The organism is Chitinolyticbacter albus (genome assembly GCF_024437655.1).
In the GTDB taxonomy this organism is placed as follows: Bacteria; Pseudomonadota; Gammaproteobacteria; order Burkholderiales; family Chitinibacteraceae; genus Chitinolyticbacter; species Chitinolyticbacter albus.
In genome coordinates this window covers 54,899-97,933 of sequence record NZ_JANBVF010000016.1, presented here as the reverse complement: position 1 = coordinate 97,933, position 43,035 = coordinate 54,899, and the positions used below count along the sequence as shown (strand labels likewise).

The following is a 43,035-nucleotide window of genomic DNA, read 5'->3' as shown; positions in this document are numbered from 1 at the left end:
CGCACCGATCGCCATGGAACAAGGTCTGCGCTTCGCCATCCGTGAAGGCGGTCGTACCGTCGGCGCCGGCGTCGTTGCCAAGATCATCGAGTAAGGACTGGTCATGCAAAGCCAAAAAATCCGTATCCGTCTGAAGGCGTTCGATTACGCACTGATCGACCGTTCGGCTCAGGAAATCGTCGAGACCGCCAAGCGCACCGGCGCCGTGGTCAAGGGCCCGGTTCCGCTGCCGACCAAGATCGAGCGTTTCGACGTCCTGCGTTCGCCGCACGTCAACAAGACGTCGCGCGACCAGTTCGAGATCCGCACTCACCTGCGCCTGATGGACATTGTCGATCCGACCGACAAGACCGTTGACGCGCTGATGAAGCTGGATCTGCCGGCTGGCGTGGATGTAGAGATCAAGCTGCAGTAATCCTTGAGTCGCAAGCGCGCTAAGTGCTTGCGGCAAAAGAAAAAGCTGTGCTAGTATCGCGGGCTTACCGTTTCTTTGACGGTAAGCCCGTTTATTTTTAACTGGTTATTAGCCGATCAATCGCAATCGGCCCTGTAAAGGAAATAACTATGAGCTTAGGTCTTGTCGGTCGCAAAGTCGGCATGACTCGCGTCTTTGCTGAGGATGGTGCATCCATCCCGGTAACGGTGCTGGACATGTCCGCAAATCGCGTCACGCAAATCAAGTCCGCAGAAACTGACGGCTATGCAGCCGTCCAGGTGACCTTCGGTGCCAAGAAGGCCAATCGCGTCAACAAGGCGGAAGCCGGTCATTTTGCTAAGGCGGGTGTAGAAGCCGGTCTGGCGCTGGTCGAGTTCCGTGTTGCTGCCGAAAAACTGGCTGATCTGAAGGCTGGCGACGCGCTCTCCGTTGAGCTGTTCGCTGCCGGTCAACTGGTCGATGTCACCGGTACCTCCCAAGGTAAGGGTTTCTCGGGTGTTATCAAGCGTCACAACTTCAGTTCCAACCGTGCTTCCCACGGTAACTCGCGTTCGCACAACACGCCGGGTTCCATCGGTCAGGCGCAGGATCCGGGTCGTATCTTCCCGGGCAAGCGCATGGCGGGTCAGTTGGGCAACGTGAAGTCCACTGTGCAGAACCTCGAAGTGGTTCGCATCGATGTCGAGCGTCAATTGCTGCTCGTCAAGGGTGCGGTTCCGGGTTCCAAGGGTAACGACGTTGTCGTGCGCCCCAGTGTCAAGGCAGGTGCGTAATGGAACTGAAAGTCATCAATGCATCGGGCGAGGCGCAAGCCGCCGTCGCCGGTTCCGATGCCCTGTTCGCGCGTGAATTCAACGAAGCGCTGGTGCACCAGGTTGTCACCGCCTACTTCGCCAACGCGCGCAGCGGCAATCGTGCTCAGAAGGATCGTTCTGAAGTCAAGCACACCACCAAGAAGCCGTGGCGTCAGAAAGGTACGGGCCGTGCTCGTGCCGGTATGAGCTCGTCGCCGCTGTGGCGTGGTGGTGGTAAGACCTTCCCGAACAGCCCGGACGAGAACTTCAGCCAGAAGGTCAACCGCAAGATGTTCCGTGCCGGCATCGCGACCATCCTGTCGCAGCTGGTGCGTGAAGAACGCCTGGTGGTGGTCGATTCGTTTGCGCTCGAAGCGCCGAAGACCAAGGCTTTCGTGCAAAAGCTCGAAGCGCTCAAGCTGGATTCGGCCCTGATCGTGACCAAGGAGCTGGACGAGAACCTGTATCTCGCTTCCCGCAACTTGCCGAACGTGCTCGTGCTCGAGCCGTCCCAAGTCGATCCGGTCAGCCTCGTCCGCTTCAACAAGCTGGTCCTGACCCGCGATGCGCTCCAGGCTCTCGAGGAGATCTACGCATGACGCAATTTACCGAAAACCGTCTGCTGCAGGTTCTGCGTGCACCCATCGTCTCCGAAAAGAGCACGCTGGTGGCCGACAAGAACGAGCAGATCGTATTCCGCGTCTCCACCGATGCGACCAAGAGCGAGATCAAGGCAGCAGTCGAACTGCTGTTCAAGGTCAAGGTCCAGGGCGTGACCGTGGTGAACGTCAAGGGCAAGTCCAAGCGTTTTGGCCGTTTCAACGGTACCCGCAAGGACTGGAAAAAGGCTTATGTCAGCCTGGTTCCGGGTCAAGAAATTGACCTTGCAGCCGCGCAATAAGGAGACTTGAACATGGCATTGGTTAAAGTAAAACCGACGTCCGCTGGTCGCCGCGCCGTTGTCAAGGTGGTGAACCCGGACCTGCACAAGGGCGCTCCGTACGCCCCGCTGCTGGAATCGCAAAGCAAGACCGCTGGCCGCAACAATCGCGGCGTGATCACAACCCGTCACAAGGGTGGTGGCCACAAGCAGCACTATCGCCTGATCGACTTCAAGCGCAACAAGGACGGTATCCCGGCCAAGGTTGAGCGCCTGGAATACGATCCGAACCGTACCGCCAACATCGCGCTGCTGTGCTATGCCGATGGCGAGCGTCGCTACATCATCGCCCCCAAGGGCCTGAAGGCTGGCGCTACCGTACTGTCCGGTCCGGAAGCCCCGATCAAGGTCGGCTCGGCCATGCCGATCCGCAACATCCCGGTCGGCTCGACGATCCACTGCGTGGAACTGCAGCCTGGCAAGGGTGCGCAGATCGCGCGTTCGGCTGGCGCTTCGGTGCAGCTGCTGGCTCGCGAAGGTGCTTACGCTCAGCTGCGTCTGCGTTCGGGTGAAATCCGCAAGGTGCACATCGACTGCCGCGCCACCCTGGGTGAAGTCGGTAACGAAGAACACAACCTGCGCTCGTACGGCAAGGCCGGTGCGAAGCGTTGGCTGGGTATCCGCCCGACCGTCCGCGGTACTGCGATGAACCCGATCGATCACCCGCACGGTGGTGGTGAGGGTCGTACTGGTGAAGGCCGTGTGCCGGTTAGCCCGTGGGGCCAGCCGACCAAGGGCTACCGTACCCGCAACAACAAGCGTACTGACGGCATGATCGTTCGTCGTCGTCCTGCGAACAAGGGGTAATTGAACATGGCACGTTCTGTCAAGAAGGGTCCGTTCGTTGACCTGCACCTGATCAAGAAGATCGAGGCTGCGCGCAATTCGAACGACAAGCGCCCGATCAAGACCTGGTCGCGTCGTTCTACCGTTCTGCCGGACTTCGTCGGTCTGACGATCGCTGTGCACAACGGCAAGCAACACGTTCCGGTCTACGTGAACGAAAACATGGTTGGCCACAAGCTGGGCGAGTTCGCGCTCACCCGCACGTTCAAAGGCCATGCCGCGGACAAAAAAGCCAAGCGCTAAGGTGAAGACATGCAAGTATCCGCTGTACTGAGCAATGCTCGCCTCTCCGCACAGAAAGCTCGGCTGGTCGCAGACCTGGTTCGTGGCAAGCCTGTGGAGCAGGCCATCAACATCCTGACCTTCAGCCCGAAGAAGGCCGCAGTCCTGATCAAGAAGGTACTGGAATCGGCTATCGCCAACGCTGAACACAATGACGGCGCCGATATCGACTCCCTCAAGGTCAAGACCATTTTTGTGGACAAGGGTCCGTCCCTCAAGCGTTTCTCTGCCCGTGCCAAAGGCCGCGGCAACCGCATCGAGAAGCAGACCTGCCACATCACGCTGACTGTGGGCGACTAAGGAGCGATTATGGGTCAGAAAATTCATCCGACGGGTTTTCGTCTCGCCGTCACCAAGAACTGGGCCTCGCGCTGGTACGCCAACAGCCGTAATTTCGGCAAAATGCTGACCGAGGACATCGAAGTTCGCGAGTTTCTGAAGAAGAAACTGGCTAACGCTTCGGTGAGCCGCGTCATCATCGAGCGCCCTGCCAAGAATGCCAAGATCACCATCTATACCGCACGTCCGGGTGTGGTGATCGGCAAGAAGGGCGAGGACATCGAGCTGCTCAAGAAAGAGCTGCAGAACGTTCTCAAGGTGCCAGTGCACGTCAACATCGAAGAAGTGCGCAAGCCGGAAATCGATGCGCAGATCATCGCCGACAGCATCTCGTCTCAGCTGGAAAAGCGCGTGATGTTCCGTCGTGCCATGAAGCGCGCGATGCAGAACGCCATGCGTCTGGGTGCCCAGGGCATCAAGATCATGTCGTCCGGCCGTCTGAACGGCATCGAAATCGCCCGTACCGAGTGGTACCGCGAAGGCCGTGTGCCCCTGCACACCCTGCGCGCGGACATCGACTACGCGACCAGCGAAGCCAAGACCACGTACGGCATCATCGGTATTAAGGTTTGGGTTTACAAGGGCGAAGTGAAGCCTGGCGAGAAGGCCGCTGAGCCGGCGCCGGAAACCCAGCGTAAAGCACGAAAGGGGCCTCGTAATGCTGCAGCCAACTAGACTCAAGTACCGCAAGGTACAAAAGGGCCGTAACACTGGTATCGCAACCCGCGGTAACAGCGTGGCATTCGGCACCTGGGGCCTGAAGGCCACGTCGCGCGGTCGTCTGACTGCGCGCCAGATCGAATCGGCGCGTCGTGCCATCACCCGCTATATCAAGCGTGGTGGTCGCGTGTGGATCCGTGCGTTCCCGGACAAGCCGATTTCGACCAAGCCGGCCGAAGTGCGTATGGGTAACGGTAAGGGTAGCCCGGATTACTGGGTTGCCGAAATTCAACCTGGCAAGGTGCTGTACGAACTGGACGGCGTGAGCGAAGAAATTGCTCGCGAAGCGTTTCGCCTGGCTTCGGCCAAGCTGCCGTTCGCGACGACCTTCGTCACTCGTCAAGTGGGGCAATGATGAAAGCTGCTGAACTTCGTCAAAAGTCGGTCGACGAGCTCAAGGGCGAACTGACTGCCCTCTTGCGTGCCCAGTTCGGTCTGCGCATGCAGGCCGCTACCGGCCAGCTCGCCAAGAACACCGAGATCAAGCGTGTGCGCAAGGATATTGCGCGCGTCCGTACCATCCTGGCCCAGAAGGCGGCGTAACATGAGCGAAGCGAAACTGAAGCGCACGCTGACCGGTCGTGTGGTTAGCGACAAGATGGACAAGACTGTTACCGTGCTGGTGGAGCATCTGGTCAAGCACCCGCTCTACGGCAAGGTGATGCGTCGTTCCAAGAAGTATCACGCACACGACGAAACCAATCAGTATCACGAAGGTGACCTGGTCGAGATCGCGGAAGGTCGTCCGCTGTCGAAGACCAAGAGCTGGGTGGTTACCGAGCTGGTCGAAAAAGCACGCGTGGTCTGATTTTTAGACTGCTCTAGTGCTTGCACGGGCATTGTACTTCACGTACAATGCCCGTTTTTCCGTCTTGCGATGGAGTCACATCCATCGTGTTTTTCCCCTTTCGGGGTCCAAAACTGGCTGCGTCTTGGCCCGGTTTTGCCGGGCACTGTTCCGGTCTTGCCGAAACATTCGCAGATTAAGTTGGAGGTTGTTTTTCCATGATTCAAATGCAATCCATGCTGGAGGTTGCTGACAACACCGGTGCACGCAGCGTTATGTGCATCAAGGTGCTGGGCGGCTCCAAGCGTCGCTATGCGGCAGTGGGCGACATTATCAAGGTGACCATCAAGGATGCTGCCCCCCGTGGTCGCGTCAAGAAGGGTGATGTGTACAGCGCTGTGGTGGTTCGCACCGCCAAGGGCGTTCGCCGTGCCGATGGTTCGCTGATCAAGTTCGACGGCAATGCCGCCGTGCTCCTTAACAACAAGCTGGAGCCTATCGGCACCCGTATCTTCGGACCGGTCACGCGTGAATTGCGTACCGAGCGCTTTATGAAGATCGTGTCGCTGGCGCCGGAAGTGCTGTAAGGGGAACGGGATGAAAAAGATTCGCAAGGGCGACGAAGTCGTCGTCATCACCGGTAAGGACAAGGGTCGTCGCGGCACTGTGCTGCGCGTTCTGCCGACCGAAGACCGTATCGTGGTTGAAGGCATCAATGTGGTGAAGAAGCACCAGAAGCCGAACCCGATGCGCGGCCAGCAAGGCGGCATCGTGGAAAAGACCATGTCGATTCACGTTTCTAACGTGGCGATTTTCAATGCGGCTGCCGGCAAGGCGGATCGCGTAGGCTTCAAGGTCCTCGAAGACGGCAAGAAAGTCCGCGTCTTCAAGTCGACCGGCGAAGTGATCGGCGGCTAAGGGGTAGAACATGGCTCGTCTGCAACAGGTTTATCAAGAAAAAATCGTTCCGGCGCTCATCGAGCAGTTCGGTTACAAGTCGGTCATGGAAGTGCCGCGCATCGAAAAAATCACCATCAACATGGGTGTGGGTGAAGCGGTCGCTGACAAGAAGGTCATGGAGCACGCTGTTGGTGATCTGGAAAAGATCGCTGGCCAGAAAGTGGTCGTGACCAAGGCCAAGAAGTCGATCGCCGGCTTCAAGATTCGTGACGGTTACCCGGTTGGCTGCAAGGTCACCCTGCGTCGTGATCGTATGTATGAATTCCTGGATCGCCTGGTCACCATCGCGCTGCCGCGTGTGCGTGACTTCCGTGGTATCCCGGCCAAGTCGTTCGACGGCCGCGGCAACTACAACATGGGCGTGAAGGAACAGATCATCTTCCCGGAAATCGAGTACGACAAGATCGATGCTCTGCGCGGGATGAACATCACCATCACGACCACCGCCAAGACCGACGACGAAGCGCGCGCCCTGCTGGCCGCCTTCAAGTTCCCGTTCAAGAATTGAGGCGAACATCATGGCTAAACTCGCACTGATCAAACGCGAAGAAAAGCGCCGCGCCACCGTCGCCAAGTTTGCCGCCAAGCGCGAAAAGCTGCTGGCCGTGGCCAATGACGTGAACGCGAGCGAAGAAGAGCGCTTTGCCGCTCGCTTGTCGCTGCAACAACTGCCGCGCAACGCCAGCCCGGTTCGTACCGGTACCCGTTGCTCGATTACCGGCCGCCCGCGCGGCGTGTACCGCAAGTTCGGCCTTGGCCGTAACAAGCTGCGCGAACTTGCTATGAAGGGTGAAATTCCCGGCATGGTCAAGGCTAGCTGGTAATAGGGGAGAAATAACATGGCAATGCATGATCCTATCGCCGATATGCTGACCCGCATCCGTAACGCACAGCGTGCGGACAAGGGCACCGTGGCCATGCCGTCTTCGAAGCTGAAGGTGGCTATCGCTAAGGTGCTGCAGGATGAGGGCTATATCGAATCGTTCGCCGTCGCTGGCGAAACCAAGCCCGAGCTCACCATCGAGCTCAAGTACTACGCCGGCCGCCCGGTCATCGAGCGCATTGAACGCGTTTCGAAGCCTGGTCTGCGTATCTACAAGGGCGCAACGGATATTCCGCAAGTAATGAATGGTCTTGGCGTGGCAATCCTGTCGACGTCCAAGGGTGTGATGACCGATCGCAAAGCGCGTGCCAATGGTGTTGGTGGCGAGCTGCTTTGCATCGTCGCGTAATGAGGTGAACCAATGTCTCGTGTAGCGAAGAACCCGGTCGTCATCCCGTCCGGCGTGGAAGTGAAGATCGCTGACGGCGCGATCGTTGTGAAGGGTGCCAATGGTTCCCTGTCGCAAGCAATCGCCGGCAACGTCGAAGTCAAGGTCGAAAACAACGAAGTCACGTTTGCGGCCAAGGACGGCAGCAAGCCCGCTCGTGCCATGTCCGGCACGTTGCGCGCACTGGTCAACAATATGGTGACCGGTGTGAACAAGGGCTTCGAGCGCAAGCTGAACCTGGTTGGCGTGGGCTATCGTGCCCAGGCCCAAGGCGACTCGCTGAACCTTACCCTCGGTTTCTCCCATCCGGTGGCGCATCCGATGCCCGCTGGCGTGAAGGTGGAAACCCCGTCGCAGACTGAAATCATCCTGAAGTCTGCCAACAAACAGCTGCTTGGTCAGGTCGCTGCCGAAATCCGCGCATACCGCGCGCCGGAACCCTACAAGGGCAAGGGCGTTCGCTATTCGGACGAAGTGGTTGTTCTGAAAGAAACCAAGAAGAAGTAATCGAGGCTGAATCATGGACAAGAAAGAGACTCGACTCCGCCGCGCACGTAAAACTCGTGCCAAGATTGCGGAGCTCAAGGTGGTGCGCCTGTCGGTGCACCGTACCAACAGCCACATCTACGCGCAGGTCATCGCTGCCGACGGTAGCAAGGTGCTTGCGAGCGCCTCGACCGCCGAGAAAGAGCTGCGTGACCAGGTCAAGAACGGCGGTAGCGTTGACGCCGCCGCTCTGATCGGCAAGCGCATCGCCGAAAAGGCACGCGCTGCAGGTGTGGAAAAGGTTGCGTTCGACCGCTCCGGTTTCCATTACCACGGTCGCGTGAAGGCATTGGCTGATGCTGCTCGCGAAGGCGGCCTCGTCTTCTAATTTGGAGTGATCAAATGGCTAGGAACGAAGTAGAAGATCGCGGCGACGGCCTTCGCGAAAAAATGGTGGCCGTGAATCGCGTCACCAAGGTCGTGAAGGGTGGCCGTATTCTCGGCTTCGCCGCTCTGACCGTCGTAGGTGACGGCGATGGCGGCGTTGGCATGGGCAAGGGCAAGTCCAAGGAAGTGCCGGTTGCCGTGCAAAAGGCCATGGAAGAGGCGCGTCGTCGCCTGTCCAAGGCTCCGCTGAAGAATGGCACCGTGCCGCACACCGTCGTGGGCCGTCATGGCGCCACCACCGTGTTCATGCAGCCGGCGCCGGACGGTACCGGTATCATCGCCGGTGGCCCGATGCGCGCTGTGTTCGAAGTGGCCGGCGTGCAGAACGTCACCGCCAAGATCCACGGTTCGACCAATCCGTACAACGTGGTTCGTGCCACGCTGGACGGTCTGGCTAAGCTGAGCACCGCGAGTGAAATCGCGGCCAAGCGTGGCAAGACGGTCGAAGAAATTCTGGGGGATGCGTGATGTCCGATACCAAGAAAATCAAGGTGACCCTGGTTAAGAGCCTGATCGGTCGCCTCGAAGCTCACCGCGCCTGCGCGCGTGGTCTCGGTCTGCGCAAGCTGAATAGCTCGGCTGAAGTGATCGACACCCCGGCCAACCGCGGCATGATCAACAAGATCAGCTATCTGCTGAAGGTGGAGGGCTAATCATGTCTCTCGTACTGAACAACCTCAAGCCCGCCGAAGGCTCGACCCACGCCAAGAAGCGTGTCGGTCGCGGCATCGGCTCCGGCCTGGGCAAGACTGCAGGTCGCGGTCACAAGGGTCAGAAGTCCCGTGCAGGCGGCTTCCACAAGGTTGGCTTCGAAGGCGGTCAAATGCCGCTGCATCGTCGCCTGCCCAAGCGTGGTTTCGTCTCGCTGGCCAAGGGCAAGAGCGCCGAAGTTCGCCTGGGCGATCTGAACGCGCTGCCAGTCAATGAAATCGACTACGCGGTACTGCTGCAGGCCGGTGTGATTGGCCAGCACGCACTCGCCGTCAAGGTTATCGCATCGGGCAAGATCGAACGCGCCGTCACCCTGAAGGGCATCGCTGCCACCAAGGGCGCACGCGCTGCGATCGAAGCAGCCGGCGGTAGCATCGTCGAGTAACACGCTCTTAGCAGAGGCGGAAACGTGGCAAATCCCGGTATGGCATCCGCAAGCTCCAAGTTTGCGGATCTGAAAAAGCGAATCTGGTTTCTGGTCGGCGCGTTGATTGTGTACCGTATTGGTGCGCATATCCCCGTGCCGGGCATCAATCCGGATGAGTTGGCGAAATTGTTCAACTCCTCGCAAACCGGCCTGTTGAACATGTTCAACATGTTCTCGGGCGGTGCGTTGTCGCGCTTCACCGTGTTCGCAATCGGGATCATGCCGTACATCTCGGCGTCGATCATCATGCAGCTCGGCGCCGAGGTGTTCCCGTCGCTCAAGCAGCTGAAGAAAGAAGGCGATGCCGGTCGTCGCAAGATCACGCAGTACACGCGTTATGCGACCGTGCTGCTGGCGACCGCGCAAAGCTTCGGCATTGCCATCATGCTGCTCAAGCAGCCTGGTCTGGTGATGGCGCAAGCACAGTCACTGTTCGTGTTCACGGCGGTGGTCACCCTGGTGACCGGCACCATGTTCCTGATGTGGCTGGGCGAGCAGATCACCGAGCGCGGTATAGGCAACGGGATTTCGATCCTGATCTGTGCCGGTATCGCGGCTGGCGTGCCGAGTGCCATCGTCAAGACCCTGTCGCTGGTGCAAGCCGGCAGCCTGCACGAGATCATGGCGCTGTTCCTGGCCGTGGCCGTGGTGCTGCTGACTGCTGCGGTGGTGTTCGTCGAGCGCGGCCAGCGCAAGGTGCCGGTGCAGTACGCCAAGCGTCAGGTGGGTAACCGCGTGATGCAGGCGCAAAGCACGCACCTGCCGCTGAAGATCAATATGGCGGGTGTGATTCCGCCGATCTTCGCTTCGTCGATCATCCTGTTTCCCGCTACCGTGCTGTCGTGGACCGGTAACAGTGAATCGCTGCGCTGGCTCAAGCTAGTTGGTGACGAGCTGCATCCGGGCAAGCCGGTGTATGTGCTGCTGTATGCGGCCGCCATCATCTTCTTCTGCTACTTCTACACGGCCCTGGTTTTCAATCCCAAGGAAACCGCGGACAACCTGAAGAAGAGCGGAGCGATGATTCCGGGTTATCGCCCGGGCGAGCATACCGCCAGATATATCGAGAAGCTGATCCTGAAGCTGACCTTGGTCGGCGCGGTGTACATCACCGTGATTTGCCTGATTCCCGAGTTCCTGATCCTGAAGTGGAACGTCCCGTTCTATTTCGGTGGCACCTCACTGCTGATTCTGGTGGTGGTGACCATGGATTTCATGGCTCAGATGCAGTCCTACGTGCTGTCGCATCAGTACGAAAGCCTGCTGAAGAAGGCGAACTTCAAGGGCGCCTAAGACGCTGGTAGAAGACCAATCTTTATGGCAAAAGAAGACGTCATTCAGATGCAGGGCGAAGTCCTGGAAACGCTGCCCAATGCAACGTTCCGGGTCAAGCTTGAAAACGGACATGTGATTCTGGGTCATATCTCCGGCAAGATGCGGATGCACTACATCCGCATCCTTCCGGGTGACAAAGTTACGGTGGAACTTACACCGTACGATCTGACCAAGGCTCGCATCGTATTCCGGACGAAGTGATTCTCCGGGATTTCACTTAAGTAGAAAGGACCAGAACGATGAGAGTTCAAGCATCGGTCAAGAAAATCTGCCGCAACTGCAAGATCATCCGTCGCAATCGCGTCGTTCGCGTGATCTGCACCGACCCGCGGCATAAGCAGCGTCAGGGCTGATTGAGCTATACGGCTACTGTTGCTATAATCCGCAACTTTTTGGAAGAACCTGGGGTAAAGAAGTATGGCCCGTATTGCTGGGGTTAACATCCCTAATCATCAGCATACTGTGATCGGCCTTCAGGCAATCTACGGCATTGGTCGCACCCGCGCCTACGCCGTCGTCGCCGCAACCGGCATTGAGCCGAGCAAGAAGGTTAAGGATCTCAGCGAAGCTGAACTCGACAAACTGCGTGAAGAAGTCGGCAAGTACACCGTTGAAGGTGACCTGCGTCGCGAAGTCACCATGAGCATCAAGCGTCTGATGGACCTTGGCTGCTTCCGTGGCTTCCGCCATCGCAAGGGCCTGCCGGTTCGTGGTCAACGCACGCGTACCAATGCGCGCACCCGCAAGGGCCCGCGCAAGCCCATCGCCGGCAAGAAGTAATTCGGCCCGGTTGAATTAAAGGATTTTTAGTATGGCTAAAGCAAACACAGTGCGTGTACGGAAGAAAGTCAAAAAGAGCGTGTCTGAAGGCATTGCGCATGTACATGCGTCCTTCAACAACACGATCGTGACCATCACCGATCGCCAAGGGAATGCACTTTCTTGGGCTACCTCGGGCGGTGCTGGTTTCAAGGGCTCTCGGAAAAGTACACCCTTCGCGGCACAGGTTGCTGCGGAGCACGCTGGTAAAGTTGCCCAAGAATATGGTGTGAAGAACCTTGAAGTCCGTATCAAGGGTCCTGGTCCGGGTCGTGAATCCGCAGTGCGCGCTTTGAACGCACTCGGCTTCAAGATCACCAGCATTTCGGATGTGACGCCGGTGCCGCACAACGGTTGCCGTCCTCCGAAAAAGCGTCGTATCTAATCCCGGAGTAGAACATGGCTCGTTATATTGGACCCAAGTGCAAACTCGCACGTCGCGAAGGCACGGATCTTTTCCTCAAGAGCGCACGTCGTTCGCTCGACAGCAAGTGCAAGCTGGAACAAGCCCCAGGCCAGCACGGCGCTAAGAACACCCGTCTGTCGGATTACGGCGTTCACCTGCGTGAAAAGCAAAAGATTCGCCGCATTTATGGCGTGCTGGAACGTCAGTTCCGTCGTTATTTCGAAGAAGCCTCGCGCCGTAAGGGCTCGACTGGCGAGAACCTGCTCAAGCTGCTTGAGTCGCGTCTCGACAACGTCGTGTACCGCATGGGCTTCGCCTCGACCCGTGCCGAAGCGCGCCAACTGGTGTCGCACAAGGCTGTCGTGGTGAATGGCAAGGTCGTCAACATCCCGTCGTTCCAGGTCAAGACCGGCGATGCCGTCAGCGTTCGCGAAAAGGCGAAGAAGCAAGTGCGCATTCAAGAAGCGCTCTCGCTGGCTGAAGGTATCGGCTTCCCGAACTGGGTTGCCGTCGACAGCAAGAAAATGGAAGGCGTGTTCAAGAGCGCGCCAGAGCGTTCCGATCTGTCCAGCGACATCAACGAATCGCTGGTCGTGGAATTCTACTCCAAGTAATTAAGCTGCCCCGGAAAGGCCAAGGGATACTGATACATGCAAAACCTCGCTAATGAGTTGCTCAAGCCGCGCATCATCGACGTGCAGGCTCAATCGATCGCCCAAGCTCGGGTGGTGATGGAGCCGTTCGAGCGCGGTTACGGCCATACGCTCGGTAACGCCCTGCGCCGCATCCTGCTGTCCTCGATGCCCGGGTTTGCGCCGACTGAGGTGAAGATCGAAGGTGTCGTCCACGAATACAGCGCGCTCGATGGCGTGCAGGAAGACGTGGTCGACATCCTGCTGAACCTCAAGGGCGTGGTGCTCAAGCTGCACGGCCGCGAGGCCGTTACGCTGACGCTGACCAAGGATGGCGCTGGCGTCGTCAAGGCCGGCGACATCCAGGTGCCGCACGACGTGGAAGTGGTCAACCCCGACCACGTCATCGCGCACCTGTCGGCAGGCGGCAAGCTGAATATGGAAATCAAGGTTGAAAAGGGCCGTGGCTATCAGCCGGCACCGGCGCGCGTGAACCGTGAGGAATCGCGCAGCATCGGTACCATCCAGCTGGATGCCTCGTTCAGCCCGATCCGTCGCGTGGCCTACTCGGTCGAAAGCGCGCGGGTCGAGCAGCGTACCGACCTTGATCGCCTGATTCTCGAGATCGAGACCAATGGCATCCTGACCCCGGAAGATGCAGTGCGCCAAGCCGCCCGCATTCTGGTGGACCAGCTTGCCGTGTTCGCCGATCTCGAAGGCACCCCGGTCGAAGAAGAGAAGCCGGCTGCACCGCAGATCGACCCGATCCTGCTGCGCCCGGTCGATGATCTCGAGTTGACCGTTCGTTCGGCCAACTGCCTCAAGGCAGAGAACATCTACTACATCGGCGATCTGATCCAGCGCACCGAAACCGAGCTTCTCAAGGCGCCGAACCTCGGCCGCAAATCCTTGAATGAAATCAAGGAAGTGCTTGCCTCGAAGGGCCTCAGCCTGGGCATGCGCCTCGAAAACTGGCCGCCGGCCGGCTTGGACAAGCCGTAACCGGTCAAGGTAAAGGAACTGACAAATGCGTCACCGTTTAGGTAATCGTAAACTCAACCGTACGTCTAGCCACCGCCAAGCGCTGCTGCGCAACCTGGCGAATGCGCTGCTGCGTCACGAAGTCATCAAAACCACGCTGCCGAAGGCCAAGGAACTGCGTCGTGTCGCAGAACCGCTGATCACCCTCGGCAAGGCACCGTCGCTGGCGAATCGCCGCCTGGCATTCGACCGCACCCGCGATCGCGAGATCGTGGTCAAGCTGTTCGACGTGCTGGGACCGCGTTATGCGGCCCGCAATGGCGGCTACCTGCGTATCCTGAAGTGCGGCTTCCGCGCTGGCGACAATGCGCCTATGGCCTTTGTCGAACTGGTGGACCGTCCGGAAGATGCTGAAGTGGTCGAAGCCGGCGAGTAATCGCGGCTTGGATGACGACAAAGGCCAGTGCTTGCACTGGCCTTTGTTTTTGGCTCACGCGGATGGCTCGGCATCCGGCATGGTCGGCGCCGGCATCTCGCCGGGCCCCGGCAGCAATGGGCGCAAGGCTATGACGGGCAAGGCGTCATAGCCATGCCAGTGCAGCGCAGCCTGCAGTGCCGCGTCACGCACAAGCGCGTAGGCGCCGTCCATGCTCAGCTGCGTGAGATCGGCAACGGCACGGTAATCGTGGGGAAGGGCCGCGTCGTACCAGCCATGCGCGAGGTGGCGCGACAGCGCCGTTGAGATCATGACCAGCCTGACCCGAGGTTCGGTGAGTTGGCGTTCATCCATCAGGTGGGCAAGCAGCGTGGGCAGACGCCAGCGCCGTACCAGGCCCAGCTGGATTTCAAATAGTGTGTACCCCAGCACGCTGCGCTGCGCATCCCGGCTGCGCAGCCGCGTGTTTTCACGCATCAGTCGTTCGATGGACATCGCGAGCTGTGGGGCCTGCAGCCAGATCAGTATTTCAGCAGTGTCGTGCAGCAGCGAAGCGGTGATGACCTCGGTGGGATCGATGTCATGTCGCTTGGCGGCAATGTGCTCCGCAATACGCGCGGCCAGCGCGGCGCGCGACAGCATGCGCTGTACGCCATTTAACGCGTCGGCATGTTGTGCCAGCTGTACCTCCACCGTCAGCGCGTTGCCAAACTGGCGCAGGAAACCACGCGCCCCGATCATCAGCAGCACCCGCTCCACCGTGTTCACATCGGTGATCTGGCTATGTTGACGGTTGCGCTGCAGATGGCGGATCACCTGCAGCGACAACAGTGCATCCCGATTGATGGGGCCGGCGATATCGTGCAGGCTGATCTCGTCGACGCTCCCCTGCAATGCTTGCAGCTGCCTCTGAGTGTGATGCAAGATCGGCAGCTCGCAGTCGGCCAGGTGATTGACCCAGGATTCGAGCGAGGGCAGGGGGTGGGTGAGCATGACATCCGATCGATGGCGAAGATGATCTGCATTGTAGAGAGTGAGAACGATGGCACGCTATGCGATTGGTGATATCCAAGGATGTTGGGATGAATTGCAGGTGCTGCTGCAACACATCGCTTTCGATGCGGCGCGAGACAGCCTGTACCTCGTCGGGGATCTGGTGAATCGTGGCCCAGGCTCCTTGCAGGTGCTGCGGTGGGCACGCGAGCATGCTGGTGCGGTGTACCCGGTGCTGGGCAACCATGATCTGCACCTGCTGGCCTGTTACGCCGGGAACGGCACGCTGAAGGCGGGAGACACGCTGGCCGACGTATTGACTGCGCCGGATGTGGATGAGCTGCTTGACTGGCTGCGCAGGCTGCCGTTGTTAAGGGTGATCGACGAGGCGGTGATCGTGCATGCGGGCATCTGGCCGGGCTGGAGCCTGAAGCAGGCGATGGCAGCATGCGCGGAGGTCGAATTGGGGCTCGCCGACGATGACTGGCGCAATGCGTTTGGCGAGATGTACGGCAACAAGCCCGCACACTGGAAACAGGCAGACAGCGCCAGTGAGCGCCGTCGCTTCACCATCAACGCCTGCACCCGGATGCGTTTTGTCGACGAAGGCTGCGCGTTGCAGCTCAAGTTCAAGGGCGAGATCGCACAGGCCCCCAAGGATCTGCAACCGTGGTTTGCCGTGCCCCGCAAGGCGATGCCCAAGGTGATATGCGGGCACTGGTCCGCGCTGGGGCTGATGTTGCGTGACGATGTGTGGGCGATCGACACCGGCTGTGTCTGGGGCGGGCAATTGACCGCTGTCGATCTGGATGATGGCCGGGTGCTGCAGGTGCCTGCGGTCCGGGTCTATCAGGCCTTGGAGTAGTGGTGCTGGCTGAGCGCTTCGTGCGCGGCCTTGATGCGGGCTTCGGCAAACCGGGTGACCGTGCGGCGATCTTCCTGGCCCACCGGGAAGGGCGCCAGAAAGTTGATTTCCGCGACCAGGCCGCGCGTGCCCAGTAGCTTCCACAGCGACTCGGTCAACGTCATTTCGTTGATGTAGGCCGCTGCATCGCACCAGTTACCGTCCCGGTCGGTATAGCGCAGGTAAACCGGCTGTATCGTGGCGTTGGCGTCGATCGCGGCCTGCAGCAAGGACGAGCGGAACGGCAGGATGCCTTTACCGTCCGACGTCGTTCCCTCGGGAAACACCGCCACGCAATGGCCGCCGCTCAAGGCTTCGATCATGGCGTTGCTGACCCGGGCGGTATCGCGTTTGCGCTCGCGCTCGATGAACAGCGTGCCGGCGGCGTGACAGAGTCGGCCGACGATGGGCCAGTCACGGATTTCCGCCTTGGCGACGAAGCGCGAGACGGTCACCGTGTTGAGTACGAAGATATCCAGCCAGGAAATATGATTGGCCAGCAGCAGATGGTTGGCCGGGTACAGACCCGGGGTGACGCCCTGAACCCGTACCGTGATGCCGAGCTTGCGCGTCAGCGCCAGCGACCACGCTTGCACCCGGCAATGGCGTTCAGCCTCGGGCAGGCGCGGAAAAAACCAGGCGGCAATGGCGATACCGCGAGCGAGATGGGCAAGGACGCTGATGAGGCGTCGCGTGCGCAGCCAGGTTGAATAATACATGGGCTGAAGCCGGCTTTTGCCGTGGTGGCGGGGTTCAACGGAAAACCCCGCGAGTGTAGCGGCATCGTCTGATTCAGACCATGTACTTATTGCGTCCAGCTGCGAGTCGACGAGTTCAACGCATGAAGTGCCGTGCGTAGCGCTCATCGATCTTCTGCATGGGCAACAGGACGAACAGGTCGGCGGTATTGAAATCCGGGTCCCAGGCCGGCTCGCCGCAAATCAACGCGCCCGCCCGCAGGTAGCCCTTGATCAGCGGCGGGACTTCCACCGGGGTTTGCTGCTCGAGCGCAGCCAACGGCAGCGCGCAGCGCGGGAACACCCGCCATTCCACCGGCGACATCGCCGTGTCAGCGACTTTGCGATACAGGCTAGCCGCATGGTGCCCCCCGTCGGCCAGCGACATCGATGCACAGCCGATCAGGTACTGGTAGTGGTTGCGGTGCATGTATTCGGCAAGCCCCGACCATAGCAAGGCGATCGTGGCGCCGGTGCGATAGTCCGGATGCACACAGGAGCGACCTACTTCGACAAATTGGCTGCGCAGGTGCTGCAAGCGGGTGAGATCGAACTCGGTGTCGGAGTAGTAGCTGCCCAGCTTGCGCGCCTGATGCGGCGGCAGGATGCGGTAAGTGCCGACCACGTCGCCGTTCTCGTCATCGATGACGAGCAGGTGCTCGCAATAGGCGTCGAACAGATCCTGATCGAGGCCAGGTTCCTTGCCGCTGAGTCGGGCGCCCATTTCCTCGGCAAAAACCTTGTAGCGTAGCGCCTGGGCGGCGCGGATGTGATCCGTGTGGCTGGCAAAGGTCAGGGATAGCGCACGTCTTCTCTTGTCGGTGCCGGTTTGCAGTTGCTGCAGCATCGGTGTTCCTCCGTAAGGTGAGGAACACAGTAAGGCTTGCCGGTGACGACGAGATGAAGGAATGTTGGCGCGCAGATGACACGGGCGCAGCGCACCTGGCGTGGCCGTTCGCTCAGTAGGGGGGTGTTGTGTCGTCCGACAGACCGTCCACCGCGGTCTCGCTACCCGTGATCCGGTAGCGCTCCTCTGCCCAACCGGCAAGATCCTGTGTGCGACAACGCAGGGAGCAGAACGGCCGATAAACATTGGCGGGGGAATATTCGGACGGCGCACCGCATTGCGGGCAGGGAACGATGCGATGACTCATAGATTGCAATAGCCCAACGCAAATTCGATATCACTGTCCACGACCCGGGCGCGCTCGCCGCTGGTGGAGGGGTGGACGAAGCGGACATTGATCGCGTAGCGATTGGCCGAGAGCTCTGGGACGACTGGCAGATCCGCCGGCAGCGTGACCCGCAGCATCTGGATGGTCTTGCCGCCCGACATTTGCTGGAATGTGCCCTGGTGCGCGGTGTAATGGCTGACGCGCGCCGAATCGCGCAGCAGACGCAGCACGATATCGATACCCTGCTTGATCGGCGTCAGCGGTTGGAACCAGCGGTCGATATCGGCCCGGCGCCGCTCCGGTGGCAATTGCTGCCAGTAGTGATAGGAGGGCAGATCAAACTCGCAGGCACCACCTGGAATGGACAGACGCTGCTTGATTGTCATCAGCCATTCGTTCTCGCGCAGGTACTGGCCGAACTTGCCGGTCATGTCTAGCATGCGGGCATGGGTGACCTCGATCTCGCCCAGCACGTCTTCCAGTGCCGCCTCGGAAATATGCGGATTGTTGCGCAAGGCCGCCAGCGACTGGCGCTGGCGTTCCAGTTCCTGCAGCAGGTCCGACTTCAGATCGGCCCGGCTTGCAACCTCCATTATCTCGAATATGCCCAGCAACGCCGTATGGTGGTCGATGGCATCCTGCCGGCCGGCGAACAGGGCGGTCCGGCCGTATAGGTGCTCCAGCCGCAGCAGGGTGCGGATGCGCTCGTTGATGGGGAATTCGTAGCTGATCACGACGAGCCAGGTGCGAAAAGATAAGCAATTCTGCAGCAAGTGCGCCGATTTGAAAACCCGCTACGTAAGCTTTGTTTCATCGGCCTGAGCCCAGAGACTGTATTGCGTGTGCAGTTTTGCAACCGCTTGCTTCAGTGCAGGTAGGTCGCCATCGTTTGCCAGGGTATCGTCGGCGCGTTGCAAGCGTGCCTGACGCGAAAGCTGGTGCGCGATGATGCGCTCAGCTAGTACCTCGTCGAGCCCGGGTCTGCTTGCCACTCGCTGCAGTTGTGTGGCGTTGTCGACATCGACTACCAGCACTCGATCGACCAGTTCTTGAAAGCCGTTCGCTTCGAATAACAGCGGCACAACCAGGATGGCGTAGTCGTGCGGCGAGTCAAGCGCGCCCAATTGCGCGGCGCTCGCGGCCAGGATGCGCGGGTGCAGTATCCGCTCCAGCTGTGACTTGGCATGGGCGTCGGAGAAGACGCGCGCGCGCAGTCGTGCGCGATCGAGTCGCCCTTGTGCCGTGAGTATGTCTGAGCCGAAGCAGGAAACCAGCTCTGCGAGCGCAGGAGAGCCAGGTTCAACCAGTGCATGGGCAATCTCGTCAGTGTCGACTATGGGTATGCCCAACTCGGCAAAGTATTGAGCGACCGAGGATTTGCCGCTGCCCACGCCCCCAGTCAGGCCGACGACACGCATGGTCAGAGGGTGGGAAACAGCAGCTGTTGCAAGACCGGGCCAAACGGCAGGATCAGCCAGCCGGCGATGCCCAGGTAAGGTCCGAATGGCATGGGCTTGCCCAGGCCACGTTTGGCGGCGAGCGCAAGCACGGTGCCGATCACGGCGCCGGCCAAAGACGAGAGCAGGATGATGACTGGTAGCGATTGCCAGCCAAACCACGCACCAAGGGCAGCCAGCAGCTTGAAGTCGCCGTAGCCCATGCCCTCCTTGCCAGTCAGCAGTTTAAATGCCCAATACACCGACCAGAGTGCGAGATAGCCTGCGATCGCGCCGATCACGGCGCTTGGCAAGGAGACGAAGCCATCATTGAGGTTGACCAGCAGGCCAAGCCAGAGCAGCGGCAGCGTAATCGTGTCGGGCAGCAAATAGGTGTCTGCGTCGATGAAGACGAGTGCAATCAGCGACCAGGTCAACACTACGGCAGCCACGCCTGCCAGGCTGGGACCGAGCAGCCAGCCCACGATTGCGGTCAGGACTGCGGTCAGCAGTTCCAGAGCGGGGTAACGCACGCTGATGCGTGCGCCACAGCCTCTGCACCGCCCCCGCAATACTAGGTAGCTCAGCACCGGGATGTTTTCGAGCGCAGTGATTTGATGGCCACAATGAGGGCAGGCTGAGCGGGGAACCATCAGGTTGTAGCGCGGCCGCGATGGCGCCGATGCATCGTTTGCCAGATCGAGCGTGGCGCATTCGTGGCGAAACTCGGCTTCGATCATCTTGGGAAGCCGATGGATCACTACGTTGAGAAAGCTGCCCACCAAGAGGCCCAGCACGAACAAAAACCCGCTGTAGAACAGCGGGTCTTGTTGAAACACTTGCCACTGCGTCATCCGCCGACCGCCTCGCCCATCTTGAAAATGGGCAAATACATTGCAATTACCAGGCCGCCGATAAGCGTACCCAGCACCACCATGATGATCGGCTCCATCAGGCTGGAGAGAGCTTCGACGGCATTGTCGACCTCTTCTTCGTAATAATCAGCAACTTTGGCCAGCATGGCATCGAGCGAACCGGATTCCTCGCCGATCGATGTCATCTGCAGCACCATGTTGGGGAATACGTTGGTGTTCTGCATGGCTACCGTCAGACTGGTGCCGGATGCAACCTCGGTCTGAAGTTTCTTGGTCGCCATCTTGTAGATGTAGTTACCCGAGGCCCCGGCGACCGAGTCGAGCGATTCGACCAGTGGCACGCCTGCGGCAAACATCGTCGACAGCGTGCGCGACCAGCGTGCGATGGTGGCGTTCTTCATGATCTCGCCTAGCACTGGCAACTTCAGCATGAAGCGGTCCATCGCGATCTGCATCGCCTCGGAGCGCTTCCACGCCTTGAGGAAGGCCCAGATGCCGCCGCCGATGCCGCCGAAAATGGCCCACCAGTAGCTGACGAAGAAATCCGACATCGCAATAACGATCTGCGTCGGCATGGGCAGGTCGGCCCCGAAGCTAGAGAACAGATCCTTGAAGGCGGGGATCACGAAGATCATGATCACCGCAGTGATGACGAAGGCCGCGACGATGACGGCAGTCGGGTAGAACAATGCCGACTTGATCTTCTTCTGGACCGCGAGAATCTTCTCCTTGTAGGTCGCGAGCCGCGCCAGCAGGGCATCCAGAATACCAGCCTGCTCGCCGGCCTGGATCAGGTTGCAATACAGGCTGTCGAAGTAGGCGGGATGCTTGCGGAATGCCTGGGTCAGTGACGAACCAGTCTCGATGTCGGACTTGATTTCCATGATCAGCTTGGTCATCGAGGCGTTGCTGTGCCCTTTGGCGACGATGTCGAACGCGGTGAGCAGCGGCACGCCAGACTTCAACATCGTGGCCATCTGGCGGGTGAACATGGTGATGTCGAGATTGCTGATCCGGCGGCCGCTTCTAAGTCGCTGCTGCTTGAGTTTGACCACATTGATACCTTGCCGGCGCAAATGGTTGCGCAGCACGGCCTCGCCGGTGGCACGCATTTCCCCTTTGATCACCTTGCCGCTGCGGTCCTTGCCCTCCCAGGCGAAGGTGTATTCCTTGGCCTTGGCGGCGGCTGCCGCACGGGCTGGAGGTCTTGCCATGAATCTCTCCCTGTTACTCGTTGGTCACGGCCATCACTTCTTCAAGCGAGGTCAGACCTTGTTTGACTTTGATGAGTCCGGACTGCCGAAGATCGCGCACGCCCTCACGGCGGGCCTGATCCGCGATATCGATGGCCGTACCGTTCTTCATGATGATGCGGTTCATCTCGTCGGTGATGGGCATCACCTGATAGATGCCGACCCGGCCCTTGTAGCCGGTGCCCTTGCAGTTATCGCAGCCGACCGGGCGATAGGGCTGCCAACTCCCATCAAGATCAGCATTGTTGAAGCCGGCATCGATTAGCGCCTCCGGTGGAATTTCCATGGGGAGCTTGCAATGCGTACACAGCTTGCGCGCGAGCCGTTGCGCGGTGATCAGGATCACCGATGAGGCAACGTTGAATGGGGCGACGCCCATGTTGAGCAGTCGCGTCAGTGTGCCTGGCGCATCATTGGTGTGCAGGGTCGAGAACACCATGTGACCGGTCTGCGCTGCCTTGATCGCGATATCGGCGGTTTCCAGGTCACGGATTTCACCGACCATGATCACGTCCGGATCCTGGCGCAGGAATGCCTTGAGGGCCGCCGAGAAGGTGAGGCCTGCCTTATCGTTGACGTTGACCTGGTTTACGCCGGGCAAGTTGATTTCGGCCGGGTCTTCGGCGGTCGAGATGTTGATGCCGGGCTCATTCAGGATATTGAGGCAGGTATAGAGCGACACCGTTTTGCCGGAGCCGGTGGGACCGGTCACCAGCACCATGCCGTAGGGGCGCCCGATCGCGTTCATCAGCGCTTCTTTCTGGTCCGGGTCGTAGCCGAGGGCATCGATGCCCAAGGTGGCCGAGGTTGGATCCAGAATCCGGATACAAATCTTCTCGCCGTGCAGCGTGGGTAGTGTGGAAACCCGAAAATCGATGGCACGGCTCTTGGAGAGGACCAGCTTCATCCGGCCATCTTGTGGCACGCGTTTTTCCGAGATGTCGAGCTTGGAAATAACCTTGATCCGCGAAGCCAGTTTTTCCTTGATGGCCAGCGGCGGCTGCGCCACTTCACGCAACACGCCATCCTGGCGGTAGCGGACGCGATAGAATTTTTCGTAGGGCTCGAAATGGATGTCGGACGCACCGGCGTTGATCGCATCGAGCAGGATTTTTTGCAGGTATTTGACGACGGGCGCATCGTCGACATCGGTGCTGATGGCGTCCGGCGCGGAGGCCTCATCGCCGGCGCTGATGTCGAGGTCGGCTTCGTCGACATCCAGATTCTTGAGGCTGGCGCCGGATGCTTCCAGTAGCTTGCCCAGCAAGGCAATGAGCTTGCCGTCCTCGACCACGATGGGTTCGACCTGCAGACCGGACTGGAAGCGCACTTCCTCGAGTGCCTGCAGGTTGGTGATGTCCGAGATGCCGACGAACAGCTTGGTGCCGCGTTTGAATAGCGGAACCAAGCGCTGTGCCTGCATCACCTTGGTGTCGAGTACGCCGCTGGGGATGTAGCTGCTATCAACCTGGTCCAGATCGAACAAGGGGTAGCCAAAGGCCTGGGCACCAAATTCGGCCACGTCTTTGGCGGACATCTTTTTGCTGCCGATCAGCTGCTCGATAAAGCTGAGCTTGTTGCCGACGGCGGCTTGATGCAACGCATCTGCATCGGCTTCGATCAAGCGACCGTGTTGGACGAGCAGGCGAGCAAGGCCGGAAAGCGGGGCGGTGGCTGTCGACATGGATGGCGTAGTGGATCGCTTTGCGTGACTGGGGCGTGCCGAGACGGCGCTACTGAGAGGTTACGAAGCAGTCTAGCAAATGTGGCACGGCGATGCGCATCCGCGTGTAAGCCAGACGGGCGGCAGCGGAGGCGGATGGTCGGCTGGTGAGGCCAACTTAAGCCTAAATCCCGGCTGCTGCGTGGCTGCGGCCGGGGAAATCCGGAAGGAGGTTGGCAGGTGCAAGCCGCGCTGAGACTGGCTTTGCTGATTCCTGCGGCGTGTGCCGGCGAAACGATTGCGCCCGCCTGGACAAGTCGGCCCAGCCTTAGCGCTGGAGTATGGCCTCGAACACAATGCGCGTGCCGATGTAGCCCAGCAGCAACAGACCGAAGCCGGCTATCGTCCAATTGCTGGCTGTTTTGCCCCGCCAGCCCTTGAGCTGGCGCCCCAGTAGCAGGCCGCCAAAGGTTAACCAGGCTGCCACTGAGAGCAGTACCTTGTGGTTGAACTCGATGGCCTTGCCATAGATGGCTTCGCCAAAGAGCGCGCCGGTGGCGAGCGCCAGCGTCAGCCAGAAGAAGCCGAGCGCGATACAGCCGAACAACAGTCGTTCCAGCGCAATGAGCGGAGGCAGCTTCTGCACGAGCAGATGGGCGTCGGCATGATGCAGTCGCCGATCGGCGAATCGCATCAGGATCGCCAGGCCCGCGGCGTTGGCCAGCAGGCCCTGCGCCAGCATGGCGGCAAGAAAATGCAGACGAGAAAGCGTGTTCTGCGGATAGGCGAGTGCGTGCCCCGGTGGCAGGAACAGGCTGGCGCCCAGCAAAAGGATGCTGACGGCCAGTAGGGGCGGTTGCAATCCATCCAGGCGCAAGGTCAGTTGCCCAAGCAGATAGACCAGTAGTGCAAGCCAGGCCGTCATCGACAGTGCTTCCGCGGCGCCGAAGTGCAGCGGAACCTGTGCCAAGGGCGGCCACAGTGCCAAGCCATGCAAGACGAAGGCGATCAGCAGGGCGCCCTGTTCGATGGCTGGGCGCGGCTGTGCGTGCCCGCTGAGCCGGGTGCGGCAGAACTGCCAGCCGAGCAGGACATAAATCGCGAGAGCGGTAAGTGCAAGCCAGGGCACGGGGCTGTGGGGTAAAATCGATGAATTCGACAGTCTATAGCAGAGCGGGCTGAGGCGCACGACGCCGGCTCCGCAAGGAAAACTTATGTTTGAGAATCTTTCTGGGCGTCTTGGCGGCGTGGTCAAATCGCTGCGTGGCAACGCTCGGCTGACCGAGGCCAATATCCAGGACACGCTGCGCGAAGTCCGCATGGCCCTCCTGGAGGCAGACGTGGCACTGCCCGTGGTCAAGCAGTTCATCGGCGACATCAAGACGCGCGCCCTGGGTCAGGAAGTGATCGGCAGCCTCACGCCCGGCCAGGCTTTCATCGGTGTGGTCTACGAAGAACTGACCAAGCTGATGGGCGCGCAGAACGACGCGCTCAATCTCGCCGCCGTGCCGCCGGCCGTAGTGCTGATGGCCGGCCTGCAGGGCGCGGGCAAGACCACCACCTCGGGCAAGCTCGCCAAGCGACTCAAGGAAGAGCAAAAGAAGAAAGTGCTGCTGGTGTCGGCCGACGTCTATCGCCCTGCGGCGATCGAGCAGCTCAAGACCGTCGCCGCGCAGATCGAGGTCGAATGGTTTCCGTCTGATGTCAGCCAGAAACCGGTCGACATCGCCCTGGCTGCGCTCGACTACGCCAAGCGTCATTTCCACGATGTGCTGATCGTCGATACCGCCGGCCGCCTGGCGATCGACGAGGCGATGATGGCCGAGATCAAGGCCGTTCACGCCGCGATCAAGCCGATCGAAACGCTGTTCGTCGTCGATGCGATGCAGGGCCAAGATGCGGTGAACACCGCGCAGGCGTTCAACGAAGCGCTATCGCTCACCGGCGTGATCCTGACCAAGATGGATGGCGATGCGCGCGGCGGTGCGGCGTTGTCGGTGCGCAACGTGACCGGCAAGCCCATCAAGTTCATCGGCGTGGGCGAAAAGCTGTCGGGCATCGAGCCGTTCCATCCGGATCGGATGGCCAGCCGTATTCTCGGCATGGGCGATGTACTGAGCCTGATCGAGGATGTGCAAAAGACCGTCGACGAGGCCGAGGCCTTGAAGATGATGAAGAAGGTGAAGTCCGGCAAGGGCTTCGATCTTGAGGATTTCAAATCGCAGATCGGCCAGATGAAGAAGATGGGTGGCATGTCGGCCTTGCTCGACAAGCTGCCGGGCGCGGGGCAACTCGGTGAAATCGCCAATAATCAGGTTACCGACAAGGCCGTGGCGCGCATCGAGGGCATCATCAATTCGATGACGCCGGCGGAGCGACGCAAGCCCGAGTTGCTGAAGGCCAGCCGCAAACGCCGGATTGCGACGGGGGCGGGGGTGTCGGTGCAGGAAGTGAACCGGCTGCTCAAGCAGTTCGAAGAAACACAGAAAATGATGAAGCAGTTCTCCAAGGGCGGCATGATGAAGATGATGCGTGGCCTCAAGGGTATGATGCCGGGCATGTAGGGCGTGCACGCAAGTCTTTGTTGCCAAAGTGCTTGTGTTGTCTGGTGCTGTTCGCCTACAATTGCGAGTTTCGCGTAAACCGATTCTGGGTACAAAACAATGGTTGTGATTCGTCTTGCTCGTGGCGGCGCCAAGGACCGTCCGTTCTACAATATCGTCGTCACCGATTCGCGCAACCGCCGCGACGGCCGCTTCGTCGAACGCCTGGGTTTCTACAACCCGCAGGCCAAGGAAAACGAAGAGGGCGTGCGCTTTGCACTCGATCGTGTGAACTACTGGGTTGGCGTTGGCGCGCAAACCAGCGATTCCGTCGCCCGCCTGCTGAAGTCGTACAAGCCGGCTGCCTAAGCAGTCGTGACGCACAGCAAGGTTGTGGCCTCGCCTGCATCGCCTGCGGTCCCAGATGATCTGGTGACCATGGGCCATGTGAGCGGGGCTTTTGGTCTTCGTGGCTGGGTCCACGTGGTTGCGGACACCGAGTTCGACGATAGCCTGTTCGATTACGACACTTGGTGGTTGGGGCGTGATGGCCAGTGGCGCGCCTATGCCTTCAAGGAAGGCCAGCTGCAGCCCAAGAAGCTTGGTGCCAAGCTCGAAGGCGTCGACGATCGCGATGCGGCATTTTCCCTCAAGGGCTGCCAGGTTGCGATTCCACGCAGCGCCATGCCGCTGCCGGACGATGGTGAGTACTACTGGGCCGATCTGGTCGGGTTGGCCGTGGTCAACGTCGCGGGCGAAGCCCTGGGCGTGGTCGACAAGCTGTTCGAAACCGGCGCCAACGACGTGCTGGTCGTGAAGGACGGCGAGATCGAACGGCTGCTGCCCTTCGTCGGGCATGTGGTGCTGAAGGTGGACTTGCCATCTCGGACGATGACGGTCGACTGGGGCCTCGATTACTGAGATGACGACGCCTGCGCGCCGTCTCTCGTTCGATGTGGTCAGCATCTTTCCGGAGATGTTTGATGCCATCACGCGCCATGGGGTGACCCAGCGCGCGGTCGAATTGGGTATTTTCGATTTTCAGGCGTGGAATCCGCGTGATTTCACGCAGGACAATTACCGTCGGGTCGACGATAGACCCTATGGTGGGGGTCCGGGCATGTTGATGTTGCCGGAGCCCCTGGAGTTGGCCATTACGGCGGCCAGGACGAGGCAGCAGCAGGCGGGGCGTGCGTCGCACGTCGTCTATCTGTCGCCGCAGGGGGCGCCGCTTGATCATGCCAAGGTGCTGCAGTTATCGGCACTGGACGGCCTGGTACTGTTGTGCGGCCGTTATGAAGGCGTCGACGAGCGTGTGCTGAAGACGCAGGTCGACGAGGAAATCTCGATCGGCGATTACGTGCTATCCGGTGGCGAGTTGCCGGCCATGGTGCTGATCGATGCGGTGGTCAGGCAATTGCCCGGGGTGTTGAACACCGCGGCGAGTGCCGAAGAAGATTCGTTCGTGGATGGGTTGCTGGATTGCCCGCATTACACCCGTCCCGAGGTTTACCGCGGCATGGCGGTCCCGGAGGTTTTGCTTTCGGGCAACCATGCTGCGATAAGGCGCTGGCGGCTGAAGCAGGCGCTGGGGCGGACGCTGTTGCGTCGGCCCGAGTTGCTTGCCAAGCGCCAGCTTTCAAAAGAGGAAGCTCGTCTTCTGGCCGAGTTCAAGACTGAACAGCAGTCGAACTGATGGCATTGCCGCGTTGCGGACGGAAGGAACAAGCTTCACACCAGGAGTGATTAGGTCATGAACCTGATTCAACAACTCGAGCAAGAAGAAATCGCCCGCCTGGGCAAGACCCTCCCTGAATTCGCACCGGGCGACACCGTCATCGTCCAGGTGAAGGTGAAGGAAGGTAACCGCGAACGTCTGCAGGCGTACGAAGGCGTGGTCATTGCCAAGAAGAACGCTGGCCTGAACAGCGCCTTCACCGTGCGCAAGATCTCGGCTGGTACCGGCGTCGAACGTACCTTCCAGAGCTACTCGCCGCTGGTCGCTTCGGTCGAAGTGAAGCGCCGTGGTGACGTGCGCCGCGCCAAGCTGTACTACCTCCGTGATCGTTCGGGCAAGTCCGCACGGATCAAGGAAAAGCTGCCGGCACGCAAGCAAGCTGCTGCGCAGTAAGCAGCCTTGCTGTGATGAAAACGCGGGTGTCCTCACCCGCGTTTTTTTTCGGCTACGATATGGCCTCATCCATGCCGCCGGGCCCGGTCATGCCCAACATGCATCCCATTGTCTACGCCGAGTACCACGCCATTGTGGCCAGCCCTATCGGGCCATTGGGCTTGATGGAGGGCGTTGATACGCTCCAGCTGATCGATTTCCTGCCGGCCGATGCGCCGTTGCGCGCACCCACCAGCCCCTTGCTACGGGAAGTGGCGCGCCAGCTCGACGCGTATTTCGCCGACCCCGGTTTCCGTTTCGATCTGCCCTATCGCCTGCAAGGCACGCCACACCAGATCGCGGTCTGGCAGCAGATCGCCGCGATTCGGGTTGGCGATATCGTGCGCTATTCCGAGATCGCCTGGCGCGTTGGCTCAGTGCCGCGCGCGGTGGGTACGGCCTGCGGGCGCAACCCCTTGCCGGTTATCATTCCCTGTCATCGCGTCGTGGCCGTCAATGGCCTGGGGGGCTTCAACGCGAATCGCAACGGCGTCGATTGGCTGCCGCTCAAGCGCATCCTGCTCAAGCACGAGGGGGTACTTTGACGCCTCCTCCCGTGGCGGAGCAGCTGATTGACGAGTTCATCGATGCGGTCTGGCTGGCCGACGGGCTCGCCACCAACACGGTCGATAGCTATCGCCGCGATCTGATGATCTGGGCGCAGTGGCTGGAAGGCGAGGGCGGCTCGCTGCTGACAGCGACACGCGATCAGGTGCAGGGTTTCCTCGCCCGGCAGGCGCGTGACGCCAAGGCGGCGACGCTGGCGCGGCGTCTGGCCAGTCTGCGTAAGTTCTACCGGCACTGGCGTAGCAGCGAACGTATCGTCGTCGATCCGACCGAATTGCTGAGTTCGCCACGTCGGGTGCGTCCGCTACCCAAGGCGCTGGAGGAGGGCCACATTGCCGCTTTGCTGGATGCGCCTCGGCTCGAGACGCCGGCCGGCTTGCGTGACCGTGCCATGCTGGAACTGATGTATGCCACCGGCCTGCGGGTGTCGGAGCTGGTGACGCTGCCAAGCGAGCATCTGCATTTGAATGAAGGCTTCGTCCAGGTGCTCGGCGGCAAGGGCGGCAAACAGCGCATCGTGCCCATGGGCGCGGAGGCGCAGCACTGGTTGGAGCGCTATCTCAAGGAGGCGCGCACCATGCTGTGTTTCGGACGAGCCGTGTCCACGCTGTTCATCAACCAGCGTGGCGAGCCGCTGACCCGGCAGGGGGCCTGGTTCATCATCAAGGGCTATGCGACGCAAGCGGGCATTCCGGCTGAAAAGCTGTCGCCGCATGTGCTGCGTCACGCGTTCGCGACGCACCTACTCAACCACGGTGCCGACTTGCGCATCGTGCAAATGCTGCTGGGCCACGCCGATATCGGCACCACCCAGATCTACACCCACGTTGCAACGGCACGCCTACAAGCGCTGCACGGCAAGCACCACCCCCGGGGCTGACACTACGTTTGCGGATTTCTTCTGCTAGTTTGAAGCAGTCATGGGTGAGCTCTTCAAACTGGGGGAAATCATGGATCAGGATCTGGTCACGCAAGGCGCGGCGGCGGCGGGGCGCTACCAAGATATTGTCATACAGTACCTTACGGCGTTTGGCATCAAGATTCTGGCTGCGATCGTCTTCTGGGTGATCGGTCGCTGGCTGATCGGTTTCGCTGTCGGACTGGTGCGTCAGTCGCTGGAAAAGCAGCATGTCGACCCCACCGTGCTGCGCTACGTTGGTTCCATCATCACGGTGACGCTGAACATCATCCTGGTGATCGGCATCCTGGGTTATTTCGGCATCCAGACGACGACCTTTGCCGCGTTGCTCGCCGCGGCGGGCGTGGCGATCGGCATGGCATGGTCCGGTTTGCTGGCGAACTTCGCCGCAGGCGCCTTCATCATCGTGCTGCGCCCGTTCAAGGTGGGGGATTTCATCAGTGCCGGCGGCGTGACCGGCACCGTGATGGAGATCGGCCTTTTCGCCACCACGCTCAACACGATGGACAACGTGCAGACCATCATCGGCAACAACAAGATCTTCAGCGACAACATCCAGAACTTCACGACCAACTCGTTTCGCCGGGTTGACCTGCAGGCGCAGCTTGCCGGTTCCACCGAGGTCGCTGCCGCTGTGGCGCTGCTCAAGGACAAGGTCGCGGCGATTCCGCATGTGCTGTCCGAGCCGCCGGTGGACGTCGAGATACTCGAGTTCAATCTGGTCGGGCCGGTCCTCGCGGTGCGGCCGTACTGCCATAACGATCATTACTGGCAGGTATATTTCGAGACCAACCGCGTGATCCGCGAAAGCTTCATCGATGCGGGTTACGCCGCGCCGATGCCGGCGCAGGCGGTGGTGGTGCAGCAGTCTGCTTAGGCTATTGGCGTATGGCCCAAATGAAACGCCCCGCAGTTGCGGGGCGTTTTCAGTTGAAGGCTGATCATCAGGCCGGAACCGGCGCCGCTTCGTCTTCTTCGATCTGCAGGAACACCTTGCCATCGGCATCGAGATCGATCGTGACCTCGCCGCCGTGGTTCAGACGGCCAAACAGCAACTCGTCGGCCAGCGCCTTGCGTATGGTGTCCTGAATCAGGCGCGCCATCGGCCGCGCGCCCATCAAGGGATCGAAGCCGTGCTTGGCGAGCATGTCCTTCAGCGCGTCGGTGAAGTGGGCCTCCACCTTCTTCTCCTGCAATTGCAGTTCCAGTTGCAGCAGGAACTTGTCGACCACCTGCAGGATGATCTCTTGTGTCAGCGGCGCAAATGGGATCATGGCGTCGAGGCGGTTGCGGAACTCCGGCGTGAACAGGCGCTTGATCTCCTGCATTTCGTCGCCCGTTTCCTTCTTCGACGTGAAGCCGATCACCGACTTGTTCAGGCTCTCGGCGCCCGCGTTGGTGGTCATGATGACGATCACGTTGCGGAAATCAGCCTTGCGCCCGTTGTTGTCGGTCAGCGTGCCGTGGTCCATCACCTGCAGCAGCACGTTGAAGATGTCCGGGTGCGCCTTTTCGATCTCGTCGAGCAGCAGCACCGCATACGGATGCTTGTTGATCGCCTCGGTCATCAGGCCGCCCTGCTCGAAGCCGACATAGCCCGGAGGCGCGCCGATAAGTCGGCTGACCGCATGGCGTTCCATGTATTCGGACATGTCGAAGCGGATCAGCTCGATGCCCAGCGTGTAGGCGAGCTGGCGGGCCACTTCGGTCTTGCCCACGCCGGTCGGGCCCGAGAACAGGAAGGCGCCGATCGGCTTTTGCGGATTGCCAAGGCCGGCACGCGCCATCTTGATGGCGGTGGCCAGTGCGTCGATCGCGTTGTCCTGGCCGAACACCACGTTCTTCAGGTCGCGATCCAGCGTCTTCAGCTGGGTCTTGTCGTCGGACGAAACATTCTTCGGTGGAATGCGTGCGATCTTGGCGACGATGTCTTCGATCTCACCCTTGCCGATGGTCTTTTTCTGCTTGGAACGCGGCAGGATCTTCTGCGCCGCGCCGGCCTCGTCGATCACGTCGATGGCCTTGTCCGGCAGGTGGCGGTCGTTGATGTACTTCGCCGACAGCTCTGCGGCGGTCGAGAGCGCAGTCAGCGTGTACTTCACGCCGTGGTGCGACTCGAACTTCTCCTTGAGGCCCTTGAGGATCTCGACGGTCTGGGCCACCGATGGCTCGGCCACGTCGATTTTCTGGAAGCGACGTGACAGCGCGTTGTCCTTCTCGAAAATGCCGCGGTACTCGCTGTAGGTGGTCGCGCCGATGCACTTGAGCATGCCATTGGACAGGGCGGGCTTCAGCAGGTTGGACGCATCGAGCGTGCCACCCGAGGCCGCACCGGCGCCTACCAGCGTGTGGATCTCGTCGATGAACAGGATGGCGTTGCGCTCGTCGGCCAGTTGCTTGATCACGGCCTTGAGGCGTTGCTCGAAATCGCCGCGATACTTGGTGCCGGCGAGCAGTGCGCCCATGTCGAGCGCATAAACGGTGGCGTCGGCCAGGATGTCCGGCACTTCGCCCTCGACGATGCGGCGCGCCAGACCCTCGGCGATCGCGGTCTTGCCGACGCCGGCTTCGCCCACCAGTAGCGGATTGTTCTTGCGGCGGCGGCACAGGATCTGCACCACGCGTTCCAGCTCGGCCTCGCGGCCGATCAGGGGGTCGATCTTGCCTGACAGCGCCTGCTGGTTCAGGTTGAGCGTGAAGCTTTCCAGCGCGCCGCCGGCGCTGACTTCGCCTTCCTGTTCCTCGCCACTGCTTTCGTTGCGCGGCGCTGGCGACGGGTTGGCCTGGCTCTTGGCGATGCCGTGCGAGATGAAATTCACCACGTCGAGCCGGGTGATGCCTTGCTGGTGCAGGAAATAGACGGCGTGGCTGTCTTTCTCGCCGAAGATGGCAACCAGCACGTTGGCGCCCGTCACTTCCTTCTTGCCCGAGCTTTGCACGTGCAGGATGGCGCGCTGGATCACGCGCTGAAAGCCGATGGTCGGCTGGGTTTCAACTTCGCCCGAGCCCGATACCACGGGGGTGTGTTCGGCGACAAAATCGCCAAGCGCACGGCGCAGCTCGTCCATGTTGGCGCCGCAGGCGCGCAGCACGTCGGCCGCGGAGGGGTTGTCGAGCAGGGCGAGCAGGAGGTGCTCCACGGTGATGTACTCGTGGCGCTTCTGTCTCGCCTCCATGAAGGCCATGTGCAGGCTCACTTCAAGTTCTTGGGCGATCATTCGTGTACCTCCATGATGCATTGGAGCGGATGTTGGTGTGCGCGGGCATGCTCGGTCACCTGCGCCACCTTGGTGGCCGCGATGTCCTTGGGGTAAACCCCGCATACACCACGGCCTTCGTTATGGACTTTGAGCATGACGACGGTCGCTTGTTCGCCGCCCATCGCGAAAAATTCCTGCAGCACCACGATCACGTATTCCATAGGCGTGTAGTCGTCGTTGAGCAAAACGACGCGATACATCGGTGGTGGGGCAGTGCGCTGCTCGCGCAGCTGTTGTGCATGCTCGATTTGATGTTGCAAAGCCATATCTGTCCAGCCGGTTTCCCTACTCATTTTGGCCCGTGGGGGGGGATTTTCAAGCGTTCCAACGATGCAACAGTTTGCTGAAATTCGCGTTCGTGCGCTTGACCTCATTCGTAACTATCGCGTAAAAACAAATCGCGTTTGATGGACAAGTTTCATGCCTTACCGGTACACCCGTCGTTTGGCCTTGACTTCAAACAGGCGGCGCCCGTGGGGGGTGCTGTTTCTATGTATATCTTGGAGAAAGACCTGAATGGCTACGGGTACCGTGAAGTGGTTCAATGATTCCAAAGGTTTTGGCTTTATCACTCCGGATGAAGGCGGCGACGACATCTTCGCTCACTTCTCCGCGATCAACATGCAAGGCTTCAAGACCCTGAAGGAAGGCCAACGCGTCTCCTTCGAAGTGGCTACGGGCCCGAAGGGCAAGCAAGCGGCCAACATTCAGGCTGCCTGATTGTTGCGTTTGTGTTGAAAAACCCCGCGTAAGCGGGGTTTTTCTTTGGCCAGCGCCGACATCGCGACACAAAAAACCCCGCCGAAGCGGGGTGTTTTGTGTCGCGGAGGTGCTTACATGCGCGCAATGATGGCCTTGCCGAAGGCCGAGCAGCTCACTTCCTCGGCGCCGTCCATCAGGCGGGCAAAGTCGTAGGTCACGATCTTGTCCTGGATGGTCTTTTCCATCGCCTTGATGATGAGATCGGCCGCTTCCTTCCAGCCCATGTGGCGTAGCATCATTTCGGCAGACAGCAGCAGCGAGCCCGGGTTCACCTTGTCTTGGCCGGCATACTTCGGCGCGGTGCCGTGGGTGGCTTCGAAGCAGGCGATGTTGTCCGACAGGTTGGCACCCGGAGCGATACCGATACCGCCCACTTCCGCGGCCAGCGCGTCGGAGATGTAGTCGCCGTTCAGGTTCAGCGTGGCGATCACGTCGTACTCGGCCGGACGCAGCAGGATCTGCTGCAGGAAGGCGTCGGCGATCACGTCCTTGATCACGATACCGTTCGGCAGTTGCAGCCACGGGCCACCGTCGATCTCGACGCCACCGAATTCGCTCTTGGCGAGCTCGTAGCCCCAGGTGCGGAACATGCCTTCCGTGAACTTCATGATGTTGCCCTTGTGGACAAGCGTCACGGACTTGCGGTTGTTGTCGATCGCGTACTGGATGGCCTTGCGCACCAGGCGCTCGGTGCCTTCCTTGCTGACCGGCTTGATGCCGATGCTGGACGATTCCGGGAAGCGGATCTTCTTCACTCCCATTTGTTCCTGCAGGAACTCGATCACCTTCTTGGCGCCTTCGCTGGTGGCGTCCCATTCGATGCCGGCGTAGATGTCTTCGGTGTTCTCGCGGAAGATCACCATGTCGATCAGCTCGGGCTTCTTCACCGGCGACGGCACGCCTTCAAAATAGCGTACCGGGCGCAGGCAGACGTAGAGGTCCAGCTGCTGGCGCAGCGCCACGTTCAGCGAGCGGATGCCGCCGCCGACCGGCGTTGCCAGCGGGCCCTTGATCGAAACGACGTATTCCTTCAGCGCATCCAGCGTTTCCTGCGGCAGATAGGTGTCGTTGCCGTAAAGCTTGGCGGCCTTCTCGCCGCAGAAAATTTCCATCCAGTTGATCTTGCGCGCGCCGCCATAGCACTTGGCTACGGCTGCATCGACCACTTCCTTCATCACCGGGGTGATATCGGCGCCGATGCCATCACCTTCGATGAACGGAATGATCGGGTTATCCGGGGTGGCGAGGTTCGGAACGATCTTCGCGCCCTCGGCGGGCACCTTGATATGGCTCATCGTTGACTTTCCCATCAGTTAGGTTTGGACTTCGGCGCGCTTTTTCGGTGCGCGCTGGAAACGCGCGATTATCGCGTGAACGCGCCAGCGCTGCCAAGTCGCGCTCGCCGGGATAATCGATGGTCGCGTTACAATTGGTGCATGGCCAAGCTTATTCTGCTCAACAAGCCTTACGGTGTGATCTGCCAGTTTTCCCCCAGCCCGCCGCACCAGTCGCTGGCCGACTACGTGCCAATCAAGGATGTCTACCCGGCCGGCCGGCTCGATACCGACTCCGAAGGGCTGGTGCTGCTCACCGATTCCGGGCCTTTGCAGGCGCGCATTGCCGACCCCCGGCACAAGCTCGTGAAGACCTACTGGGTGCAGGTGGAAGGCGCGCCGGACGACGCGGCGCTCGAGCCGCTCCGGCGCGGCGTTGATCTGGGAGACTTCGTCACGCTGCCGGCTGCGGTACGGGTGATGGCCGAGCCCGCGGGCCTGTGGCCGCGTGACCCACCGGTGCGCTTTCGTGCCGCGATTCCCACCAGCTGGCTGGAAATCTGCATTGCCGAGGGCAAAAACCGTCAGGTGCGGCGGATGACGGCCAAGATTGGCTTTCCCACATTGCGGCTGATCCGCTGGGCGGTCGGCGACCATACCCTGGCTGAACTGGCGCCCGGCGCCTGGCGCGAGCTGCTGGTGGCGGCGCCGATGGCGAGCACCACGGCCCGGCCCAGGTCGAGTGCGCCCAAGCAGCGCGGCCGGCGCGGGCCGAACAAGCCGCGTTGATCCTGTACAATCCTGTTTTTACTGGAAAATCCGATTCTATGTGGCATCCCAATGTGACCGTGGCTGCGCTAATCGAGCGCGACGGACGCTTTCTGATGGTCGAGGAGCGCATCCTCGGCGCCTTGAAGCTCAACCAGCCGGCTGGCCATGTCGAGCACGGCGAGAGCATCGCCGCCGCCTGCGTGCGCGAAACGCTCGAGGAAACCGCGCACCACTTTGTGCCGATGGCCCTGGTCGGCATCTACCAGTGGAGCCCGCCCGAGCGCCCGGAGCTGACTTATCTGCGCTTTGCCTTCACCGGCGAGATCACCGGTCACGAGCCGGGCCGCGCGCTCGACGATGGCATCGAGGCCGCGGTGTGGCTGAGCCGCGATGAAGTGGTCGCGCGTAGCGCCGAACACCGCAGCCCGCTGATCCTTGCCTGCATCGACGACTATCTGGCCGGACTGCGCTACCCGTTGGCACTGCTGCGCGACTTCGATCACCGGGAGGCAGCATGAGCGCAGCGACCAAGATCGTCGTCGGCCTGTCCGGCGGCGTCGATTCGTCGGTGACGGCGCACCTTTTGAAGGCGCAGGGCTTCGAGGTGCACGGCGTGTTCATGCAGAACTGGGAAGACGACAATAACGACGAATACTGCTCGATCAAGGAAGACAGCATGGACGCCATCGCGGTGGCGGACCTGTTGGGTATCGACATCGAGCTCGTCAATTTCGCCAAGGAATACAAGGACCGGGTGTTCTCGTACTTCCTGGCCGAGTACTCCGCTGGCCGTACGCCGAATCCGGACATCCTGTGCAATAGCGAAATCAAGTTCCGCTGCTTCCTCGATTACGCGATCGAACTGGGCGGCGCCAAGATGGCGACCGGCCATTACTGCGGCAACCGGCTGCGCAGCGACGGCCGCACCGAACTGATCCGCGCCGCCGATCAATCCAAGGACCAGACTTACTTCCTCTACCGGCTGAGCCAAGAGCAGGTGAGCCAGGCGGTGTTTCCGCTGGGCGGCCTGCAAAAGAGCGAGGTGCGCCGCATCGCCGAAGAAATCGGCCTGCCCAACGCCAGGAAGAAGGACAGCACCGGCATCTGCTTCATCGGTGAGCGGCCGTTCCGCGACTTCCTCAACCGCTACCTGCCGAAAAAACCGGGCGCGATGGTCACGCCGGAAGGTCGCGTGCTGGGTGAGCACATGGGGTTGATGTACTACACGCTGGGCCAGCGCTCGGGCCTGGGCATCGGCGGCGACAAGGCGGGTAGTGGCGAGCCATGGTTCGTCGGCGGCAAGAACCTTGAGACCAACGAGCTGATCGTGGTGCAGGGGCACGACCATCCGCTGTTGCTCAAGCCGACGCTGCGCGCGCTCGATTGCTCCTGGATCCTCGGCGAGCTGCCGGTCGAGGGGCGCTACACCGCCAAAACCCGCTATCGCCAGCAGGATGCCGCGTGCACGCTGCGCCATGTGGAAGGCGGGGTCGAGCTCGATTTCGACGAAGCGCAGTGGGCGGTGACGCCGGGGCAATCGATGGTGCTGTACCAGGGCGACGTGTGCCTGGGCGGCGGCATCATCCAGTAGCGGGCCTGCAGCGCACCACGGCGCTCACAACACCATCACCGCCACCCAGCCCGCCGCCAGCAGCGGCAGGTTGTAGTGCAGAAAGGTCGGCACCACGGTATCCCAGATATGGTCGTGCTGATCGTCGACGTTAAGGCCGGCGGTGGGACCCAGCGTCGAATCGGACACCGGCGAGCCGGCGTCGCCGAGCGCCCCGGCGGTGCCGATCAGGCAGACGATGGCCGTCGGCGACAAGCCCAGCTGCAGCGATAGCGGCACATACAGCGTGGCGAGGATGGGCACGGTGGAGAATGACGAGCCGATGCCCAACGTGACGATAAGCCCGACCAGCAGCATCAGGAATACCGCCAGCCCCTTGTTGTCGCCGACGACGGCGACGGAGGCCTCGACCAGCCGGCCGATATCGCCCGTGGCCTTCATCACCTCGGCAAAGCCGGAGGCGGCGATCATGATGAGGCCGATACCGGCCATCATCTTCATGCCTTCCATGAACACGTGGTCCGCCTCGTTCCAGCGGATGGAACCGCCCGCCACGCAGACGACGAAGCCGGCCAGCGCGCCCAGCAACATGGAATCGGCCCACAGCTGCGTGACGAAGGTGATGACCACCGCAACGCCGGCCACTGCCAGTGAGCGCGGCGTGTAGCGCGCTTCCTCGTGTTCGGCGCGGGCGAGCTGCGCCAGATCGTAGTCGCGCGGCTTGCGGTAGCTGAACAGCGCGATCGCCAGCCCCAAGGCCATGCCCGCGGCGGGGATGGCCATGGCCTGCATCACGTTCACCTGGCCGGCATCGAGCCCGGCCTTGGCGATGCTGCTGAGCAGGATCTGCTTGAGGAAAATCTCGCCAAAACCCACCGGCATGAAGATATACGGCGTGATCAGGCCGAAAGTGATGATGCAGGCCAACAGGCGCCGGTCCACCCGCAATTCGCCCAGCGTATGGAGCAGGGGCGGCACCAGTAGCGGGATGAAGGCGATATGGATGGGCAGCAGGTTCTGCGACGAGATCGCCAGCAGCAGCAGCGCGGTAAAGATCGTCCACTTCACCCCGCGCCCGCCGCCGCCTTTCTTCACTGCATGCGCCAGGCCATCGGCCAGCGCGTGCGGCAGGCCTGAGGCGGCGATCGCCATGGCGAAGGCACCAAGCAGCGCGTAGGAGAGTGCCACTCCGGCGCCGTCACCGAGCCCGCCGTTGAAGGCGTTGAGCGTGCCGGCAAGGTCCAGACCCCCGAGCAGTCCGCCGGCCACCGCACTGGCAAGCAGACTGATCACCACATTCACGCGGAGGAGCGACAGCGCCAGCATCAGGACGACGGCGATCACGACGGAATTCATTGCGTGGCTCCGGTTCGGGCATAAAAGATCGCGATGATCCGTCTGGGCCCTGATTTTTGCATCGCGGTGATCGGCAATGCCGCGTGGGATCAGGTCCGCGCCTGATCCGGCATCGAGGGTGGGCTATCCGGGCCAGGCGCCGTTTTTACACCGCCTTGTCCGGCAGGCCGATCGCTTTCCTACAGGACACTGTATGCAACCCATCGCCATCCTGCTCCACGACCAGGAAGTACCCCCGGGCGCGCTGCTGGGATTTCATCGCCTGGGTGACAATCTTGCGCGCACCGCATGCGATCGACACCGGCGATACGCCGTCGCGCTATGCACGCGACTTTCACCGGGATGGTGGCCTACCGACGCCGGGAGCGGCAACGGGATTGCCTACTGCCCAGCAGTCCACGCGGTAGCGACGGGCGAGGGATGTACCTGAATGGAGGCAGCGCTCGCTTAACGGGTCAGCAGCTTGCGCAAGGGGCTGGGGATGCCAGCCCGGAGCGCGGCCTCAGGGCTGAACCAGCGTGCGCCGGCTTCGTGCAGCCGCGGCGGGCTGACGAGCACGGCGGCCGGCTGCGGTGTGATCGTCAGCCGGAAGTGGGTGAACACATGGACAAAATCGGGCAGTGCCGGCTCCAGCTGTACCGTGAGGTCAAAGCGCGCGCGACAGGTTTCCTCGGCATCCAGCGTCGATGCCACTTCGGGCAGGCTCCACAAGCCGCCCCAGATCCCGGTGGGGGGGCGTTGCTCCAGCAACAGCTCGCCGTTGTTGTTGCGGATCAGCATCATCACCGTGTTGCGCTCCGGTATTGCTTTCTTTGCCTTGCGCGTCGGCAGCTCGTGCTGGCGACCCAGCAGCCTGGCGGCGCAATCGTCCTGCAGCGGACAGGCGAGACAGGCCGGTTTCTTCGGCGTACAGACGGTGGCGCCCAGATCCATCTGCGCCTGCGTGTAGGCCGGCATGTCTGCCGCGGCTGCCGGCAGCAGCGATGCGGCCAGTTGCCAGAGCCGGTTCTCGATGGCCTTCTCTCCGGGAAAACCCTCGATGCCGGCCCAGCGCGCCAGTACACGCTTCACGTTGCCATCGAGGATGGGGGTGCACACGCCATACGAGAATGCCGCGATAGCAGCGGCGGTCGAGCGGCCCACGCCAGGGAGCTCTGCCAGCAGGGCAGGTTCTTGCGGAAACACACCACCAAAGCGCTCGAGCACCATGATGGCTGCGGCATGCAGGTTGCGCGAACGGCTGTAGTAGCCGAGACCGCTCCACAGCGCGAGTACGTCGTCGAGCGGGGCTGCGGCGAGCGTGGCCACGCTCGGGAATCGTTCCAGGAAACGCTGGTAATAGGGGATGACCGTGGTCACCTGCGTCTGCTGCAGCATGATCTCGGACAGCCAGACGCGATAGGGGTCGGCCACCTGCCAGGGCAAGTCGTGCCGGCCGTGCGTGGCCTGCCAGGCGAGGAGCCGGTTGGAAAATGATGTCATCGCTTTGGCGCCGGTGTGTCTGGCGCACGCGCACGGCCCTGCCGCTGCAGCAGCTGCTGGCGCAGGCTGCCGTAATCGATGTGGTATTCCGGCGCGGCAAAGGAGCCGGTGAGCGTAATGGGCAAGGTCAGCCCGGATAGCTGGCGCAGTTCCGGCACCTTGGGGTTGGTGCTGGCTTTCAGTGCGTAATCGATCCGGGCGCGGCCGAGGTCGAATTCGCCCTGGCCAGACAGGCGCAGCAGGCCGGTGGTGACGGCCAGATCGTCGTTGCGGGCGAGGCCGTCCTTGATCGTCATGCTGGCGTTCAGCGTGGAAAACCGGGTGCTTGCCTGCAGATCCGCCAGCTGGACCGGTTCGCCACTCATCCGCTTCAGTTGCTGGTTGGCGGCGCGCAGTACCGCTTCGAGATCGATGCCGCGGATGGCGCCCTGCATCAGGGCGAGCTTGGCCTGGCCACTGGCGCTGCTGCGGATTTGCGAGAGCCGGTTGCCGACGGCGGTGATGTCGAGCGCCAGCTCGCCTTGGCCTTCGAAGCGCTGGATCGCCAGCAGATCGCGCATCAACGGATTGATATTGACGCCACTGAGTTGCTGCCTGACATGGAACTGCGGCACGCGCCCGCCGGTATCGATGGCGAGCGTGCCCGTCAGTTCGCCGCCGTAGATATGCGCTGACAGCGGATCGAGCCTTGCCACGCCATCCTCGGCGTTAAAGCCAAGCGCGATGCGTTGCAGGTGCAGGTTCTGGACGATGAGTTCGCCCAGTTGCAGGCGGCCACTGGCATTCAGTTGCGCCAGCCAGCCCAGGTCGATCGGGGTTTCGGAGTCGACGCCGCGTGCGCCGTCGGCCACCGCGGGCAGATAGGGCGTGAGATCGAGCCGGGCCAGATCCAGGTCGAAGCGATAGCGTGGGTCGACAAAGTGTTTCACCTCGAACAGCGTCGCGAGCTGGGCGCCGTCGAGCGTGCCGCGGTTGGTCAGTTGCAACGTCTCGCGCTTGAGATCGAGCTCGGCATCGCCTTCGAGCGCGAAGGGGATGGCACCGCGCGGTAGTGACCGGTTGGTGTAGCTGCCGGTGAGCTGGTAACCGGGCAGCTTGGCGAGCGAGCCGCGATGGAGCTCGAGCGGGCTGAGGAAGTTCAGCACGAAGGTCTGGTCGGCGGAGCTCAGCTTCACGTCGATGGCCGCCTTGTCCGCGCGCAGCGAACCCTGCCGCGTGCCGGCCAGTGCCGGCACCTTGAACTCGGCGGTCACCCGGTTTTGCGGGCTGCGGATGTCGAGCGCGAGCTTGAGGTCGTGCAATCGGGCGATGTAGTCGCGCACCTCGATGCGCGGTGCATCCAGCGTCCATTGCCACGACTGCTGCGCGCGGGTGCCGACGGCCGATACCCTGAGCGCGCCCCCGGCGAGCCGCAACGGTTGCCAACCGTAGACCAGGTTGCCGGTGGCGTTGAGCCGGGCGTTGGAGAGCGCCAGCTGCGGCGCGCTCTTGCCGCGCTGGTGCAGGTCAAGCTGCAGGCCGGCAATGAACAGCCGCCGCTCCGTGGCGTCGTAGCGCAACGCGGCGCCGGCCTCCAGCGTTGCCTGCCATTGCACCTGCCCGGCGCGCAGCAGCGCGAGTTCGCCGTTCAGATCGAGCCGACCGGTCTTGGGATCGGCCGGTTCGTCGAGCATGACCGAGAGCCGGGTCAGCCGCACCGTCTCTACGCTGGCGGCATCGCTGAAATCGATGCGCGCGTCGTCGAAGTGCACGCCCCGCGGGTCGAAATGCAGGGGCGAGGTGGTGCTGCGGCGCGCCAGCAGGTCGTCGAAGTTGTAGCTGCCATTGGCGAGGCGTTTGATCGCCAGGCGTGGACGGGTGGCTTCCAGCCGGGTGAGCGTCGCTTCGCGCTGGCGCAGCAGCGACCACAGCGAGAACTCGACGCGCACCTGATCTGCGCTGGCGAACGGCGTCATGCCATCCGGTTCGGACAGGCTCACGCCGCTGGCGGTCAGCGCCGGGCGTGGCAACAGCACCACGCGGGTCTGGCCGGTGATGCGCAGCGTACGGCCGGTCTCGCGCTGCATCACGAGCTTGAGCTCGTTGCGCGCGTATTCGGCGTCGATGAAGTAGGGCGCGATGCCGATCAGCGCGAGCGACACTGCGAGGAACAGCAGCGCAAGGCGGAACGGCCGCGAATGGCGGAGATCCATCGCTTTGGTGGTCAGCGATCTAAGTGATGCGGCCGATTATGTAGCAAGCCGCGCCGGCTTTCATAGTGTCCAGATCAAGCTTTGGGCCCGACTGCGGCGCGCCGGGTGATTTTCCCCTCTTGTCTCGCAGGCCGTTGCCGGACCAAGATGCGACCATAGCAACCCGTCAGGATGGCTTCATGCCGCAACGCACGCCGATCAAGGTTCGCGGATATCATCTCGATCTCTACGGCCATGTGAACAATGCCCGCTATCTGGAATTCCTGGAGGAGGCGCGCTGGGAAATGATGGAGTCCGCGGGCCAGCTCGACTGGTTCATGCAGGAGCGGCTGGCGCTGGTGGTGAGTCGCATCGACATCCGCTACAAGCGTCCGGCGACCATGGGCGACGAGCTGGTGGTCGAAACCTGGCTGTCGGAGATCGGCGAGCGCCACGGCGTGGTCGCGCAGCGCATCGTGCGGGCCGATAACGACAAACTGGTGGCCGAGGCCGACGTCACCTTCGCCGTCATCCATCCCGAGCAGCAAGGCGCGCGCCCCTTCACCGGCGCCATAGCCGAACGCTTGCTGCCCATGCTGGAGGAGCACTGACATGCGCCGCCTGATCCTGATCGCCTGCACCCTGTTGCTTACTGCCTGCGCGGGCGTCCCCAGCCATTTCGAGAAGCCGCGCGTGTCGCTGGCCGGCATTGCGCTCAAGGAGGCCGGGCTGCTCGAGCAGCGCTTTACGCTGACGCTGCGCATCGAGAATCCGAACGATATCGCCATCCCGATCAAGGGGCTCGATACCACGCTGGAAATCAATGGCCAGCCCTTGGCATCCGGCGTCGCCGCGCAAGCGATTACATTGCCGGCGTTGGGCGAGGCGCGCATCGCGATCGACGTGACCAGCAATCTGGCAAGCTTGATCCGCCAGCTGCGCCGCGCCACCGAATCGGGGTCGCCACGCTACAAGCTCGCCGGTAAGCTGTTCATACCGATGCGTGCCGACGGTGTGCCCTTTACGGTTGAGGGCGACGTTCCCGCGATCGATGGCCTGTTTGCCCCCAAACCCAAGACCCAGCAGTTCTGAGACCGCG

61 protein-coding genes are annotated in these 43,035 nt (G+C 61.3%); 45 read left to right on the top strand and 16 right to left on the bottom strand.

All coding sequences use genetic code 11. The features are described from left to right. The 30 genes from NLI84_RS11470 to rplQ all read left to right on the top strand — a co-directional run. Window positions 1-94: EF-Tu C-terminal domain-related protein (locus NLI84_RS11470; protein ID WP_081413055.1), on the top strand; the 94-nt coding region annotated here is incomplete at its 5' end. Between the two features lie 9 nt (window positions 95-103). Continuing rightward, on the top strand, window positions 104-415 hold the full coding sequence (gene rpsJ / locus NLI84_RS11465) for a 30S ribosomal protein S10 (protein WP_148714539.1): 312 nt from the start codon (window positions 104-106) through the stop codon (window positions 413-415). Between the two features lie 149 nt (window positions 416-564). Continuing rightward, window positions 565-1,209 carry a 50S ribosomal protein L3 gene (rplC, locus tag NLI84_RS11460; RefSeq protein WP_255990264.1) on the top strand — a complete coding sequence of 215 codons (645 nt, stop codon included), beginning with the start codon at window positions 565-567 and terminating at the stop codon, window positions 1,207-1,209. Next, window positions 1,209-1,829, top strand: a complete 621-nt coding sequence (gene rplD, locus NLI84_RS11455; protein WP_255990263.1) for a 50S ribosomal protein L4 — start codon at window positions 1,209-1,211, stop codon at window positions 1,827-1,829. The genes rplC and rplD overlap by 1 nt, the downstream gene beginning before the upstream one ends. Then, on the top strand, window positions 1,826-2,131 hold the full coding sequence (rplW, locus tag NLI84_RS11450; RefSeq protein WP_148714542.1) for a 50S ribosomal protein L23: 306 nt from the start codon (window positions 1,826-1,828) through the stop codon (window positions 2,129-2,131). The genes rplD and rplW overlap by 4 nt, the downstream gene beginning before the upstream one ends. Before the next feature lie 12 nt (window positions 2,132-2,143). Beyond that, window positions 2,144-2,977: a 50S ribosomal protein L2 gene (rplB, locus tag NLI84_RS11445; protein WP_255990260.1), complete on the top strand. Its 834-nt coding sequence runs from the start codon at window positions 2,144-2,146 to the stop codon at window positions 2,975-2,977. 6 nt (window positions 2,978-2,983) lie between these two features. Next, window positions 2,984-3,259, top strand: coding sequence for a 30S ribosomal protein S19 (gene rpsS / locus NLI84_RS11440; protein ID WP_255990259.1), 276 nt, complete (start codon window positions 2,984-2,986; stop codon window positions 3,257-3,259). A 9-nt stretch (window positions 3,260-3,268) separates the two neighbouring features. Further along, window positions 3,269-3,598: a 50S ribosomal protein L22 gene (gene rplV, locus NLI84_RS11435; RefSeq protein ID WP_148714545.1), complete on the top strand. Its 330-nt coding sequence runs from the start codon at window positions 3,269-3,271 to the stop codon at window positions 3,596-3,598. A 9-nt stretch (window positions 3,599-3,607) separates the two neighbouring features. Beyond that, entirely contained in the window at window positions 3,608-4,312 is a 705-nt protein-coding gene (rpsC, locus tag NLI84_RS11430) for a 30S ribosomal protein S3 (protein WP_255990258.1), read from the top strand. Beyond that, window positions 4,296-4,712 carry a 50S ribosomal protein L16 gene (gene rplP / locus NLI84_RS11425; protein ID WP_148714547.1) on the top strand — a complete coding sequence of 139 codons (417 nt, stop codon included), beginning with the start codon at window positions 4,296-4,298 and terminating at the stop codon, window positions 4,710-4,712. The genes rpsC and rplP overlap by 17 nt, the downstream gene beginning before the upstream one ends. Continuing rightward, the gene (gene rpmC / locus NLI84_RS11420; RefSeq protein WP_148717452.1) at window positions 4,712-4,900 is read left to right on the top strand and encodes a 50S ribosomal protein L29; all 189 of its coding nucleotides are present in this window, start codon (window positions 4,712-4,714) and stop codon (window positions 4,898-4,900) included. Before rplP ends, rpmC begins: the two co-directional genes overlap by 1 nt. A 1-nt stretch (window position 4,901) precedes the next feature. Next, window positions 4,902-5,165 (top strand): 30S ribosomal protein S17, encoded by a 264-nt coding sequence (rpsQ, locus tag NLI84_RS11415; protein WP_255990256.1) that lies wholly within the window; start codon window positions 4,902-4,904, stop codon window positions 5,163-5,165. 197 nt (window positions 5,166-5,362) lie between these two features. Beyond that, window positions 5,363-5,731: a 50S ribosomal protein L14 gene (gene rplN, locus NLI84_RS11410; RefSeq protein ID WP_255990255.1), complete on the top strand. Its 369-nt coding sequence runs from the start codon at window positions 5,363-5,365 to the stop codon at window positions 5,729-5,731. Window positions 5,732-5,741: 10 nt separating this feature from the next. Continuing rightward, window positions 5,742-6,062, top strand: a complete 321-nt coding sequence (gene rplX, locus NLI84_RS11405; RefSeq protein WP_255990253.1) for a 50S ribosomal protein L24 — start codon at window positions 5,742-5,744, stop codon at window positions 6,060-6,062. Between the two features lie 10 nt (window positions 6,063-6,072). Then, on the top strand, window positions 6,073-6,612 hold the full coding sequence (gene rplE / locus NLI84_RS11400) for a 50S ribosomal protein L5 (protein WP_255990252.1): 540 nt from the start codon (window positions 6,073-6,075) through the stop codon (window positions 6,610-6,612). A 10-nt stretch (window positions 6,613-6,622) separates the two neighbouring features. Beyond that, window positions 6,623-6,928, top strand: coding sequence for a 30S ribosomal protein S14 (gene rpsN / locus NLI84_RS11395; protein WP_255990250.1), 306 nt, complete (start codon window positions 6,623-6,625; stop codon window positions 6,926-6,928). Between the two features lie 15 nt (window positions 6,929-6,943). Then, window positions 6,944-7,336, top strand: a complete 393-nt coding sequence (rpsH, locus tag NLI84_RS11390) for a 30S ribosomal protein S8 (protein ID WP_255990248.1) — start codon at window positions 6,944-6,946, stop codon at window positions 7,334-7,336. A gap of 12 nt (window positions 7,337-7,348) precedes the next feature. Then, window positions 7,349-7,882 carry a 50S ribosomal protein L6 gene (rplF, locus tag NLI84_RS11385; RefSeq protein ID WP_255990247.1) on the top strand — a complete coding sequence of 178 codons (534 nt, stop codon included), beginning with the start codon at window positions 7,349-7,351 and terminating at the stop codon, window positions 7,880-7,882. 13 nt (window positions 7,883-7,895) lie between these two features. Next, window positions 7,896-8,249, top strand: a complete 354-nt coding sequence (gene rplR / locus NLI84_RS11380; RefSeq protein ID WP_255990245.1) for a 50S ribosomal protein L18 — start codon at window positions 7,896-7,898, stop codon at window positions 8,247-8,249. 14 nt (window positions 8,250-8,263) lie between these two features. Then, the gene (rpsE, locus tag NLI84_RS11375; protein WP_255990244.1) at window positions 8,264-8,776 is read left to right on the top strand and encodes a 30S ribosomal protein S5; all 513 of its coding nucleotides are present in this window, start codon (window positions 8,264-8,266) and stop codon (window positions 8,774-8,776) included. Beyond that, entirely contained in the window at window positions 8,776-8,961 is a 186-nt protein-coding gene (gene rpmD / locus NLI84_RS11370; RefSeq protein WP_255990243.1) for a 50S ribosomal protein L30, read from the top strand. The genes rpsE and rpmD overlap by 1 nt, the downstream gene beginning before the upstream one ends. Before the next feature lie 2 nt (window positions 8,962-8,963). Next, window positions 8,964-9,404 (top strand): 50S ribosomal protein L15, encoded by a 441-nt coding sequence (rplO, locus tag NLI84_RS11365; protein ID WP_255990242.1) that lies wholly within the window; start codon window positions 8,964-8,966, stop codon window positions 9,402-9,404. Window positions 9,405-9,443: 39 nt separating this feature from the next. Beyond that, on the top strand, window positions 9,444-10,739 hold the full coding sequence (gene secY, locus NLI84_RS11360; RefSeq protein WP_255990239.1) for a preprotein translocase subunit SecY: 1,296 nt from the start codon (window positions 9,444-9,446) through the stop codon (window positions 10,737-10,739). A 24-nt stretch (window positions 10,740-10,763) separates the two neighbouring features. After that, complete coding sequence (gene infA, locus NLI84_RS11355; protein WP_148714560.1) at window positions 10,764-10,982, top strand: translation initiation factor IF-1; 219 nt, start codon at window positions 10,764-10,766, stop codon at window positions 10,980-10,982. A 38-nt stretch (window positions 10,983-11,020) separates the two neighbouring features. Continuing rightward, window positions 11,021-11,134: a 50S ribosomal protein L36 gene (gene rpmJ / locus NLI84_RS11350; RefSeq protein WP_018748524.1), complete on the top strand. Its 114-nt coding sequence runs from the start codon at window positions 11,021-11,023 to the stop codon at window positions 11,132-11,134. A gap of 64 nt (window positions 11,135-11,198) precedes the next feature. Further along, window positions 11,199-11,561 (top strand): 30S ribosomal protein S13, encoded by a 363-nt coding sequence (rpsM, locus tag NLI84_RS11345; RefSeq protein ID WP_255990238.1) that lies wholly within the window; start codon window positions 11,199-11,201, stop codon window positions 11,559-11,561. Between the two features lie 31 nt (window positions 11,562-11,592). Beyond that, window positions 11,593-11,985, top strand: coding sequence for a 30S ribosomal protein S11 (rpsK, locus tag NLI84_RS11340; protein ID WP_053939957.1), 393 nt, complete (start codon window positions 11,593-11,595; stop codon window positions 11,983-11,985). 14 nt (window positions 11,986-11,999) lie between these two features. Then, window positions 12,000-12,620 (top strand): 30S ribosomal protein S4, encoded by a 621-nt coding sequence (gene rpsD, locus NLI84_RS11335; protein WP_255990237.1) that lies wholly within the window; start codon window positions 12,000-12,002, stop codon window positions 12,618-12,620. A gap of 36 nt (window positions 12,621-12,656) precedes the next feature. Beyond that, window positions 12,657-13,640: a DNA-directed RNA polymerase subunit alpha gene (locus NLI84_RS11330; RefSeq protein WP_255990236.1), complete on the top strand. Its 984-nt coding sequence runs from the start codon at window positions 12,657-12,659 to the stop codon at window positions 13,638-13,640. Window positions 13,641-13,665: 25 nt separating this feature from the next. Continuing rightward, the gene (gene rplQ, locus NLI84_RS11325) at window positions 13,666-14,055 is read left to right on the top strand and encodes a 50S ribosomal protein L17 (protein WP_148714564.1); all 390 of its coding nucleotides are present in this window, start codon (window positions 13,666-13,668) and stop codon (window positions 14,053-14,055) included. A gap of 54 nt (window positions 14,056-14,109) precedes the next feature. Here the strand turns inward: rplQ and NLI84_RS11320 are convergent, their stop codons facing one another. Next, window positions 14,110-15,048, bottom strand: a complete 939-nt coding sequence (locus NLI84_RS11320) for an HDOD domain-containing protein (protein ID WP_255990234.1) — start codon at window positions 15,046-15,048, stop codon at window positions 14,110-14,112. Between the two features lie 49 nt (window positions 15,049-15,097). Here NLI84_RS11320 and NLI84_RS11315 point away from each other — a divergent pair, with 49 nt between their 5' ends. Beyond that, window positions 15,098-15,913, top strand: coding sequence for a symmetrical bis(5'-nucleosyl)-tetraphosphatase (locus NLI84_RS11315; protein ID WP_255990230.1), 816 nt, complete (start codon window positions 15,098-15,100; stop codon window positions 15,911-15,913). On the opposite strand, the gene NLI84_RS11310 is transcribed toward NLI84_RS11315, so the two are convergent. From NLI84_RS11310 to NLI84_RS11270, 9 genes are all read right to left on the bottom strand, one after another. Then, window positions 15,898-16,671: a lysophospholipid acyltransferase family protein gene (locus tag NLI84_RS11310; RefSeq protein ID WP_255990229.1), complete on the bottom strand. Its 774-nt coding sequence runs from the start codon at window positions 16,669-16,671 to the stop codon at window positions 15,898-15,900. The two genes, NLI84_RS11315 and NLI84_RS11310, sit on opposite strands and share 16 nt — an antisense overlap. 115 nt (window positions 16,672-16,786) lie before the next feature. Beyond that, complete coding sequence (locus NLI84_RS11305) at window positions 16,787-17,536, bottom strand: GNAT family N-acetyltransferase (protein ID WP_255990228.1); 750 nt, start codon at window positions 17,534-17,536, stop codon at window positions 16,787-16,789. 112 nt (window positions 17,537-17,648) lie between these two features. After that, window positions 17,649-17,843, bottom strand: coding sequence for a DNA gyrase inhibitor YacG (locus tag NLI84_RS11300; RefSeq protein WP_255990227.1), 195 nt, complete (start codon window positions 17,841-17,843; stop codon window positions 17,649-17,651). After that, window positions 17,840-18,598, bottom strand: a complete 759-nt coding sequence (gene zapD / locus NLI84_RS11295; protein ID WP_255990226.1) for a cell division protein ZapD — start codon at window positions 18,596-18,598, stop codon at window positions 17,840-17,842. The genes NLI84_RS11300 and zapD overlap by 4 nt, the downstream gene beginning before the upstream one ends. A 60-nt stretch (window positions 18,599-18,658) precedes the next feature. Then, on the bottom strand, window positions 18,659-19,282 hold the full coding sequence (coaE, locus tag NLI84_RS11290; protein ID WP_255990225.1) for a dephospho-CoA kinase: 624 nt from the start codon (window positions 19,280-19,282) through the stop codon (window positions 18,659-18,661). Window positions 19,283-19,284: 2 nt separating this feature from the next. Then, window positions 19,285-20,154: a prepilin peptidase gene (locus NLI84_RS11285; RefSeq protein WP_255990223.1), complete on the bottom strand. Its 870-nt coding sequence runs from the start codon at window positions 20,152-20,154 to the stop codon at window positions 19,285-19,287. Continuing rightward, a complete protein-coding gene (locus NLI84_RS11280) occupies window positions 20,151-21,389 on the bottom strand; it encodes a type II secretion system F family protein (RefSeq protein WP_255990222.1) in 1,239 nt (412 codons plus the stop codon). The genes NLI84_RS11285 and NLI84_RS11280 overlap by 4 nt, the downstream gene beginning before the upstream one ends. 13 nt (window positions 21,390-21,402) lie before the next feature. Next, entirely contained in the window at window positions 21,403-23,112 is a 1,710-nt protein-coding gene (gene pilB, locus NLI84_RS11275) for a type IV-A pilus assembly ATPase PilB (RefSeq protein WP_255990221.1), read from the bottom strand. A 307-nt stretch (window positions 23,113-23,419) separates the two neighbouring features. Next, a complete protein-coding gene (locus NLI84_RS11270) occupies window positions 23,420-24,220 on the bottom strand; it encodes a cytochrome C assembly family protein (protein WP_255990220.1) in 801 nt (266 codons plus the stop codon). A gap of 85 nt (window positions 24,221-24,305) precedes the next feature. On the opposite strand from NLI84_RS11270, the gene ffh reads away from it, so the two are divergent. The 8 genes from ffh to NLI84_RS11230 all read left to right on the top strand — a co-directional run bounded on the left by ffh (window position 24,306) and on the right by NLI84_RS11230 (window position 30,167). After that, complete coding sequence (gene ffh, locus NLI84_RS11265) at window positions 24,306-25,655, top strand: signal recognition particle protein (protein WP_255990216.1); 1,350 nt, start codon at window positions 24,306-24,308, stop codon at window positions 25,653-25,655. Between the two features lie 99 nt (window positions 25,656-25,754). Next, window positions 25,755-26,003 (top strand): 30S ribosomal protein S16, encoded by a 249-nt coding sequence (rpsP, locus tag NLI84_RS11260; RefSeq protein ID WP_255990215.1) that lies wholly within the window; start codon window positions 25,755-25,757, stop codon window positions 26,001-26,003. Between the two features lie 69 nt (window positions 26,004-26,072). After that, window positions 26,073-26,555, top strand: a complete 483-nt coding sequence (gene rimM / locus NLI84_RS11255; RefSeq protein WP_255990212.1) for a ribosome maturation factor RimM — start codon at window positions 26,073-26,075, stop codon at window positions 26,553-26,555. 1 nt (window position 26,556) lies between these two features. Further along, window positions 26,557-27,330, top strand: coding sequence for a tRNA (guanosine(37)-N1)-methyltransferase TrmD (gene trmD, locus NLI84_RS11250; RefSeq protein WP_255990210.1), 774 nt, complete (start codon window positions 26,557-26,559; stop codon window positions 27,328-27,330). Between the two features lie 57 nt (window positions 27,331-27,387). Continuing rightward, a complete protein-coding gene (gene rplS, locus NLI84_RS11245; protein WP_255990204.1) occupies window positions 27,388-27,765 on the top strand; it encodes a 50S ribosomal protein L19 in 378 nt (125 codons plus the stop codon). A gap of 89 nt (window positions 27,766-27,854) precedes the next feature. Further along, window positions 27,855-28,349: a methylated-DNA--[protein]-cysteine S-methyltransferase gene (locus NLI84_RS11240; protein WP_255990202.1), complete on the top strand. Its 495-nt coding sequence runs from the start codon at window positions 27,855-27,857 to the stop codon at window positions 28,347-28,349. Continuing rightward, window positions 28,346-29,251 carry a site-specific tyrosine recombinase XerD gene (gene xerD / locus NLI84_RS11235; RefSeq protein WP_255990200.1) on the top strand — a complete coding sequence of 302 codons (906 nt, stop codon included), beginning with the start codon at window positions 28,346-28,348 and terminating at the stop codon, window positions 29,249-29,251. Before NLI84_RS11240 ends, xerD begins: the two co-directional genes overlap by 4 nt. Window positions 29,252-29,291: 40 nt before the next feature. After that, window positions 29,292-30,167 (top strand): mechanosensitive ion channel family protein, encoded by an 876-nt coding sequence (locus tag NLI84_RS11230; RefSeq protein WP_255990199.1) that lies wholly within the window; start codon window positions 29,292-29,294, stop codon window positions 30,165-30,167. Between the two features lie 67 nt (window positions 30,168-30,234). Here NLI84_RS11230 and clpA read toward each other — a convergent pair whose 3' ends face one another. Next, complete coding sequence (clpA, locus tag NLI84_RS11225) at window positions 30,235-32,508, bottom strand: ATP-dependent Clp protease ATP-binding subunit ClpA (protein WP_255990198.1); 2,274 nt, start codon at window positions 32,506-32,508, stop codon at window positions 30,235-30,237. Beyond that, window positions 32,505-32,816, bottom strand: coding sequence for an ATP-dependent Clp protease adapter ClpS (clpS, locus tag NLI84_RS11220; protein WP_255990276.1), 312 nt, complete (start codon window positions 32,814-32,816; stop codon window positions 32,505-32,507). Before clpS ends, clpA begins: the two co-directional genes overlap by 4 nt. Window positions 32,817-33,066: 250 nt before the next feature. Here clpS and NLI84_RS11215 point away from each other — a divergent pair, with 250 nt between their 5' ends. Further along, the gene (locus NLI84_RS11215; RefSeq protein WP_148714582.1) at window positions 33,067-33,270 is read left to right on the top strand and encodes a cold-shock protein; all 204 of its coding nucleotides are present in this window, start codon (window positions 33,067-33,069) and stop codon (window positions 33,268-33,270) included. Between the two features lie 113 nt (window positions 33,271-33,383). Here the strand turns inward: NLI84_RS11215 and icd are convergent, their stop codons facing one another. After that, a complete protein-coding gene (icd, locus tag NLI84_RS11210) occupies window positions 33,384-34,607 on the bottom strand; it encodes an NADP-dependent isocitrate dehydrogenase (protein ID WP_255990196.1) in 1,224 nt (407 codons plus the stop codon). A 141-nt stretch (window positions 34,608-34,748) separates the two neighbouring features. On the opposite strand from icd, the gene NLI84_RS11205 reads away from it, so the two are divergent. Genes NLI84_RS11205 through mnmA form a run of 3 tightly spaced genes read left to right on the top strand, consistent with a single transcriptional unit; the run spans window position 34,749 to window position 36,948 of the window. Beyond that, entirely contained in the window at window positions 34,749-35,375 is a 627-nt protein-coding gene (locus NLI84_RS11205) for a pseudouridine synthase (protein WP_255990195.1), read from the top strand. Between the two features lie 38 nt (window positions 35,376-35,413). Further along, the gene (locus tag NLI84_RS11200) at window positions 35,414-35,875 is read left to right on the top strand and encodes an NUDIX hydrolase (RefSeq protein ID WP_255990192.1); all 462 of its coding nucleotides are present in this window, start codon (window positions 35,414-35,416) and stop codon (window positions 35,873-35,875) included. Continuing rightward, window positions 35,872-36,948 (top strand): tRNA 2-thiouridine(34) synthase MnmA, encoded by a 1,077-nt coding sequence (gene mnmA, locus NLI84_RS11195; protein WP_255990190.1) that lies wholly within the window; start codon window positions 35,872-35,874, stop codon window positions 36,946-36,948. The genes NLI84_RS11200 and mnmA overlap by 4 nt, the downstream gene beginning before the upstream one ends. A 24-nt stretch (window positions 36,949-36,972) precedes the next feature. Here the strand turns inward: mnmA and NLI84_RS11190 are convergent, their stop codons facing one another. The 3 genes from NLI84_RS11190 to NLI84_RS11180 form a co-directional block, all read right to left on the bottom strand. After that, window positions 36,973-38,283, bottom strand: a complete 1,311-nt coding sequence (locus NLI84_RS11190) for a Na+/H+ antiporter family protein (RefSeq protein ID WP_255990189.1) — start codon at window positions 38,281-38,283, stop codon at window positions 36,973-36,975. Window positions 38,284-38,730: 447 nt separating this feature from the next. Continuing rightward, a complete protein-coding gene (gene mutY, locus NLI84_RS11185; protein ID WP_255990188.1) occupies window positions 38,731-39,765 on the bottom strand; it encodes an A/G-specific adenine glycosylase in 1,035 nt (344 codons plus the stop codon). Beyond that, window positions 39,762-41,957: an AsmA family protein gene (locus tag NLI84_RS11180; RefSeq protein WP_255990187.1), complete on the bottom strand. Its 2,196-nt coding sequence runs from the start codon at window positions 41,955-41,957 to the stop codon at window positions 39,762-39,764. Before NLI84_RS11180 ends, mutY begins: the two co-directional genes overlap by 4 nt. Window positions 41,958-42,136: 179 nt before the next feature. Here NLI84_RS11180 and NLI84_RS11175 point away from each other — a divergent pair, with 179 nt between their 5' ends. Then, window positions 42,137-42,547, top strand: coding sequence for an acyl-CoA thioesterase (locus NLI84_RS11175; protein WP_255990186.1), 411 nt, complete (start codon window positions 42,137-42,139; stop codon window positions 42,545-42,547). Between the two features lies 1 nt (window position 42,548). After that, on the top strand, window positions 42,549-43,028 hold the full coding sequence (locus NLI84_RS11170) for an LEA/WHy family protein (RefSeq protein WP_255990184.1): 480 nt from the start codon (window positions 42,549-42,551) through the stop codon (window positions 43,026-43,028). Window positions 43,029-43,035: the final 7 nt, after the last annotated feature.

Bases quoted from the DNA above. Each gene is read 5' to 3' on its own strand.
- rplC (WP_255990264.1), top strand. From the start codon at position 565: ATGAGCTTAGGTCTTGTCGGTCGCAAAGTCGGCATGACTCGCGTCTTT.
- rplP (WP_148714547.1), top strand. From the start codon at position 4,296: ATGCTGCAGCCAACTAGACTCAAGTACCGCAAGGTACAAAAGGGCCGT.
- NLI84_RS11280 (WP_255990222.1), bottom strand. From the start codon at position 21,389: ATGGCAAGACCTCCAGCCCGTGCGGCAGCCGCCGCCAAGGCCAAGGAA.
- rpsC (WP_255990258.1), top strand. From the start codon at position 3,608: ATGGGTCAGAAAATTCATCCGACGGGTTTTCGTCTCGCCGTCACCAAG.
- NLI84_RS11230 (WP_255990199.1), top strand. From the start codon at position 29,292: ATGGGTGAGCTCTTCAAACTGGGGGAAATCATGGATCAGGATCTGGTC.
- NLI84_RS11285 (WP_255990223.1), bottom strand. From the start codon at position 20,154: ATGACGCAGTGGCAAGTGTTTCAACAAGACCCGCTGTTCTACAGCGGG.
- rplW (WP_148714542.1), top strand. From the start codon at position 1,826: ATGACGCAATTTACCGAAAACCGTCTGCTGCAGGTTCTGCGTGCACCC.
- rplB (WP_255990260.1), top strand. From the start codon at position 2,144: ATGGCATTGGTTAAAGTAAAACCGACGTCCGCTGGTCGCCGCGCCGTT.
- rplQ (WP_148714564.1), top strand. From the start codon at position 13,666: ATGCGTCACCGTTTAGGTAATCGTAAACTCAACCGTACGTCTAGCCAC.
- NLI84_RS11190 (WP_255990189.1), bottom strand. From the start codon at position 38,283: ATGAATTCCGTCGTGATCGCCGTCGTCCTGATGCTGGCGCTGTCGCTC.
- NLI84_RS11305 (WP_255990228.1), bottom strand. From the start codon at position 17,536: ATGCTGCAGCAACTGCAAACCGGCACCGACAAGAGAAGACGTGCGCTA.
- NLI84_RS11180 (WP_255990187.1), bottom strand. From the start codon at position 41,957: ATGGATCTCCGCCATTCGCGGCCGTTCCGCCTTGCGCTGCTGTTCCTC.
- clpA (WP_255990198.1), bottom strand. From the start codon at position 32,508: ATGATCGCCCAAGAACTTGAAGTGAGCCTGCACATGGCCTTCATGGAG.
- coaE (WP_255990225.1), bottom strand. From the start codon at position 19,282: ATGCGTGTCGTCGGCCTGACTGGGGGCGTGGGCAGCGGCAAATCCTCG.
- mnmA (WP_255990190.1), top strand. From the start codon at position 35,872: ATGAGCGCAGCGACCAAGATCGTCGTCGGCCTGTCCGGCGGCGTCGAT.
- rplN (WP_255990255.1), top strand. From the start codon at position 5,363: ATGATTCAAATGCAATCCATGCTGGAGGTTGCTGACAACACCGGTGCA.
- rpsK (WP_053939957.1), top strand. From the start codon at position 11,593: ATGGCTAAAGCAAACACAGTGCGTGTACGGAAGAAAGTCAAAAAGAGC.
- clpS (WP_255990276.1), bottom strand. From the start codon at position 32,816: ATGGCTTTGCAACATCAAATCGAGCATGCACAACAGCTGCGCGAGCAG.
- mutY (WP_255990188.1), bottom strand. From the start codon at position 39,765: ATGACATCATTTTCCAACCGGCTCCTCGCCTGGCAGGCCACGCACGGC.
- NLI84_RS11175 (WP_255990186.1), top strand. From the start codon at position 42,137: ATGCCGCAACGCACGCCGATCAAGGTTCGCGGATATCATCTCGATCTC.
- NLI84_RS11200 (WP_255990192.1), top strand. From the start codon at position 35,414: ATGTGGCATCCCAATGTGACCGTGGCTGCGCTAATCGAGCGCGACGGA.
- trmD (WP_255990210.1), top strand. From the start codon at position 26,557: ATGACGACGCCTGCGCGCCGTCTCTCGTTCGATGTGGTCAGCATCTTT.
- rpsS (WP_255990259.1), top strand. From the start codon at position 2,984: ATGGCACGTTCTGTCAAGAAGGGTCCGTTCGTTGACCTGCACCTGATC.
- NLI84_RS11240 (WP_255990202.1), top strand. From the start codon at position 27,855: ATGCCCAACATGCATCCCATTGTCTACGCCGAGTACCACGCCATTGTG.
- rpsQ (WP_255990256.1), top strand. From the start codon at position 4,902: ATGAGCGAAGCGAAACTGAAGCGCACGCTGACCGGTCGTGTGGTTAGC.
- rpsJ (WP_148714539.1), top strand. From the start codon at position 104: ATGCAAAGCCAAAAAATCCGTATCCGTCTGAAGGCGTTCGATTACGCA.
- rplS (WP_255990204.1), top strand. From the start codon at position 27,388: ATGAACCTGATTCAACAACTCGAGCAAGAAGAAATCGCCCGCCTGGGC.
- rplD (WP_255990263.1), top strand. From the start codon at position 1,209: ATGGAACTGAAAGTCATCAATGCATCGGGCGAGGCGCAAGCCGCCGTC.
- NLI84_RS11320 (WP_255990234.1), bottom strand. From the start codon at position 15,048: ATGCTCACCCACCCCCTGCCCTCGCTCGAATCCTGGGTCAATCACCTG.
- ffh (WP_255990216.1), top strand. From the start codon at position 24,306: ATGTTTGAGAATCTTTCTGGGCGTCTTGGCGGCGTGGTCAAATCGCTG.
- NLI84_RS11315 (WP_255990230.1), top strand. From the start codon at position 15,098: ATGGCACGCTATGCGATTGGTGATATCCAAGGATGTTGGGATGAATTG.
- rpsD (WP_255990237.1), top strand. From the start codon at position 12,000: ATGGCTCGTTATATTGGACCCAAGTGCAAACTCGCACGTCGCGAAGGC.
- NLI84_RS11205 (WP_255990195.1), top strand. From the start codon at position 34,749: ATGGCCAAGCTTATTCTGCTCAACAAGCCTTACGGTGTGATCTGCCAG.
- rpmD (WP_255990243.1), top strand. From the start codon at position 8,776: ATGTCCGATACCAAGAAAATCAAGGTGACCCTGGTTAAGAGCCTGATC.
- secY (WP_255990239.1), top strand. From the start codon at position 9,444: ATGGCATCCGCAAGCTCCAAGTTTGCGGATCTGAAAAAGCGAATCTGG.
- rpsE (WP_255990244.1), top strand. From the start codon at position 8,264: ATGGCTAGGAACGAAGTAGAAGATCGCGGCGACGGCCTTCGCGAAAAA.
- rplO (WP_255990242.1), top strand. From the start codon at position 8,964: ATGTCTCTCGTACTGAACAACCTCAAGCCCGCCGAAGGCTCGACCCAC.
- rplE (WP_255990252.1), top strand. From the start codon at position 6,073: ATGGCTCGTCTGCAACAGGTTTATCAAGAAAAAATCGTTCCGGCGCTC.
- rpsN (WP_255990250.1), top strand. From the start codon at position 6,623: ATGGCTAAACTCGCACTGATCAAACGCGAAGAAAAGCGCCGCGCCACC.
- NLI84_RS11310 (WP_255990229.1), bottom strand. From the start codon at position 16,671: ATGTATTATTCAACCTGGCTGCGCACGCGACGCCTCATCAGCGTCCTT.
- NLI84_RS11215 (WP_148714582.1), top strand. From the start codon at position 33,067: ATGGCTACGGGTACCGTGAAGTGGTTCAATGATTCCAAAGGTTTTGGC.
- icd (WP_255990196.1), bottom strand. From the start codon at position 34,607: ATGAGCCATATCAAGGTGCCCGCCGAGGGCGCGAAGATCGTTCCGAAC.
- infA (WP_148714560.1), top strand. From the start codon at position 10,764: ATGGCAAAAGAAGACGTCATTCAGATGCAGGGCGAAGTCCTGGAAACG.
- NLI84_RS11170 (WP_255990184.1), top strand. From the start codon at position 42,549: ATGCGCCGCCTGATCCTGATCGCCTGCACCCTGTTGCTTACTGCCTGC.
- rpmJ (WP_018748524.1), top strand. From the start codon at position 11,021: ATGAGAGTTCAAGCATCGGTCAAGAAAATCTGCCGCAACTGCAAGATC.
- rplR (WP_255990245.1), top strand. From the start codon at position 7,896: ATGGACAAGAAAGAGACTCGACTCCGCCGCGCACGTAAAACTCGTGCC.
- NLI84_RS11300 (WP_255990227.1), bottom strand. From the start codon at position 17,843: ATGAGTCATCGCATCGTTCCCTGCCCGCAATGCGGTGCGCCGTCCGAA.
- rplX (WP_255990253.1), top strand. From the start codon at position 5,742: ATGAAAAAGATTCGCAAGGGCGACGAAGTCGTCGTCATCACCGGTAAG.
- rplF (WP_255990247.1), top strand. From the start codon at position 7,349: ATGTCTCGTGTAGCGAAGAACCCGGTCGTCATCCCGTCCGGCGTGGAA.
- rpsM (WP_255990238.1), top strand. From the start codon at position 11,199: ATGGCCCGTATTGCTGGGGTTAACATCCCTAATCATCAGCATACTGTG.
- pilB (WP_255990221.1), bottom strand. From the start codon at position 23,112: ATGTCGACAGCCACCGCCCCGCTTTCCGGCCTTGCTCGCCTGCTCGTC.
- NLI84_RS11330 (WP_255990236.1), top strand. From the start codon at position 12,657: ATGCAAAACCTCGCTAATGAGTTGCTCAAGCCGCGCATCATCGACGTG.
- rplV (WP_148714545.1), top strand. From the start codon at position 3,269: ATGCAAGTATCCGCTGTACTGAGCAATGCTCGCCTCTCCGCACAGAAA.
- rpsP (WP_255990215.1), top strand. From the start codon at position 25,755: ATGGTTGTGATTCGTCTTGCTCGTGGCGGCGCCAAGGACCGTCCGTTC.
- rimM (WP_255990212.1), top strand. From the start codon at position 26,073: ATGGGCCATGTGAGCGGGGCTTTTGGTCTTCGTGGCTGGGTCCACGTG.
- rpsH (WP_255990248.1), top strand. From the start codon at position 6,944: ATGGCAATGCATGATCCTATCGCCGATATGCTGACCCGCATCCGTAAC.
- rpmC (WP_148717452.1), top strand. From the start codon at position 4,712: ATGAAAGCTGCTGAACTTCGTCAAAAGTCGGTCGACGAGCTCAAGGGC.